The sequence below is a fragment of the Tenacibaculum pelagium genome, from assembly GCF_014062345.1.
In the GTDB taxonomy this organism is placed as follows: Bacteria; Bacteroidota; Bacteroidia; order Flavobacteriales; family Flavobacteriaceae; genus Polaribacter; species Polaribacter pelagius.
In genome coordinates this window covers 286,581-344,251 of record NZ_JACGLS010000003.1, presented here as the reverse complement: position 1 = coordinate 344,251, position 57,671 = coordinate 286,581, and the positions used below count along the sequence as shown (strand labels likewise).

Sequence of the window (57,671 nt, the reverse complement as noted above, 5' to 3'; positions counted from 1 at the left end):
CACCTTCAAAACCTTGAATTTCTGCCCAACAAGCCATTGATAAATATACTTGAGACGATTCTGCTTCTATTTTTATTTGCTCGTTTAAAGCTTTTTCTATTTTTTTTGATAACATATTCTTATTCTATTTTTCTTATACAAAGATGCTAAAAAAAGACTACAATTAAGTAACTGTAGCCTTTGTTCTAATATTTTTTTATTTAGACAAATTACATATTGTCTATAAAGTCTGATATTTTGTTTTGTAATTCATCAGTCGCCTCAACTAAAGGTAAGCGCACTTTATCTGAACAAATTCCTTGTTTTTTTAATACTGACTTAATTCCTGCTGGGTTATTTTCTTCAAAAATATAATCAACAATATCCATTAACTTGTAATGAATTTCATAAGCTTCTTTATTTTTTCCTTCTAACCCTAACTGAATCAGTTTAGAAAATTCCTTTGGTAACCCTTGCCCAATTACCGAGATCACTCCTGATCCTCCTGCTAATGCAACTCCTAAAGCTAGATCATCATCTCCAGAGATTATTAAAAAACCTTCTGGCTTATCTTTTAATAACTCTAAATATTGTTGTTGATTATTACCTGCTTCTTTAACTGCCACTACATTTTCAAAATCTCTAGCTAAACGTAAAGTTGTTGCAGGCTCCATATTTTTAGAAGTTCTTCCTGGTACATTGTATAAAATAACCGGCTTAGGGCTCGCTAAAGAAACAGCTTTAAAGTGTTGATAAAACCCTTCTTGAGTTGGTTTACTATAATAAGGTGCCACTGATAAGATTCCATCGATATTCGATAAATCTAACGATTGTAATTCATTTACTACAGTTTGAGTATTGTTTCCTCCTACTCCTAAAACTAAAGGTAATCTTCCTTTGTTCTCATCAACAATTACCTTAATAATTTCTTCTTTTTCTTCTTTTGTAATAGTTCCGCTTTCACCTGTTGTTCCGTTGATAACTAAATAATTTATTCCGTTATCAATATTATAATTCACTAACTTTCTAAGCGCATTAAAATCTACACTTAAATCTTCGTTAAAAGGAGTAACTAACGCCACACCTGTACCAACAAATTTTTGCATTATATTTTATTTAATATGGTTAAATACTTTTTAATTTCTTGATTTAATACCGCTTCATTAAAAGTAGCGTCAGACACTACAATATCAAACAAGCGATCATCAATTTCAGCAAAGCCAACCTTTAATTCAGCTTGCGATAACAAAGTTACCATATTTGTAAATAAGTTAGCTGACTTCGTATAGTTAATTAGTAAATCAAAATCATTTTTAACGAAGTTTTTAAGATTGTCTGATTTTAAACTTGCTTTAAACCCAAAATCATTATCTGAAAAAAACTCAGATGATTCTTCTTGTTTTTTTGAATACTCTCTAAATGTATAAACCGTTATTTGTTCTTTTTTAAAAGGTAACTTATTCGTAAGATTTGAAATTACTACATTAATTAAAGTTTCGTTATCTAATAACACAGCCACTCTTTTAACTTTATTATTTGTTGGCTTTTTAGTAACTTTTTTAACTATTAATTTCGAATATGCTTTTTGAATTGATTTTTGCTTAAGTTTGGATATCATTGTAAAAAATTACGGATGCTAAAAATACGTTATTTATCAATAATTTCTAATAAAATAAATTGATTTAACTGTTTACCATATGCCTGGAAATTATCATCAGAAACTAAGATTAAAGATTGATTTCCGTTAGATAATTTTGGACCAAAAGTTATTCCTTCAATATTATCAATAATTTTATCGGTTAGCTTTTCTTGAATTGCACTAAAATCAAATAACAGCTCTTTTTTTAAAGGCACATATTCTTCTTCTTTTAAAGACTGAATATTTAATGTATTTGTTGACTTTTCTTCGATTGAAGCTTTAAAAATCCTTACAACATTACCATAACTACCATAACCACTTTGATAAATCCTTTCAATAACAAAGAAGTCTCTTTCAGTATATTGAAGTATTGCTGTAACTCCGTTTAAATTTACTTTCCCTTTTGCTGGTTTATCAATTTTTTCTAACTGATAAGCAAACTGCTTTGAGGCTTTATTTGTTTTATCATCAAAATAAGTAATCCTTACTGGTGATTCTGTTTCATGAAATGTTGGTTCTTCTCCATCAGCTCCTAATGGAGCTTCCATAGCCACCCAAAAACCTTTGTCATCAATGCTTTTCGATGAACTTTCAAATGCAGCATTGTGTTTTGGCTTTGCAATTGAATTGGCTTTAAAATAATTTGGAGTTTCTATTTCTTTCTGAAACGTTCCGTTTATATCTATTTCAAAAACGGTAGGGTTCTTACCTCTTCTTATAGACCCTTCACTTACTAAACTAATTTTATCCCCCTTAACAAAAATCGATTCTAAATCTAATGCATTATCATTATAAAACTGAGTTAATGTATCATTCAGCCTAATCACTTTTTTAAATGCAACAGATTTAATAGAATCGCTTTTAATAAGAATATCCCCCATTAAAACTCTTGGATTCCAAGCGTCATCTATCACCATATAATAATCGTTATTATGGTAATCTATTCCAGAAATTCCTCCTATAATAGTATTATCAAGCATTAAAGAATCCTTTACTGTAAATTCATTTATAAAGTTCAGTTTTACAGTTTCTTTCTTACAGCTAATTAAAACGATTAGGAATATTACATATATTTTTTTCATACTTACAAAAGTATTCTTTTTAAATAGATGTAAGAATTAAAAAAAGCTGCGTCTAATTGAGCAAACCTATAATAATGAAAAAATATTTCCCATTAATTTTAAAACTAATTGCAGCAGTTATAATGCTACAAACTTTATTTTTTAAATTTACTGGAGCGCAAGAAAGTATTAATTTGTTTACCAAATTAGCAGGAGAGAATGAGGCTTACTTAAGAGTTGGAACTGGTGTTTTAGAGTTAATTGCTTCGATATTATTATTTATCCCTAAAAAAACTTGGTTAGGTGCTGGTTTAACTGTTGGATTAATGAGTGGTGCAGTTATGGGACACTTAACAAAGTTAGGAATTGAACACAATGGAGATGGTGGAACTTTATTTTATGCAGCTGTGTTAGTATTAATTTCTGGAGCTATTTTATTATTTATAAACAGAAAAGATATTCCTTTAATAGGAAACAAAATATAAACCGTAAACATTGAATTTGTTGACAAAAAGCGGAATTTAGAAACTTTCTAAAATCCGCTTTTTTTATTCTTTTGCTATAACCGCTTTTACTATTAAATATTGAGATACTATATATAAAATTATAATAGCAATATCAAACAACCGTTTTGGTGTGTAAAAATTATTCAACGCTATTAAACTGTCGGATGCTATAAATAAAATTGCTCCTAACAATAACCAAGTATTTGCCGTTGATTTTTCTTCTGAATAATTCAACAATGCAAAAGCACCAAAAATTGAAATTGCCACACCGTAAACTATTACTGGTAATAACATCTCTCCCAAGTTATTATAAATTATGCTTAAGAGCCCCACAAATAACACAACAAAAGGAACTGCCGACTTCAGTAACTTTAAGTAAGTCCGTTTTTGTACATATTTCGATGTCATTTTTATATACATAATATGCGCTATTAAAAATGATGCTAACCCAAATACAAAATAATTTACTTTATCTAACAAGAAAACATCTCCCCAAAAAGAAAAAAACAAGGCCGATACTAGCCAAAAATTAGGCTTTTTAACTGAAACCAAGTATACAATTGCCAAGGTTGTCATTAATGAAGGCTTAAAAATTATTTCTATACTCTTATTTTGTGTAAATACTGCATATACATCAGCTATAGCTACTATTAGAAATAATATTGATGCTAAGGCTATTTTAGTTTGTTTAGTCATGCTTAAGAATTAATTATTAAAATTGTTTTTATTAAAAAAAACATAAAGATTAAAATAGTCAATAAAGAAAAGATTAAAGTCATTCGTTTCTTTTTATAATCTAAGTATTTATCAACATATATGCTCTTTAAGCTACTTGCTGCTAGATATAAAGAAATTAAACCTAAAAATAAATTTAAAATGATTAAATAAAATCCAAATAGTTTAAATACAAAAAAAGACAGACCCATTACAAATAAAGAACTGACAGCTTTTATAAATACTAAGTATTCATTTCTCATATTTTTCTCTATCATCAGACTCTTTTTTAGTTTATCATATCAATAAAATCTTGCTCAGAAATAATTGAAATTTCTAATTTATGAGCTTTTTCTAGCTTACTTGGTCCCATATTATCTCCAGCAACGATATAAGTAGTTTTTTTTGAGATGGATGAGCTCACCTTTCCTCCATTATCTTCGATAGCTTTCTTCAACTCATTTCTACTCATTTGATGAAACACTCCAGAAACTACAAATATTTTCCCTGTAAGTTTATCTGTTTGTCCTTCTAAACTTTCTGCCGAAACTTCTAACTGAACTCCATAAGATTTTAATCTATCTATCAACTGAATGTTTCCTAAATCATTCGAGAAGTCTATAATACTCTGTGCAATTCTATCACCAATTTCATCAACCTCAATTAACGTTTCAAAATTAGCAGCCATTAAATTATCGATAGATTTAAAGTGCTTTGCTAACTTCTTCGCTACGGTTTCTCCTACAAATCGGATTCCTAAAGCAAATAGCACTTTCTCAAACGGAATTTCTTTTGATTTCTCAATACCTGCAACCATATTCTGTGCTGACTTTTCTGCCATTCTTTCTAACGGAATAATCTGCTCTACTTTTAAATCGTACAAATCAGCATAATTCTGAATCAATCCTTCCTTACGTAATAAATCAACAGTTTCACCACCTAGGCCATCAATATCCATTGCTTTTCTAGAAATAAAATGTTGGATACGACCTGTTATTTGTGGTGCGCAACCAAATTCATTTGGACAATAATGTTTTGCATCACCATCAGTTCTTATTAATTCTGTGTTGCATTCAGGGCAATTTGTAGCATATTTTGTTGGTGCAGAATTTTCTGGTCTTTTAGATAAATCAACTGCAATAATCTTCGGAATAATCTCCCCTCCTTTTTCTACAAAAACAGTGTCATTTACACGAATATCAAGTTTTTCTATTTGATCAGCATTATGAAGTGATGCTCGTTTTACAATAGTTCCCGCCAATTGCACAGGTTCTAAATTTGCCACTGGCGTTATCGCTCCTGTTCGTCCAACTTGATATGTAATTTCATTTAAAACAGTAGAAACTTGTTCTGCTTTAAACTTGTAGGCTATTGCCCAACGTGGTGCTTTTGCCGTATAACCTAACTCCTCTTGTTGCTGTAGATTATTAACTTTGATTACAACTCCATCAGTTTCGTAAGGTAAATCATGACGCTTACTATCCCAATTATTTACAAATTCAAAAACCTCATCTATTGATTTTGCTAGCGTAATTGTTTTCGGAACTTTGAATCCTACTTTACGAGCATTTTCTAAACTCTCAAAATGCGTTTTGTATTTTCTTTCTGAAGTTACAACTTGATACAGTAAACAATCTAAAGGACGTTTCGCAACCTCAGCACTGTCTTGTAATTTTAAGCTACCACTTGCTGTATTACGTGGATTACGGTAAGGTTCTTCATCATTAGCAACACGCTCTTCATTCATTTTATTAAATCCATCCAATGGTAAAATAATTTCTCCGCGCATTTCAAAATTAGAAACGAAGTCTCCGTTTGGAATTAAAGGAAGAGACAAAATAGTTTTGATGTTTGTAGTAACATTATCTCCTTGAAATCCATCTCCACGAGTAACCGCTTTTACAAATTGTCCGTTTTCATAGGTTAGATTAATTGAAGCTCCGTCGTATTTTAATTCACAAGTGTATTCTATTTGATCGGTACCCAACATTTTTTGAATACGCTTTTCCCAATCCAATAAATCTTCTTTAGAATATGAGTTATCTAAAGAATACATTCTGTTTTTATGAGTAATCGTTTCGAAGTTCTTAGTAATTTCACCTCCCACTCTTTGTGTTGGTGAGTTTGCATCAAAAAACTGAGGATTTTCTGCTTCTAACTTCTCTAATTCTTTAAGCTTTATATCAAAATCATAATCAGATATGGTTGCATTATCTAAAACATAATAATTATGATTGTGTTGACGTAATTCATCGCGAAGCGATTCTATTTTTTGCTCTATTGTCATTAAATAGCTAACTAAAAATTATTATTGCCTTACTGTACCAGTTAAAAAGCTTGGTCCTTTTGGTAATGGATTTCCTGCTGAGCGACGAAAAGAAACAACTTGACCAACATGCCAAATAGCATCTGCTATTGGTCCGTTTAATTGATTCCAAAAAGGATATTCTTCAACTTTTCCATTTCTTCTCTTTATTTTCATCACAAACTTTGATAAATCATCTGCAGATTTTAAAATATCACTTGTCTTTTTAAAATTCTCTAATGTTAGTTTTCTCATTTCTGCAAAGGTTAATGCTCCTTCTTCCGGAAAATCCATATCTGTTCCTTCAACCGCGCTTAATGTCATTATTGACAGTACTAAAATATGATCTAAAGTATCAAACATGCTTCTTGCTTCATCGCTTGGCTTAAACTTTAAATCTTCCTCATTTAACCCTTCTGTTGCCCAATAATAACGAAAACCTAATCCATCAACCATTCTGCTAACAACAGTACCTGCTGTAAAATCTTTTCCTTCTTTAGGAATCTCGTAATAAGGTAGCTCTTGTGCGTTCATAGTTGTTGTAGAAATTAAAATAATAAATAATGTAATAACCGATTTCATGACCAAAGTTTAATTGCTAAATTAAGAAAAAGATTCCTAGATTTTTTTTGTTATTAAAACAAGTTTACAAACAAAAAACCCGAAGCGTAAGCTTCGGGTTTTCGTTATATAATATAAAGGAATATTATTTCTTTAATTTCATTGTATACACAATATCTCCTTCGGTTGCTGAGAATAAAAGTTCTTTATTGTTTAATAATTCAATTTTTAAACCTTTAGCTAAACTTTCGTCTCCTTCAATTTTAATTGCTTTTTTATCTTCATCGAATTTCCAAACACCTTTCTTTTCATTGTTACTCATTACAATTTGATATTGACCATCAGTCTGAAAAGACATCCAGCTATTATCTTTTGAAAAATCTTGAACTTCTTCACCTATCTGAACTGACTCTAATTGCCATTTACCAGATGTTAAAAAATCTAATTCGTTAATTTCTTGAGAATACGTTAAAGTTGAAGCTAAAAGGAATGTGAAAATAGAAAATACTTTCACAAAAAGTGTGAGTACTTTTTTCATAATTAGGGGGTTAGGGGTTAAATACGTTTCAATAATAAATAAAAAAACCGAAACAGCAAAATGTTTCGGTTCTTTTTATATAATTTATTATACTATGTTAATAATACGTATAACGACGTACTTTAGCAATGTGTTTTGCTAAACGCATTACTTGATGAGAATATCCATACTCATTATCGTACCATACATATATCACGATTGTATCTCCATCAGCAATTGTTGCTTTACTATCAAAAATTGATGGTGCAGTTGTACCAACAATATCAGAAGATACTAACTCATTACTTAACGAATATTGAATTTGCTCTACTAAATCACCTTCTAAAGCGTATTGCTTCATAATAGCGTTTACTGCTTCAACAGTTGTATTTGAGTTTAACTGTAAGTTTAAGATTGCTAACGATCCGTTTGGTACTGGTACACGAATAGCACTCGAAGTTAATTTACCTTCTAATGCTGGTAATGCCTTTGCTACTGCTTTACCTGCTCCAGTTTCAGTAATTACCATATTTAAAGCCGCTGCTCTACCTCTACGATATTTCTTATGCATATTATCTACTAAGTTTTGATCATTAGTATATGCATGGATTGTTTCTAAGTGCCCTTTTTTAATTCCGAAGTTATCTTCTAACACCTTTAACACTGGTGTAATTGCATTTGTAGTACAAGATGCAGCAGAAAAAATATCAACCTTATCAGGATTGTTTTCTACGTGATTTACTCCGTGTACTATATTTGGTACTCCTGCTCCAGGTGCTGTTAATAATACTTTACTTGCTCCTTTTGGAACTAAGTGTCTTGCTAAAGCTTTATCATCTCTAAAAGCACCAGTATTATCTATAATTAAAGCATCGTTAATTCCGTATTCAGTATAATCGACATCTTCTGGTTTACCAGCAGAAATCATATACACAGTAGTACCGTTAATAATTAATGCATTATTATCTACATCTACTTGAACTGTCCCTAAAAAATCACCATGAACAGAATCGATGCTTAATAAAGAAGCTCTTTTTTCTAATACAGCTTCATTAATTTCTCCACGAGTAACAACCGCTCTTAAACGTAGTTGAGATCCTTTACCCATTTTAGTCATTAACTCACGAGCTAACAAACGGCCAATACGTCCGAAACCATATAAAACAACATCTTTTGGTTGAATATCTTCAGCTTGGGTAGCATCTTTTAATTGATTCTTCACAAAAGCTACTTTATCCGCTGAATCATCTTGTAAGTGATACTCATATGCTAATTTACCAATATCAAGTTTTGATGGTGGTAAATCGATAGATTGTATTGCTTTTGCTATTTCTAAGGCGTCGCTAATTGAGATTGGCTTCGCTACAAATTCTTTAGCGTAATCGATTAAATTTAAAACTTCACTAGCCCTTTTATCTACTAATGGATTTCTAAATAAAACTAACTCTATTGATTTATCGTACCATAAATCGTTAACGATATTAATAAATTCAACCGTAGCTCTACGAACCTGCGCTTGATTTACTACTTCTTTTTCGTAATTTGTTATTGTTGACATAGTTGTGTGTTAACTAAGATTTTTAAAATTTGCTGCAAAAATACTTATTTCAATCGATTTCATAAACCTTTTTATAAAAGAAAAACTCGTTAGAAATTAATTTTAACGAGTTTTTATTCTTCTCAAGAATAGTTATTAAAAACCATATCTGATTGTCTCTCCCTTTAAGTTTATAACTTTAATAACAAAAGAGCTGTTATTTGATAAGTTTAATAACTTCTGCTTAGCATCTAAAGCATTTTTCACTTCTTCATTGTTAATTTCAGTAATAATAAATCCTCGATCTATTCCTAATTTACGAAGTACTCTATTTGCATTACTCATCACTTTTGCTCCTTGACTGATTTTAAACTTTTTTTGTTCTTTCTTAGAAATATCCTTTAAAACTAATCCTAAATCTCTAATCTCTACAAAATCTTTTTTACTTAATGTTACTAGTTTTTCTAATTCATCACCATTTCTTAAAACAGTTATAGCAATTTTGTCTCCAGGTCTTTTTGCTGTTAACTGCCCCTTTAACTCCGAAAATTTACCAATTGTAATATCATTAACTTTAGTAATTACATCCCCTTCTCTTAATCCAGCCTTCTCTGCACCGCCATCTTCTGTAATAGCTGTAATTTCAACACCAGTTTCAATTTCTTTGTAACTAATACCTACTAAAGCCTCTTGCACTGTTCCAAACTCTAATAGGTCATCTACAATCTTTTTAGCAATGTTTGATGGCACTGCAAATGAATACCCAATAAAAGAACCTGTTTTAGAAGATATTGCTGTATTAATTCCAACCAACTCTCCTCTTGTATTCACTAATGCGCCCCCGCTATTCCCAGGGTTTACCGCTGCATCTGTTTGAATAAAGGTTTCAATATTTCTATTCCCATCTAAATCTCTTCCTTTTGCACTTACAATACCTGCAGTAACTGTAGATGTTAAATTATAAGGGTTACCTACTGCCAATACCCATTCACCAATTTTTGCATTATCAGAATTCCCAAAAGGTAAATTTGGCAAATCTTCATCTGCATCAACTTTTAATAGAGCGATATCATTATTTTTATCTGCTCCAATTAAAACAGCTTTTAATTTCTTTCGGTTATTTAAAGTTATTTCAATTTCATTTGCCCCTTCAATTACATGGTTATTTGTTACAATATATCCATCAGGAGAAATAATTACACCACTTCCTGTTCCTACTTGTTCGAATTTTCGCGTTCCATTACTTCCAAAAAATTGGGCGTATGGGTTTTGCTGTGTCTTTATCGCAGTATTTTTAACGTGTACTACAGCATTAACCGTTTTTTCAGCCGCTTCAGTAAAATCGGTTGGTGTTGACGATGAATTAATAACCTTTGGTGTATAATTTGCTCTAACTGTTTCTAATGTAGGTTCAACACTTTTCTCTATAATTACTTGAGGTTTCTCAACAATCGTTTTATATCCTGCAAGTGCTATAATTCCTCCTAAAACTGCTACTCCTAATGTTCCAAATAATTTCTTCATGTTCTTACAAAATTTAATATCTCAAATATACTATTTTAACATTTCCAACAAATCTGTTTAACTTCATTTTAACGGACTTTAACCCCTATTTAACAAATACTTTTCGCTAAGAAAATATGTATCTTTGCTCCTCATGAATTTGACTTTTTATAAATATCAAGGAACAGGAAACGACTTTATTATAGTCGATAATCGTACAAAAACCTTTCCAAAAAATAACGTAAGTATTATTGAGAAATTATGCGATCGTAATTTTGGTATTGGTGCTGATGGTGTTATTTTAATTGAAAACGATACTGAATCGGATTTTAGAATGATTTACTATAATGCAGATGGTAGCGAAACCATGTGTGGTAACGGTGGTAGGTGTGCTGTCGCTTTTGCAAAACATTTAAATATTATCAACGAAAAAACATCGTTTATTGCTTTTGATGGACCTCATTATGCTGAAATAGAAGATAACATTGTTTCACTTCAAATGATTGACGTAAACGAAGTAAATATTAGCAACAATCACTCTTTTGTTTACACAGGAACACAACATCATGTCGAATTAGTAGATAATATATCTGACTTCCCAGTTTATCAAAAAGGAAAAGAAATTAGAAATAGTTATAAAGAACCTGGAAGTAACGTTAATTTTGTGGAACAACTTAACACAAACACTTTTAGGGTTAGAACCTATGAAAAAGGTGTAGAAGATGAAACATTAGCTTGCGGAACAGGTGTTACCGCAGTAGCTATTGCCATGCATGCAACAAACAAAACTAAAAACACTTCAATAAACTTACCTGTTGAAGGTGGAAACCTTAGCGTTAGTTTTAATGAAAAAAATGGAGTTTACACTAACGTTTTTTTACAAGGACCAGCTACTTTAGTTTTTAAAGGAAATATAGAGATATAGTGAATACTTTACAAGGAGTACATACAACACTTAGGGCACTTGAACCTGAAGATTTAGATTTTTTATTTCAAATAGAAAACAATGAATCTTTCTGGGAATTTAGTCATACGCAAACTCCTTTTTCAAAATTTCTCTTAAAGCAATATTTAGAAAACGCTCATTTAGATATTTATCAAGCAAAACAACTGCGATTAGTTATTGAAGAAAATGAATCGAAGAAATCTATCGGAATGATAGATTTATTTGATTTCAACCCACAACATAAAAGAGCGGGAATTGGTATTTTAATCCACCCTGATTTTCAACAAAAAGGATACGCTTTCGAAGCATTACAATTATTAATAAACTATTCTTTTACACATTTACAGCTACACCAATTATTTGCAAATATCACTCACGACAACTTTAATAGTATCCAACTATTTAAAAAACATCATTTTAAAGAAGTAGGAGTTAAAAAAGATTGGACATACAATAAAGGAATTTATAAAGACGAAATATTATTTCAATTAATCAATGAATAAAAAAATTATATACGGAATTATAACTGCCATATTTTTAATTGGCGGAATTGTTGGTTTTAATTACTATCAAAAAATATTTGGTAAAACCATTACAAAAGATGGAGTTATTTATGTTGGATCAAACTATCATTTAATGGATGTAAAAAAGATGCTGCATGATTATACTAATAATCCTCAACACTTTTTTTTCGTTGCAGAAAAGAAAAAGTTTACAAAACCTAAAGGTGGAAAATACACTTTAAAGAAAGGAATGACGATGAACGATGTGGTTAACTTATTACGCAGCGGAAATCAAACACCAATAAAGGTAGCTTTTAACAATCAAGACACATTAGAAAAGTTAGCAGGAAGAATAGCTCAACAGATAGAAGCAGATTCCACCTCTCTATTAAACGCAATGACCAATGAAACTTTTTTATCAAAAAATGGATTCAATAAAAAATCAGCTCTAGGAATGTACATTCCTAATAGTTATGAGTTTTACTGGAATACATCAGCAGAAAAGTTTCGTAATAAAATGTTACGTGAATATAAACGATTTTGGAATTCAATAAGATTAGAAAAAGCTAAAAATTTAAACTTATCAAAAGACCAAGTAACAACCTTAGCTTCTATAGTACAAAAAGAAACTGCTCAAAAAAGTGAACGTCCAATAGTTGCCGGATTATATTTAAACAGATTAAAAGACAATTGGCCACTACAAGCTGATCCAACTATTATTTATTGTATTAAACAAATTAAAGGTCAAGATTTCTCTGTAAAAAGAGTACTAACAAAAGATTTAGAAATTAAATCACCCTACAACACTTACAAAAACACTGGCTTACCTCCTACATTAATTTCTATGCCAGACATATCATCTATTGATGCTGTTTTAAACCCCGCAAAACACCGTTATTTTTATATGTGTGCAAGTATAGATAAAATAGGCTTTCATGATTTTGCTAGCTCACTAGCTCAACATAACAGAAACGCTGCTAAATATCAAAGATGGATAAGTCAAAGAGGGATTAAACGATAATTTTTAACAAAATTTTATTCTCAATCAAATTCAAAGCTTATTATTAAATAACCAAAATAAAAGCACTTTTTCTACTTATTCAACAAAAAAACATCAGAAAAACACTTTATTCACAACAAGACAAAAACCCTAATTTATTGACTATTAATCTTTTAGTTAAATTTACCGTATATTTGCAGTGCTAAACGGAAAGTAACTAATTATCAGATATTTAATATTTGCATTCATTGGTTTTGTTGTATTCGCAAGTTTTACAACACCAAAAATTAAAAAAGAAAAAACTACCACTACACCTAAAACAGCATACTTTGCTGAAGAGGTGAACATTCCATTTTTACGAAATGATTTTGTTGGATTTAAAGAAGCACTCGCTTTTAAAGAATCTCAAGGTAGATACAGAGTGGTTAATAAACTTGGGTATCTTGGTAAGTATCAGTTCGGTAGAGAAACTTTAAAAAGATTTAGAATTTACAATACTTCTTATTTTCTTAAAACTCCTGAATTACAAGAAAAAGCATTTGTTGCTTACTGCAAGGTTAATAAATGGATTTTAAGAAAAGACATTAAAAGAAGTGTCGGTAGAACTATTAACGAAATTAAAATTACCGAATCTGGTATTTTAGCAGCTGCTCATTTAAGTGGAGCAGGAAATGTTAAAAAGTTTTTAAGATCAAACGGAGCAATTAGATTTAACGATGCTTTTGGAACCTCAATTGAGTCGTATATGAAAAAATTTGGAGGTTATGATGTTTCTAATATCACACCAGATAAAAAAGCAAGAGTTTAAATAATATAAATCGAAATAAAAAAAGACATCCAATTGGATGTCTTTTTTTATTTATGAATAATGAAAATTGCTGGTCGTTTATGCAAATCAGGCTTTTCATTTTTCCACTCTTTCACCGTTAATGTTTTAATATACTCAGATGGCAATGTTATATCACATGCAACGCAGATTCTGGTATCTGGTGATAATGCAGCTCGTAAATCATCTAACATCTTCCCATTTCTATAGGGAGTTTCAATAAATATTTGTGATTGATTTTTATCTTTAGATAGTTTTTCAAGCTCTTTAATTGTTTTCTTTCTATCTGATTTATCAATAGGTAAATATCCGTTAAAAGCAAAGTTCTGTCCATTCATACCAGAACCCATCATTGCCATTAATATTGACGAAGGTCCTACTAAAGGTACCACTTGTATTCCTTTTTGATGTGCTAATTTAACTATACTAGCTCCAGGATCTGCTACTGCAGGAACACCCGCCTCTGATAATAAACCTATCGAAATACCTTTCTCACAAACATCTAAATAATTTTGAGTTTCAAAATCATCAGAATATTTATCTAACAGCATTAACTGTAAAGACGGTTGCGATTTAGATGGTGTGATTCTTTTTATAAATCGTCTTGCTGACTTCTCATTCTCAACAATAAAGTAATCAAGATGTTCTACTGTTTTCTTTACCGACAAAGGCATTACTTCTAAAGGTTCTGTATCTCCTAAAGTTGTTGGAATTAAGTATAATTTACCTTTCATTCGTTCTCTAATTTTGAAGCAACTACATTACATGCTTCATCTAACATTTTATATACATTTTCAAAACCTTGATCTCCTCCATAATATGGATCAGGCACATTCCTATTTTCATTAGGATAGATTTCATTCAAAATCATTTTCACTTTTTGAATATCCGTTTCATCATTAGACATTGTAATAATGTTATGATAATTACTTTCATCCATAGCAAAAATTAAATCGAATTCTTTAAAATCTGATTTGTTAAATTTTCTTGATCGTTGATTAGTGATATCAATTCCGTACTTCAATCCTACTTCTATTGATCTTTTATCTGGAAATTCCCCAACATGATAACCAGCAGTACCTGCTGAATCTACAAAAAAGTTATCAGAAGATAATTTTGATTGCAAAATACCTTCGGCTAAAGGTGAACGACAAATGTTCCCTAAACAAACCATTAGTATTTTTTTCATGATAATTTTATAAGGTTAATTTCTTCCTTAAATCTTCAACGTACTTTTTAAATTGCTTATCCGTTTCTGTTAAATTATCAACAGTTTTACAAGCATGTAATACAGTTGCGTGATCTCTCTTACCTATTTGACTTCCAATACTAGCTAATGACGATTTTGTCATACGCTTCGCAAAATACATTGCTAATTGACGCGCCTGCACAATATGTCTTTTTCTAGTTTTAGACTGTAAAGTAGCAACATCCATATCGAAATATTTAGAAACTACTTTTTGTATATAATCTATAGAAATCTCTTTCTTAGTATTCTTAACGAATTTATCTACAATTTGTTTTGCTAACTCAATTGTAAACTCTTTTCTATTAAATGAAGCCTGAGCAATCATCGAAATAATTACACCCTCTAGCTCACGAACGTTAGATTTAATATTTTTAGCTATATACTCTACAATTTCCTCTGGCATTTCAACACCATCTCTATATAACTTATTCTGAAGAATAGAAATACGCGTTTCAAAATCTGGAGCTTGTAATTCTGCTGACAATCCCCATTTAAAACGAGATAATAAACGCTGTTCAATATCTTGCATGTCTACAGGTGCTTTATCAGAAGTTAAAATTACCTGTTTCCCATTTTGATGTAAGTGATTAAATATATGAAAGAATACATCTTGTGTTCCTGCTTTACCAGATAAGAATTGTACATCATCAATAATCAATACATCAATCATTTGATAAAAATGAATAAAATCATTTCTAGTATTAGATTTTACTGAATCAATAAACTGTTGTGTAAATTTCTCAGAAGAAATATATAAAACTGTTTTATCTGGATATTTATCTTTAATCTCAACACCAATGGCATGAGATAAATGTGTTTTCCCTAAACCTACCCCACCATAAATTAATAATGGATTAAATGATGTTCCCCCTGGCTTATTTGCAACCGCCATTCCTGCTGAACGTGCTAAACGGTTAGAATCACCCTCTACAAAATTTACAAAGTTATAATTAGGATTTAATTGGGATTCAATCTTAACCTTTTGTAAACCTGGAATCACAAAAGGATTTTTAAGCTCTCTTTTTGACTCTAAAGGAACTGTTACTTTTTGTGGTTTTAAAGGATTACGGTTAGAACTAGGTCTCTTTACAGTTTGTGGACTATTACTACTGTACTTATTCTGCATACGTACATCGTAAACCAACTTTGCGTCAGCACCCAATTCCCTTACCAAAGCTACTCTTAACAGTTTAATATAATGCTCTTCTAACCATTCGTAAAAAAACTCACTTGGCACTTGTATTGTAAGTGCTTCGCCAGCTAGTTTTATCGGTTTAATCGGCTCGAACCAAGTTTTGTATGCTTGGGGTTTAATATTGTCTTTTATAAAAGACAAGCATTCCATCCAAACTGAATCAGCAGTTTTAGTCATTTGGGTTAAAAACTATTAAATATGTTAATTTTTTATTCAGATTTTTGGGGACACCAGAACTGTTCATCTGGGTCAACAAAAGTGTGAATAAAATTCAGTATAAAAAAATCAATTTACTATTGATTATTAATTTTTTTTTGCGTAACGTTAAAGCAGAAAAATAAAAATTAAGCTTTGCAAAAATACAATACCTCTATACGAGTAAGATATTCAGAAACTGACCAAATGGGAGTGGTTTACCACGGAAATTATGCTCAGTTTTTCGAGATAGGACGAACCGAATGGTTACGTTCTATGGGCGTTACGTACAAATATATGGAAAAAACAGGCATTATGCTCCCAGTTATTTCATTATCTTGTAATTTTAAAAAATCTGCACTCTATGATGATGAATTAACCGTTACTACTTATTTAAAAAAAACACCTTCTGTTAAGATTGAATTCGACTACGAAATTACCAATCAAAATAACGAGTTAATTTGCACTGGTAACACTATCTTAGCTTTTATTAATAGTCAAACAAAAAAACCAATGCGTTGTCCTGATTATATTTTAGAAAAAATAGAACAACTCTCTTTTACATAAAATTTAAAAATAAATGAAAATATATACCAAAACTGGTGACAAAGGAACTACTGCTCTTTTTGGAGGTACAAGAGTTCCAAAGTACCACTTAAGGATTGAAAGCTACGGTACAGTAGATGAATTGAATTCATACATTGGCTTAATTAGAGATCAAAAAATTGATGAAATCACAAAAAACTCATTAAATAAAATTCAAAGTGATTTGTTTACTCTTGGAGCAATGCTCGCCACACCTCCTGAAAAAGAAACGCTAAAAAGTGGAAAAGAAAGATTAAATATTTACAAGATTGACGATGCTTCAATTGAGTTTTTAGAAAATGAAATTGATACCATGAACACTCACCTTCCGCAAATGACTCATTTTATTTTACCGGGCGGTCACCAAACAGTGTCATTCTGTCACGTAGCACGCTGTGTATGCCGTAGAGCAGAGCGTTTATCGGTAGCTTTAAACGAAGGAGAAGAGGTTAATAGTAATGTTTTAATGTACTTAAACCGACTTTCTGACTACCTTTTTGTACTGGCACGAAAGTTGACCCAAGACTTACAAGCTGAGGAAATTAAATGGATTCCTGAGAAATATTAACAAAGTTCTTTTTTTATTGATTTCACATTTTTTAAAAAAAACTTGACTTTTTGGAAAAAAAAATTATTTTTGCCAAAATCTTATTAAACAGATAAAGAAATGTATTGGACACTTGAACTAGCATCATATTTAGCAGATGCACCATGGCCTGCTACAAAAGACGAATTAATCGATTACGCAATTCGTACAGGAGCTCCATTAGAAGTTGTTGAGAACTTACAGGATATTGAAGATGAAGGTGACTCATATGACTCGATAATCGAAATTTGGCCCGATTATCCAACCGAAGAAGATTATCTTTGGAACGAAGACGAATACTAACTAATACAATAATAAAAAGTCTCTTTTAAGAGGCTTTTTTTTTGCTTACTTTTAAGCACTAAAATTATACATATACAAAAACTGACTAACTAATACTTAATCAGCTATAAAACAATATTTTACAGATGAGCGTTTTAAATTCGATTCTAAAACTATTTGTTGGAGACAAACAACAAAAAGACCTAAAATCTCTACAACCGATTGTTGAAAAAGTACAATCTTTTGAAAATTCATTAAGCTATTTATCGAATGATGAATTACGAGCTAAGACAATCGAATTTAAATCGAAAATAAAAGAAGCTACAAAATCTTTTACAGAAGCAATCGCTACTCTTGAAGAAGAAGCTTTAACTGCTGACATTGATCGTCAAGAAGAAATTTATACAGAAGTAGATAGACTTAAAGACGAAGCTTACGAAGCTTCAGAAGCTGTTTTATTAGATATTATGCCTGAAGCTTTTGCATTAGTAAAAGAAACAGCAAAGCGTTTTACAAATAACGATGAAATTGAGGTTATTGCATCAGCTTTCGATAGAGAGTTGTCAGCAACAAGAGAACATATCACTTTAAAAGGTGACAAAGCTTTTTGGGCTAACTCTTGGGATGCTGCTGGTAAAGAAGTTACTTGGGACATGATTCATTATGATGTACAATTAATTGGTGGATCTGTTTTACATCAAGGTAAAATTGCTGAGATGATGACAGGAGAAGGTAAAACACTAGTATCTACTTTACCTGTTTACTTGAATGCTTTAAGTGGTAACGGAGTTCATGTAGTAACAGTAAATGATTACTTAGCAAAGCGTGACCGCGCGTGGATGGCTCCTATTTTTGAGTTTCATGGATTAAGTACAGATTGTATTGATTTCCACCAACCAAATTCTGAAGCTCGTAGAAAAGCTTATAATGCTGATATTACTTACGGAACAAATAACGAATTCGGTTTCGATTATTTACGTGATAACATGGCTTCTTCAAAAGAAGACTTAGTACAACGTGCTCCTAACTATGCAATTATTGATGAAGTAGATTCTGTATTAGTTGATGACGCTCGTACACCTTTAATTATCTCAGGTCCTGTGCCACAAGGTGACCGTCATGAGTTTAACGAATTAAAACCTTTAGTAGCCGATTTAGTTTCACTACAAAATAAATATTTAGTAGGTGTTTTAGCAGAAGCGAAAGCATTATTAAAAGCAGGAGACGACAAAGAAGGTGGTTTCTTATTATTAAGAGTTTATAGAGGTCTTCCTAAAAACAAAGCCTTAATCAAGTTTTTATCTCAAGAAGGAATTAAACAAATTCTTCAAAAAACTGAAAACTTCTACATGCAGGATAACAATAAGTTAATGCCTGAAGTAGATGCTGAATTATGGTTTACTGTTGAAGAAAAAAATAATCAGATTGACTTAACTGATAAAGGTATTGGTCATTTATCTGAAAAGACACAAAACAACACGTTCTTCGTTTTACCAGATATTAGTGTAATTGTTGGTCAAATTGATAATAGTGAAGATACTCCAGAAGAAAAAGCAAATCAAAAAGAAGAATTATATCGTGATTTTAGTGTAAAGAGCGAAAGAATTCATACGATGAATCAACTTTTAAAAGCATATACTGTTTTTGAAAAAGATGTTGAATATGTTGTGATGGATAATAAAGTAATGATTGTAGATGAGCAAACAGGTCGTATTATGGACGGTCGTCGTTACTCTGACGGATTGCATCAAGCAATTGAAGCAAAAGAAGATGTAAAAATTGAAGATGCTACTCAAACTTTTGCAACAGTTACTTTACAGAATTATTTTAGAATGTACCGTAAGTTATCTGGTATGACGGGTACAGCAATTACTGAAGCTGGTGAATTCTGGGAAATCTACAAATTAGATGTTGTTGAAATTCCAACAAACAGACCAATACAGAGAGATGACAAACAAGATTTAGTTTACAAAACTACTCGTGAAAAATACAACGCTGTAATTGAAGATGTTGTTGAATTATCGAAAGCTGGTCGTCCAGTTTTAATTGGAACAACATCTGTAGAAATATCTGAACTATTAGGTAGAATGTTACAAATGCGTAAGATTCCTCATAACATATTAAATGCAAAATTACACAAGCGTGAAGCTGATGTAGTTGCCGAAGCTGGTAAACCAGGAGTTGTTACAATTGCAACAAACATGGCAGGTCGTGGTACAGATATTAAATTATCTAACGAAGTAAAAGCTGCTGGTGGTTTAGCAATTGTAGGTACTGAACGTCATGATTCACGTCGTGTCGACCGTCAGTTACGTGGTCGTGCTGGTCGTCAAGGAGATGTTGGATCTTCTCAATTTTACGTTGCTCTTGATGATAACTTAATGCGTTTATTTGGTTCTGATAGAATCGCGAAGATGATGGATAGAATGGGATTAAAAGAAGGTGAAGTAATTCAACATTCTATGATTTCTAAATCTATCGAAAGAGCACAAAAGAAAGTTGAAGAAAATAACTTTGGTGTTCGTAAGCGTTTATTAGAATATGACGATATTATGAATGCACAACGTGAGTTTGTTTACAAACGTCGTCGTCATGCATTAGATGGTCAGCGTTTACAAATTGACATTGCAAATATGATTTATGACACTTGTAATTCGATTGTAAAGCAAAACAAAATGAATAGCGATTATCAGAACTTTGAGTTTGAATTAATTCGTTTTTCATCAATGACCTCTCCTTTCTCTGAAGAAGAATTTAATAAATTAACTGAAGAGGAATTAACAGATAAATTATACGTAATTGTTACCAATCATTATAAAAACGATACAGAAAGACATGCGCATAATGCTTTCCCTGTAATTAAAAATGTTTTTGAAAATGAAGGAGATCGTTACGAGCGTATTGTAGTTCCTTTTACTGATGGAGTTAAAACTTTACAAGTTGTTACCAACTTAAAAGAAGCGTATGAAACTGAAGGTAAATCGTTAGTAAATGATTTTGAAAAGAATATTACTTTATCGATTATTGATGAAAACTGGAAGGATCATTTACGTAAAATGGATGAGTTAAAGCAAACCGTTCAAAATGCTACGTACGAACAAAAAGATCCTTTATTAATTTACAAGTTTGAAGCTTTCGAATTATTCCAAGAAACAATTGACAAGGTAAATAAAGAAGTATTATCATTCTTATTTAAAGGACAATTACCAAGTCAAGATGCTTCGCAAGTATCTGAAGCTCGTGAGCAAAAGCGTGAGCAATATGATACTCGTAAAGATGAAGTGCAAAACTCAACACAGCAAGCTATGAGTAATGCTCGTAATCAGCAAACTCAAGAGCAACAAGTCGTAGAAACTATTGTTCGTGAGCAACCAAAAATTGGTCGTAACGAAAAAGTTACTATTAAAAATGTTATGTCTGGAGAAGAAAAAGAAGTTAAATACAAGCAAGCAATCCCTTTATTAGAAAAAGGAACTTGGGTGTTATACAATAAATAATTTTCAACAATTATAAACATAAAAAAGCTCAGTTTTTCACTGAGCTTTTTATGTTTACCACTTAATACTTTTTAATCCTCTGCTTTCTAAAAACTCATTTGTTTTTGAAAAATGTTCACTACCAAACCAACCTCTCCAAGCTCCTAACGGAGATGGATGTGGCGCCTTAAAAACCATATGTTTTTTTAAATCTACAACACTTCCTTTTTTCTCAGCAAACTTTCCCCAAAGTAAGAACACCACATTTTCTCTTTCGTCAGATATCTTTTTAATTACCGCATCGGTAAATTCTTCCCACCCTTGGCTCTGATGACTTCCAGCTTCAGCTTCTCTTACTGTTAAAGTTGCATTCAATAACAAAACACCTTGTTTTGCCCAAGTAGATAAATCTCCTGATTCAGGAATATCTTTATCAACATCATCTTTTAATTCTTTAAAAATATTAACTAAAGATGGTGGCTGCTTAATTCCGTCTTTCACAGAAAAACTCAATCCATTTGCTTGCCCAATTCCATGATAGGGGTCTTGACCTATAATCACTACTTTTAAATCTCTAAAATCACAATAATTAAAAGCAGCAAAAATGTTTTCCTTTTCTGGATAACAGGTATTACTTTCATATTCGGCATTAACAAAATCTGATAGTTTTTTAAAGTATGATTTTTCAAATTCAGTCTTTAAAATATTTTTCCAGCTATCAGTAATATTTAGTTGCATTGTTTGTTATTTTTGCTTTGGTTTCAAATATACTATTTTGACTAAAAATATTTCAGAAAAGACACTTCAAGATTTAGAATTTACAACGGTTTTAGAACAAGTTGCAGAATATTGCATTTCTAATTTAGGGAAAGAACAAACACTACAGATTCATCCTATTTCTAATAAGAGAAAATTATTTTTCGAATTGAATATGGTAAATGAATATCTTTCTTCTTTTGAAAATGAAAACCGTATTCCTAATCATTATTTTGAGAATATTTCTGAAGAAATTAAACGATTAGCTATTGAGAATAGTTTTTTAGAAACCGAAGGTTTTTTAAAAGTTGCCACCGTTACCGAAACTGTAAACGAGCAAAAAAAGTTTTTAAATAAATTTAAAGACTACTACCCAACTATTTTTACATTAAGCGAAAGCATAGAGTTTACCACTTTTGTTTCAGATAGTATAAAAAAAATCATTACTTCTTATGGTGAAGTAGCTAACAATGCCTCACCTGCTTTAAAACAAATAAGAAAAGATATTAATAACGTTCGAGGTAAAATTTCAGAAAGTTTTTCTCATGCGTTAAGTAGAAATATTGCAAGTGGATATTTAGATGACATTAAAGAAACCGTTATTGATAATCAACGAGTTTTAGCTGTTACAGCAATGCACCGTCGCAAAGTAAAAGGAAGTTTATTAGGCTCTTCTAAATCAGGAAACATTGTTTATATCGCTCCGCAAGCAACTTTAGCATATAGTAGAGAATTACAAAACTTAATTTATGAAGAAAAACAAGAGGTTGTACGAATATTAAGAGCGTTAGCTACCGAAATTCGTCCTTATACTTCTTTATTAAATGAATATATTGCCTTTTTAACACATATAGATCTTGTAGGCGCAAAAGCAAAATATGCTGTAAGTATAAACGGATTACTACCTAAAATAACTAAGGAGAAGAAAATCTATTTTAAAGATGCTTTTCATCCTGTGTTATGGAAAAAAAATACAGCTCAGAATATTAAAACCATTCCGCAAACAATTCGACTAGATGAAAAACAACAAATTATTGTCATTTCTGGACCGAATGCAGGTGGAAAAAGTATTACTTTAAAAACAATTGGCTTATTACAGGTTATGCTACAAAGCGGATTATTAATCCCTGTACATGAACGTAGCGAAACCACTTTATTCAATACTGTTTTAACCGATATTGGAGATAATCAATCTATAGAAAATCAACTGAGCACCTATAGTTATCGATTAAAAAACATGCGCTCGTTCTTAAAAAAATGTAACGACAATACCTTGTTTTTAATTGATGAATTCGGAACAGGATCTGACCCAGAATTAGGAGGAGCACTAGCAGAAATTTTCTTAGAAGAATTCTACGAGAAAAAAGCATTTGGAATTATTACTACACATTATGCAAACCTAAAAGTTTTAGCTAATGAACTAGATAATGTTACCAATGCTAATATGCAATTCGACGAACGAACTTTAGAGCCTTTATACAAGTTATTTGTCGGACAGGCAGGTAGTTCTTTTACTTTTGAAGTAGCACAAAAAAATGGGATTCCATATAGCTTAATTAACAGAGCTAAAAAGAGAGTAGAAACCGAAAAAGTTAGGTTAGACAAAACAATTTCAAAACTTCAAAAGGAACGAAATCGACTTCAAAAAACATCTGACAGTTTAGTAAAACAAAAATCGAAAGGTCAAGAACATATAGAGAACCTACAAGAAAAAGAATTAAAATTACAAGACAAACTTTCTGGATTTCAAGAATTGTATGATAACAACCAACGTATGTTATCTCTAGGGCGAAAAGTAAACGAGTTATTAAATAAGTACTTCCAAACCAATAACAAAAAAGAGCTATCTACTAACTTTTTAAAATGGGTTACTAGTGAAAAAACGAAACACTTAAAAAAGAATCCTATTAAGAAAACTAAAATTCAAAAAAAAGAAGAAAAAATTACAGCTAAAAAGCAACAAGAGGCTATTAAGAAGGTAGAAAAAGAAGTATTACAAAAAGTTGTTAAGGTTAGAGAAGAAAAGAAAAAAGAAGCTGAAAAAATAACCAAAGAAAAAGCTGCTTACATATATAAAGTAAATGATCGAGTTCGTTTAATTGACGGTAATGCTGTTGGAACTATTGATAAAATTGAAAAGAAAAAAGCTTTTATTAATTACGGTTTATTTACCACTGAAGCAAAAATTGAGCAATTAGAATTGGTAGAACGTGCCAAGAGATAATTTTTTCTTCTTGATTTTTTTAATCTAAAAAAACATCTTTCACTAATGTTGAATATAAATCATTAAACGGATACATATTATTAAACTAGCTACTCTTAATTAATTCCGCTTCACCAATAAAATTATATCGCTTATGTGTGTATAAATTACTATTGGCACTATAACACCTGCTAATAAAATAACAGGAGAGTAAGCAATACCCTTATTAGGCACAGAATACTCGAACTCTTGATATAATAATTCTTGTGATAAAAATCCGTTTGTCAAAATAAATAATATTAAAAATAACCCTATTATATTCCACACTAAAAGTAATTTTCTATTCACTTTTTTATATTGCATCCAAATAACTAAAATAATAGATGTAATTCCTGGTATAATATCAAAATTCCAACCTTCGTAAGTCATTTCCATTGGTAGCCACTCTCTAATTGCTAATTGAAATAGTAATAATTCTACCGGAAAACGAACTATATGGACAGCTGTACTCCAACGAAAATCTCTCTCCTCACGAAAAGACTTATCTCTAAGTAAATAAATGATAAAGATTATTGTAGGGATCAATACAAACCCAAAACGAGAAATAGAATCTCCTTCTTGATAATGGTAGACTCCTAAATAAGATAACACGCATATAAATATTGACCACCCTAAAATAATTGGCAGCGTGCTTGGTTTTAAATTATTGGATTTTGAAAAAATAAAAATAGTATAAATAGCCAACAGCACAAACGAAACAGAAATATACAGCGGTAAATTTGGAATCATGTTTTTGAGATTTAACTCAAAAATAAAACTCTAGAACATCTTAAAACTTGTCTTATGACAAGAAATACTATTTTACTATTTCTTTTCTAATTCTACTTAATGAAGTGTCGGTTATTCCTAAAAAAGAAGCGATGTGTTTTAAGGAAGATTTTTTAATAATTTCTGGGTTGTTAGCTAACATTTTTTTATATCTATCTGTTGCAGACTCTGTAATTATAGTTAAACTATGTTCTTTAAAAGCAAAAAAGTTTTGAGCTAAATGCGCTCTACCCCACTCTCTATATTTTTCTGACTGATTAAAATGCTTTTGAAAAGTATCAAAATCTTTAGTCCACAATTCGCAGTCTTCAACAACTTGTATATATTCTTTAGTTGGTGTTCTTAGAAAAAAAGAAGTCTCCTCCAAAACTATACTTCCTTCTAAATAAAAATTAGTTGTTACTTCATTACCACTAACATCAATTACAAACGATCGTAAAAAACCCTTTTCAACTAAGTAATAACTATTAACAATAACACCTTGCTTAATAATAAAATCTCCTTTTTTAAAACTAACTTTTTTATACCCTGATAAAATTAACTCTAATTCTTCGGAAGACAAGAGTAGTTCTTTAAACTCATTAATAAGTACAGAGTTATTTTTCATCTAATGCAAAATCTTGAATAACAATTCTTTTAAGATATCAGCTTGTGGCATTCCATTCGCTCCCACTCCTTTACTTTTCACATCAGCATCGCGTAATAAAGTAATTACTTGTGATACTTTTCGCATTGGGTAATTACGAGCCGCTGAACTATAATCATCTACAAAATAAGGATTGACCCCTAAGTTTTTTGCTACTGAAGCTTTCGATTTATCTTTTAATCCGTGATACATTAGTAACTGAGTAAAAAAACTATTCAACAATGAAATCGTCATTACCAAAGGATTATTCTTAGGGTTTTGCGCAAAAAAATTAATAATTCTATTCGCCTTTAAAATATCTCTTTGTCCAACAGCTTTTCGTAATTCAAAATTATTAAAGTCTTTCGAAATTCCTATATTTTCCTCAATATGCTTATCGTTGATAATAGTATCAGCAGGTAAAACAGAAATTAATTTATCTAACTCGTTTGATATTTTACTTAAATCGGTTCCTAAAAACTCTACAAACATCTGAGCCGCTTTTGGCTCTATTTGATATTTTTTACTACCTAACACACGACGAATCCAATCAGCTACTTGGTTGTCGTACATTTTTTTACTCTCGTAAATCAGTCCGTTTTTAGCAATCGTTTTGTACGATTTTTTACGTTTATCTAACTTCTTGTACTTATAGTTAAAAACTAATACGGTAGTAGGTTGTGGGCTTTCTGCATAGGTTGTTATTTTATCAATCGTACGACTTAAATCTTGAGCTTCTTTCACAATAATTACCTGTCGTTCTGCCATCATTGGGTAACGTTTTGCTGAAGAAACTATTTCTTCAATAGAAACATCACGACCATACATCACTACCTGATTAAAGCCTTTCTCAGCTTCATCTAACACATTTTTTTCAATATAATCAGAAATCTTATCGATATAATACGGCTCTTCCCCCATTAAAAAATAAATAGGCTTAATATTACCGTCTTTAATATCTGATATAATAGATTTTATCTCGTTCATTTTCTTACTTTTGAGGTATGCAAAAACTCAATCTGCCATCCTATGCATTCAAGCTCAAAAGTAACGAAAATAAGACGCTTATTTTTGATAATTTGAGAAAAAAACATGTGGTATTAACTCCAGAGGAATGGGTTCGTCAGCATTTTGTACAGTTTTTAATTGAAGAAAAGAACTACCCAGTTTCTTTAATCGCTATTGAAAAACAACTGACAATTAACAATTTAAAAAAACGTACTGATATTGTTCTTTTTTCTTCTGATGGAACACCTAATATTATTGTAGAATGTAAAGCTCCGAATATTAAAATTAATCAAGCTACTTTCGATCAGATTGCTCGTTATAATTTAAAGTTAAATGCGAAATATTTAATTGTTACCAACGGACTACAACATTTTTTTTGCATGTTAGATAAAGAAAAGGAAACCTATGTTTTTTTACAAGACATTCCTTCTTACAAATCAGAATAAAAACATAAGTTTGCCTTTGTGAAAACAGCAATCGTTATATTAAATTGGAATGGTAAAAAATTGTTAGAGCAATTTTTACCATCTGTCATAGAATTTAGTTCTAAAGAAGCTGAAGTTTATGTGGCTGATAATGCTTCTACAGATGACTCTATTAACTTTATCAAACAACATTATCCTTCTGTAAAAATTGTTCAGAACACTACAAACGGAGGTTATGCCAAAGGATATAATGACGCATTACAACATATTAAAGCTGATATTTATTGCTTAGTAAATTCTGATATTGAAGTTACCAAAAATTGGCTAACACCTATTTTAAAAACTTTTAAAGAAGAAGAAAACTCAGCTATTATTCAACCTAAAATTTTAGATTTTAAAAATAAAACGAAGTTTGAATACGCTGGAGCAGCTGGCGGTTATATCGATGCTTTTGGATATCCATATTGCCGAGGTCGTTTATTTGATACTTTAGAAACTGACCAAAATCAGTTTGATGATACTACTGATATCTTTTGGGCTTCTGGTGCATGTCTTTTTATTCGTTCTTCAGTGTTTCATAAACTACAAGGTTTCGATGAAGATTACTTTGCGCACCAAGAAGAAATTGACTTGTGTTGGCACGCTCAAAACAAGGGATTTGACATAAAATATGTTGGAACCTCAACCGTATATCATGTTGGTGGTGCTACGTTGGAAACATTAAACCCAAGAAAAACATTTTTAAATTTTAGAAATAGCTTACTAACCTTACTTAAAAATGTACCGACACGAACAGTTGCTTTGGTTATTTTTTCTCGATTAGTTCTTGACGGAATTGCAGGAATAAAGTTTTTATTCGGTTTAAAACCATTACATACCTGGGCTATTGTAAAAGCGCATTTTAGTTTTTACAAAAACTTTTTTAAGTTTTTAAAGAAACGTAAGCAATTAAATAAAAAGAAGAACTACTTTTTACACACTTCAGTTATTTGGCAATACTTTGCATTGGGCAGAAAAAAGTTTGAAGAATTGAAATAATTAAATTTTTAAGAAGCTTTTTCCTTTCAAATCTTTTAACATTAAATCTTCAACTTCGCCAATTCCTTTAAATTTAAATCGAACTCCAACTATATTACCTAAAGGTTCTTTATAAGAGCTCTTATAAATCTGCTCTCCTTCAACATAAACAGTAATATTTTTATCTTCAGTTTTTATTTTTATATTTTTAAAACTAGATAAGTCAGTTCCGAATGCTGATAAATCACTCTTCTTTCCATCTAAGTAGACATCACTTAACATTAAACCTATTTCAGAAACACACCCTGATATTGAAAAAGGAATTAACAATGCACTTTTTGTTCCTACTATAATAATTGTTGTTTTCTGGCACACTCCCCATTTTTCAGTAAACAGATTTCTTACATTAGATACTAACTCAAAATTATCTCCCGAAATGCTTCCTAAATCATTTACATAATGAAATGTAGATGTAATCGGCTTCTCCAATTCAGCAACTTCTTCTAAAATCTTTTTAGAAAACGATAAACTATTCCCTTTCTTAATCTCTCTTTCCTTAAAATACTTAGGTACTGGTTCGTAATCTAAGGTTCCTAACCAGCCATTAGATTTAATAAATAAATCGTGTTCTTTTACAATTTGATTATCAATCAACAATTTTGCTCTAAAATATCCTGGGAAATAATACTGCCCTGTTGCCTGTTTCTGCTCACGATCAATCTTTATTGTTTTAGTAGCATCCCAATACTGTTGAATCAAAATATTATCAGATTTAACATCTTTTAAATCAAAATCAAAAACTACTGAATTAGGTAAACCTTCAACTATAGCTCTACTTTTAAAAAGCACCTTTGAATAATCTTTTACTCTAGTGCTTTTATTACTTGACATAGAAAATATAGATAAAAACAACGCAGCAATAATAAAGGCTGAAAGCATTATTACTTTTAAATTCTTAAGTACGGATTTCTTATAAAAGGTAAATTCAGAAGCATCGTTGTTATTTTTAAAATCTCTCCAATTTAAAAAACCTGCAAATTGAGCCAACGCATTAAGTGTACTAATACTTGGTGCACTGTTATAATTAACTCTCCCCCATACTCTTTTCAAAGTAGTTGAACTCAATAACACTTTTGTTTCTTCTTGAATTCTTTCACTCAACTCAATAAAAACATCATTATGCCATTCTTTTGAACTTCCCCAGTTTAATTTTTCTTCAATTAAAATTAAACAACGCTGTACATCATTATATTCTTTATATCCACTCATTGTAACAAAAATCACTAAAAAATACCACTTGAACAACTATGAATCAACTTGAACGTGTTTGTTTCTTACTGAAAAATAGATTTTTAGACTTTTGAGTATCATTAAAATGCATTAATTATGATTACTAGGTTATTTTTTATTTTCTTATTTATTTCAAATATTAGTTTTTGTCAAAAACACATTCCTTTAGATACTATTAATTGGGACATTAAAGCAAAATCTTATATTATTGAAAATTATAAAGGCAAAGACGCTATTTATATCCAATCTGGAGCTATAACATTAAAAAACAAAACTTTTTTAAACGGTACCATTGAGTTTGATATTTTTTTGAAAGAAGAACAAGCTTTTCCTGGTGTATATTTTAGAGGTACAAAAGATTTTGATTCAGAACAATGGTTTATGAGACCTCATTTGTCTGGTAAGCCAGACGCTAATCAAGCTGCACCAGCTACTAAAGGAATTACACCATGGCAACTTTATTTTGGCGAAAAATATTCTTTTCCATATAACTATAAGTTTAATGATTGGACTCATGTAAAACTCGTAGTAAACGGCAATAAAGCTCAAGTATTTTTAGACTATAGCAAAAAACCTAATTTATCTTGGAATCTATTTCATAAAACTCAAGAAGGAGCTATTGCTTTTAGAGGAGGTCGCTTTACAGGAATGCATTTAGCTAATATTATTATAAATCCAAACAATTCAAATATTGTTGACTTTAAACCTAAAAAAAGGAAACCAATTAAGAATCTAATTACTAAATGGAAAGTTTCCGACATGTTTGAAGAAAAACAACTTAAAAACATAAACAATTTTAAGAAAATTATTAATTCTAGAAAATGGGTAGGTGATATAGTAATTGAAGAAGGTACGGCTGCCAACATATCAAGAAAACATCAACTATATAACGGAAAGCCTGGAAATACCGTTTTTACAAAACTTGAAATTGATTCTTATAAAAATCAAACTAAAATATTTGAATTTGGTTATAGTGATAGAATAATTGTAATTTTAAACGGAAAACCGATTTATAAAGGCACTAACAAATGGCGCTCAAGAGATTATAGGTATTTGGGTACAGTTGGTTTATTTGATGCAGTTTATTTGCCTCTCAAAAAAGGAAAAAACACTTTACTAATGGCTGTATCAGAAGACTTTGGAGGTTGGCTTGTTACAGGTAGATTTAAAAACAACAATAACATAACAGTTAAATAATAATAAACATGAAAAAATTAGCATTAATAGTAGTTCTTTTAAGTTTCTTTAATTCTTCTTATGCTCAAAAAATAAAAAAGCTAGATACTAGTCCATTAGACTTAGCTGTTTTTAGACCCAATGGACAAGGGACTCTTCCGGTTGCAAGAATTATTTACAGTAGACCTCAAAAAAAAGAAAGAGAAGTATTCGGCTCATTAGTTCCTTATGGGAAAATATGGCGAGTAGGAGCAAATCAATCTACCGAATTAAACTTGTATCAAGATATTATTATTGAAGGTAAAAAACTAAAGACTGGCAATTATACAATATATGCCATACCTAATAAAAACTCATGGAAAATTATATTTAACTCAAACTTGTTTACTTGGGGGACATATGATTATGATTCTTCTAAAAATGTATTAGAATTTGAAGTACCTATTAAGCATAGCGAAAAAACAATTGAAGCTTTCGGAATTGCTTTCAGTGGAAAAAACAATAGTGGTAAGCTTTTATTAGCTTGGGATAATGTTGAAGTTTATATTAACTTTAGTTACTAGAATTTACAAAATATCTAAACTTCCTTTTCCTTCACGGATTACTTCAGGTTCACCTTCTGTTAAATCGATTACTGTAGATGCATGATTGTCTCCAAAACCACCATCAACAACAACATCTACAGTATTTTGCCATTTTTCAAAAATTAATTCAGGATCGGTAGTATATTCGATTACCTCGTCTTCATCATGAATAGATGTAGAAACGATTGGGTTTCCTAAAGCTTCAACAATAGCTCTTGCAATATTATTATCTGGCACACGAATACCAACAGTTTTACGTTTCTTAAATACTTTTGGCAGCGAGTTACTTCCTGGTAAAATAAAAGTATAAGGTCCTGGTAAAGCTCTTTTTAATATTTTATAGGTAGCAGTATCTATTTGCTTTACATAATCTGACAAGTGACTTAAATTATTACATACAAAAGAAAAGTTAGACTTCTCTAACTTCACGCCTTTTATTTTCGCCACTTTCTCTAAAGCCTTAGTATTTGTTATATCGCAACCCAAACCATATACCGTATCGGTTGGGTAAATTACTAAACCACCATTTTGTAAAACTTTTACAATTTTAGCAATCTCTTTTTCACTCGGATTGTCGTTATATAACTTTATAAACTGTGCCATATGCTAGTAGTTATCAAAATCGAAATCATCTAAACTTTCAAAATCATCTTTAAATTCATCGTCTTCTCCTAAAAGATCATCTGCTACAAACTCTTTCTCAGGAGCTTCATCAGGAATTTTCCCTACAGATAAAACTGTTTTCGTCCCTGTAACAACTTCATTAGATAATTCAACAAGTTCTACATAGAACGTCCACATTTGTAAGAAGTCATACACATAAATCAACTTATCATTTGCAAAAGGTAAAGTTTCGTTAATAACACAGGTAGCCATCGAAATTTCTTCTCCAGCTTCAGCCATATTAAATAACGGAATTTCCTCTCCTTGATTCCATTCTTCATCGGTACGATAAAAAGAAGCCATTTCTTGTCCATCAAAACCAAATGATTTTGCGATCTCAAAATGTAAATATTCTAATGATTTAGCCTCATCAATCAACAAGGTTCTAATCACATCTTCTTTGGTATCTAATATTACTCGTACTTTATACATTCTAACATTTTTAGTCGCAACAAAAATACGTATTTTTGAATGATAAATTTAGTAATATGAACAAGCAACAATCTCTCGATATTCTTAATGGTTTTAATAAAAATACTTTAATGGAAACTTTAAATATTGAGTTTATAGATGTTGGAGAAGACTATATTACTGCCAAAATGCCTGTAAATTCTAAAGTACATCAGCCTTATGGTTTATTGCATGGTGGAGCAACTGCTGCACTAGCTGAAACTGTAGGTAGTTGCGCTTCTGCTTTTTTCTTAAAAGACAAATCTAAAATTATTAAAGGGATTGAACTGAGCATTAATCATTTAAAAAGCAAAAAAGACGGAGAAGTATTCGCTACCGCAAAAGCCATTCATCAAGGAAGAACAACCCATTTATGGGAAGTTAAAATTGTTGATGAAGAAAATAATCTAATCTCACTTTGTAAGATTACCAATATTGTTTTAGACAAAAAATAACATGCTGATTTTAAAAAAAATATTAAAATTTACTAGCATTTTACTTTTAGTAGCTCTTGTAGTTATCTACTATTTATTTTCAAGTTTTACAGCACCTAAGTCTAATAAAGTTGTCCTCGAAAAATTTAGTCAAACAATTAAACCTATTATCACTCAAGAAAACTTTAAAGGTTTTAAATATAGAAAACTAACAATAAAAAGAGACACAACTTTACCCACTTTAGTTTTTATTCATGGTACAATAGGGTCATCTACAGACTTTGTTGAATACATGAAAGACAGTACACTTTTAAGTAAAGTAAACATGATTTCATATGACAGAATTGGTTATAATTTTGAAGATAAAAATTCTGTACAAGAAAGCATTGCTTTTGAAAGAAATATGTTAAATGATATCATCAAAGATTTAAACCCTAACAAAACTATTATACTCGGTTATTCTTACGGTGGACCAATTGCCTTAGCCGTTAAGCAAAAATTAAACAAAATAATTTTATTAGCTCCTGCTCTTTATAGTAAGGTAGAACCTATGCCTTGGGCACTTAACTTATATAAATCTAGCTTAACAAGATGGCTAATCCCTGATATTTGGAAAGAAGCTTCGAAAGAAAAACTATCACATAGAAGAGATTTAAAGAATTTCGAAGACAATTGGAAATCTTCTCCTAACAAAATTATAAGTATTCATGGAACCAATGATTGGATTGTTCCTTTTAAAAACTCAACTTTTTTACAAAATCAATTACCAAAAAATCAATTTGATTTGATTCCTATAAAAGATGCGGGACATGGATTGGTTTGGAGTAATTTTAACGAAATAAAACAAGAACTACTAAAACAATTAGATTGAATATATTTTCACAAATAGAAAAAGCTTTAAATAATAAACTCCCCTTTGTTGTATATAATAAATCTAACTCAATAACGATTAAAGGTTGGTTTCAAAAAAACAATGAATTACACACGTCAAAACATTATAATGAGGGCGGTTTTATTTTTGCCCCATTTGATGATACGAATCCTTCTGTTTTAATTCCTGAAAATCAATCTATTTTAATTCAGGAAGAAATTAACATAGATAACAGTTCAATTACTAGCAATAATTTCGACATTGATTATTCATCAGAAAAAAATCATATTCAATTAGTACAAGAAGGGATTGACGCTATTGAAAATGAATTGTTTAAAAAGGTTGTTTTATCAAGAAAAGAAGAAATTGAGATTTCAAATTTAAATCCTTTAGAGACTTTAAAAAAGCTTTTAAACACCTACCCTACTGCTTTTGTTTATTTATGGTTTCACCCTAAAGTTGGAATGTGGCTAGGAGCTACTCCTGAAACCTTAGTGAAAATTAATAATGACAAATTTTCTACTATGTCATTAGCAGGAACACAAGTTTTTAATGATTTAAAGAAAGTAAGTTGGCAGCCTAAAGAAATTGAAGAACAACAATTTGTTACCGATTATATTACCGAAAAACTCTCGAAAGTTTGCACTAGCATAAATACATCTGAAACAGAAACTATAAAAGCAGGGAATTTATTGCATTTGCGTACCATTATTACTGGTCAAAAAAGCGTAGATAATTCAACTTTAATAAAAGCCTTACATCCTACTCCAGCTGTTTGTGGATTACCTTTAGAATCTTCAAGAGATTTTATTCTTAAAAACGAAAATTACAATCGTGAATTCTATACTGGTTTTTTAGGTGAACTTAACTTACATAATGAAGACAATAAAACTTCTGAACTTTTCGTGAACCTCCGTTGTATGAAAATCAATAATAATACTGCTACTATTTTTGTTGGAGGAGGAATTACTAAAGACAGTAACCCTAAAAAAGAATGGGAAGAAACTGTTGCTAAAACTAACACTATGAAAAATATTTTATAAGGAAAAACCCTTTTTCATAAAATGATTTTAACTTAAAAATAACATAATCAATTGAAAATCAATAGTTATTTTATTATCTTTAAAGGAATAAAATAGCTACTTATGAGAAATAAATTACTTAAAATTAATAAACGAAACGAAAAACTAAACAGTAAGGTAGGAAGAACATTAACTTATAAGCAACTTTTAGAGTTTGCTTCTAAACTACCTAACAAAGTACGAGCTTTAGTTTAAAAAGTAAAAACTACCATTGTTTTAATAACGATGGCAGTTTTTGAGTGTAAATTGAATTTGAATTGATTTTTTTTAAGCAGTTGCTACTAAACACAAATTTTCAAAATTTGTGTTTAGTGCCTGCTAACAGTAATCTTCTGCTAAATATCTTCGAAAGAAACATCTGTAAAACTCTCAGTAGTTGTAGTTTCTTCAACGCTCTCTTCTTTCTTATAGTCTTTTTGGTGACGCTCACTAATTACTTCAGAACCTTTTTCATTTACAATAAAATCGGTTGCTTTGGTAAGCATCTCTTGAAAATCAGAAAAATCTTCTTTGTATAAATAAATTTTATGTTTTTGATAATGGAATGAACCATCATCGTGTGTAAATTTTTTACTTTCAGTTACAGTTAAGTAATAATCGTCTGCTTTTGTAGATCTAACGTCAAAAAAATACGTTCTTCTTCCTGCTCTTAAAACTTGAGAAAAAATCTCTTCTTGTTCTACTCTCTCGCCCATAATTCGGTTCTTAAATAATAGTTGTTTACTTAAATTTGCTCAACAAATCTAACAAAATAATTGACTTAACAATACGAAACGCTACATTTCTTTTTCTAAAAGTTGTTGTTCATACAACTCTTTATAATATCCTTTTTCTGCTATTAATTGATTATGAACACCTTGCTGAATTATATTTCCTTCATCTAAAACTATAATTTTATCTGCATTTTTTGCCGATGAAACTCTATGACTAATAATTATTGTTGTTTTATTTTTAGATACTCGCTCTAAATTAGATAGTATTCTCTCTTCCGTTTCAGTATCTACTGCTGATAAACAATCATCAAAAATTAATATTTCAGGATTCTTAATAATTGCTCTTGCTATAGAAGTTCTTTGTTTTTGCCCTCCTGATAAAGTAACTCCTCTTTCACCTAATATAGTTTTGTAGCCATCTTTAAATCCAATAATATTTTCATGAATTACAGCATTCTTAGCTGCATCAACAATCTCTTCTTCAGTGGCATTTTCTTTACCAAACTTAATGTTATTCTCTATAGTATCAGAAAACAAAAAAGGGTCTTGAGGTACGAATCCTATTTGATTACGTACATCATATAAATTGCATTTTTTGATATCATTTCCGTCGATTAAAACTTGACCTTCGGTAGCGTCATATAAACGAGCTATTAAATTAATTATACTAGATTTCCCACTTCCTGTATTACCTAAAATCGCTAAAGTCTCTCCTTCATTAATTATAAAGCTAATATTTTTTAATGCAGTTATATTGGTATCATCATAAACTAGATAAACATTTTTAAACGCTATCCCTCCATTTATTTTCGTTGAAACAGGAACTTTGTTGTCAATCTCAGGCACTTGCTCTAAAAATTCATTTATTCTTTTCTGAGAAGCTTCAGCCTGCTGTACCATAGATGTAATCCAACCTACAATGGCTACTGGCCATGTAAGAATATTAACATACATAATAAATGCACCAATAGCTCCTATTTGAATTTCTCCAGCGATATATTGTTTTCCTCCAATATATAAAACAATAATATTACTAATACCTATTAACAAAATCATTAATGGAAAAAACAATGCTTGAACCTTATATAAATCAATATTCTTTTCTTTACTCGCGTCAGAAATTTCATCAAAAGAATTAATAATGTTGGATTCTATTGCATAAGATTTAACTACATTAATTCCAGAAAAAAACTCTTGATTAAAAGTTGTTAGCTTTGATAAATACTGTTGAACAACTGTACTTCTTTTATTAATCTGTTTACTTAATATAAATATTGATATTGATAATATTGGAAATGGAATCATCGTATACAAAGTAAGTTTTGGAGAAATTGCATACATTTCAGCAAACCCTACAATAAATGAAATCAGTACGTTTAGCGAATACATAATTGCTGGACCACAATACATTCTAACTTTAGATACATCTTCACTTATTCTATTCATCAAATCACCAGTTCTATTCTTCTTATAAAAATTTATTGATAAGCGTTGGTACTGCTGATAAATCTCATTTTTTAAATCAAACTCAATTTTACGAGACATCACAATGATAGTCTGCCTCATTAAGAAAGTAAAAAAACCACCTAATAAAGCAACTCCAACAATTAATAAGATGTTGTTTAATAACACACCTTTAACTTCAGATATGTTAGTGACTTTACCTAATTGATAATCCTCAACTATATCTAAGGACTCACCTACAAAGTTCGGAATCTTAAGTGTTAAAACTTTAGCTAAGACTGTGATAAACACACCTATTAACAATCTCCATTTATGTTTTATAAAAAATTTATTAAGATATAGTAATGATTTCAAGATTAAATTATTCTTTTGATTAAAAAATTAAAACTTCCTTAAGACTTTTGTTAAACATAACATAATTAAGACTACTTTTTTTGCTTATGTTTTGACGATTCCGTACTTTTGTGCTCGAATTTTTGAGATTATTAAAACAATCTCAAATTAAAAACAACTAAGAATGACATCAGAAATCATTGATACTAAAGACCTTAAGAACGACCCTGTATTTGGTCAATTATCTTTTGACAATCACGAGCAAATCGTTTTTTGTAACGACGAAGATACAGGTTTAAAAGCAATAATTGGTATTCACAATACAACTTTAGGACCTGCTTTAGGAGGTACTAGAATGTGGCAATATAAAAGTGAATGGGATGCACTTAATGACGTATTACGTTTATCTCGTGGTATGACATATAAATCAGCAATTACAGGATTAAACCTTGGTGGTGGTAAAGCTGTTATTATTGGTGATGCAAAAACTCAGAAAAACGACGACTTAATGCGTAAGTTTGGTGAGTATGTAAATTCTTTAAGTGGAAAATACATTACAGCTGAAGATGTTGGTATGGAAACTCGCGACATGGATATTATCCGTGAAGTTACACCACACGTAACTGGTGTATCTGAAGCTATTGGTGGGTCTGGAAATCCTTCTCCTGTAACTGCATACGGAGTTTACATGGGAATGAAAGCTGCTGCTAAATATAAATTCGGAACTGAAAATCTTGACGGTAAAAAAGTTTTAGTGCAAGGTGTTGGTCACGTTGGTGAAACTCTAGTTAAACACATTACTGATGAAGGTGCTCAAGTTATTTTAAACGATATTAACGAAGCTCGTTTAGAAGAGTTAAGTAAAAAATACGGAGCTAACGTAGTATTAGGAAACGATATTTACGGTTTAGACATCGATATTTATGCTCCATGTGCATTAGGTGCAACAGTAAACGATAATACTATTGCTCAATTAAACGCTAAAGTTATTGCTGGTGCAGCAAACAACCAATTAGCTGACGAATTAAAGCATGGTAGAATGTTACAAGAAAAAGGAATTGCTTACGCTCCTGATTTCTTAATTAATGCTGGTGGAATTATTAATGTTTATGCAGAAGTTGTTGGTTACGACAAAGCTGAAAGTTTAAAAAGAACTGAAAACATTTACAATACAACATTAGATATCTTTAACTTAGCTGAGAAAGAAAACATCACTACACACCAAGCTGCATTTAATATTGCACAAGGTAGAATTGATGCTCGTAAAAAAGAGCAAAATAGCTAGATAAAAAATAAAAAAGTTTTACTTTTGCAGAGCGTTAGAAATAGTTTCTATCGCTCTTTTTTTTAAAGTTCTTTAAAATGATTAACAGAAGACATATTCGAGTTAAAGTAATGCAGTCGGTTTATGCAATGCAGCAATCGCACAATGATGATATTGTTAAAGAAGAAAAATTCTTAAAACACAGTATTCAAAAAATGTACGACTTGTACGTTTTAAATCTTCAGTTATTAGTAGAAGTGCAAAAATTAGCCAATAAAAGAATTGCGCTTGCTAAAAAGAAAATTTTAGCTACCAAAGAAGAACTAAATCCAAATACTAAATTTATTGATAATAAGTTAATCAACCTACTTAACGAAAGTGTTAGTTTAGAAGGATACCTAGAACTTAACAAATTAAATTACTGGGAACTTGACGACGAGTACGTTAAGATTTTATTAGATGAATTGCAGAAAAGCGATATTTATGAAAAATATATGAATACTGTTGAAGATTCATATAATGTAGACAGAGCTTTTGTTATAGATTTCTTTAAAGAAATTGTAGCGCCTAACGAAAAATTAGCAGATTATTTTGAAGATAAAATGATTACTTGGGTAGATGATATTCCTTTTGTAAATACATGGATAGTTAAAACATTGAACAAACAAAGCCCGAAGAAGCCTTTTATTTTAGGAAGTTTATATAAAGACAATCAAGACAAAATATTTGTGTCTGATTTATTCACTAAAACAATGTTAAATCAGCATAAATACGAAGAAGATATTATTGCCAAAACTCCTAATTGGGAAGCAGATAGAATTGCTGATATCGATATGATCATCATCAAAATGGCAATCACTGAATTTTTACATTTCCCATCTATTCCGAGTAGAGTAAGTATTAATGAATATATAGAATTAGCTAAAGATTACTCTACCAACAAAAGTGGTTATTTCATTAACGGAGTATTAGACAAACTAGCTAAAGATTATTTATCATCAAACCAAATGGTTAAAATTGGTAGAGGATTATTATAAAATTATTATTTTTACAACGAATTAAATAAATTATTTTTAAAATGAAGAAAATAGCAGTAGCGCTTGCATTAGTTGTTTCAACAGGAATGTTAGTTTCTTGTGGGCAAGGAAATGCATCATCGAAAGTAAAAAAAGAAAATGTAGAGAAAGCTGAAAAAAGAGATAGTTCAATTAGTTTAGGAGCACCTACTATTTCTTTCGACAAAGAAGAATTTGACTTTGGAACTGTTAATGAAGGAGACGTTGTTAAAACTACTTTTGTTGTTACAAACACAGGTAAAGGTGATTTAGTAATTACAAATGCTCAAGCAAGTTGTGGTTGTACAGTACCTGTTTGGCCTAAAGAACCTATCGCACCTGGAAAAACTGGAGACATTCAAGTAAGCTTTAATACTAGCGGTAAACCAAACAAGCAATCTAAATCGATTACTTTAACAACGAATACTGAAAAAGGTAGAGAGGTTGTTAAAATTTCTGGAATGGTAACTCCTAAAAAGAAAACAGTATAATGTTTGATTCTATATTTTTACAAGCCAGCACACAAGAAAGCATTATGAGTATGCTTCCTTTTGTGGCAATGATTGGTGTTTTCTATTTTTTAATTATTCGTCCCCAGATGAATCGTCAAAAAAAAGAAAAACAATTTCAATCAACTGTTAAAAAAGGAATTAAAGTAGTTACTTCGAGCGGTATTCATGGTAAGATTGTTGAAATTAACGATAACGACAATACCGTTACTATTGAAACTGGAGCAGGGAAAATTAAATTTGAGCGCTCTGCTATTTCAATGGAGTTAAGTAAAAAATATAATACTAACGTTAAAAAATAACAGTTACACATATTTAAAAAAGAGAGCTAGTTAGCTCTCTTTTTTGTTTTTTATGTAAATTGCTTCATATATTTTAATTTGAAAAAGACGCTTAACATACCTAAGACTTTTTTTGGCTTTTTAATTGCCTCATTGTTTTTTTGGATTCTAATCAACTTATCTAAAACTTACACCAGTGAAGTAAATTACGATATCGATTATATAAATTTACCCCAACAAAAAACACTTATAAGTACTCCTTTAAAAAATATAACCCTATTAGTTAAAGGAACAGGGTTTAATTTACTTTCTACAAATATTAGTAGCAAACCTTTAGAACTAAACCTAGAAAAAACTCGCAGAAAAGAAGGGAATAATTATTATTTTCTTTCTCAAAATATTCAGTCGGAAATTCAAAACCAATTAAAATCAGGTATTGAATTAATTCAAATACAAGAAGATAGTATCTCTCTAAAAATAGGCACACTTAGTTCTAGAAAAATCCCTTTAAAATCGAATTTAAACATCGAGTTTCAACTAGGTTTCGACTTAACTAAACCTGTTACAATAAAGCCAGATAGTATCGAAATATCTGGTGATGAGGAAGAATTAAAAAAAATATCTTTTTTAAACCTCGAAAAGACTGATTTAAAAAATGTTTCTGAAAAAGTAGAATTAAAGTCTAAAATAATTTTTCCTAAAAACAGGAATTTCAAAACAAACATCAAAGAAGTTGATATCATAGCCTCTGTAGATAAATTTACTGAAGGTGAAATTGAAATTCCAGTAACTATAAAGAATGCTCCAGACGGAATAAATATTTTTCCAAAAAAAATAAAATTAATATACAAGGTAGGTTTAACAAACTTCAATAAAGTAACCCCTGATTTATTTACTATTGAGTGTGACTACAATGAAAGTACTACTAAAGGAATTTCATACTTAATTCCTAAAATACAATCGCATTCAAATTTGGTTTCAGTAGTAAGAATAGTTCCTGATAAAATTGATTTTTTAATTCACGAATAATGGTTGTAGGTATTACAGGTGGTATAGGTAGCGGAAAATCTACTGTAGTAAAAATGTTTTCTCAATTCGAAGATATTGCTATTTATATAGCAGATGACGAGGCTAAAAAATTAATGAATTCATCAAATGAGATTAAATCAAAACTAATTTCAGAATTTGGAAGCGACACTTATCAAAACAACACCCTTAACAGACCATATTTAGCCAATATCGTTTTTAACAATAAAGAAAAGTTAGCGACTTTAAATGCTATTGTGCACCCTGTTGTAAATAAGCACTTACAAGATTTCATCAAATACAATTCAAATAAAAAATACATTTTATATGAAAATGCCATTTTATTTGAAAACGGAAGTAACGCTTTCTGTGATAAAATAATTACAGTAATAGCTCCCAAAGACATAAGAATTCAAAGAGTTATAAAAAGAGATGACTCAACTATTGATGTTGTTAAAAACAGAATTAAAAATCAATGGTCTCAAAATAAAAAAGCACTACAATCTCATTATATTATTGAAAACATAACTCTTTCCAATACTGAATCACAAGTATTAAAAATCCACAATTATTTAACATAAAAATCTAAATATTTTATGTTATATAAATTGTTTTTCTTAAAATTATCTTAATTTTTCAGTAACTTTGTTAATCTAAGTTAAAACCGAACACCCCTTCATTTTATTGATTTATTTTTGAATAATGAGTAAAAAAATCTTTATTCTTATTGTTGTTTTAATGAGTATTTCTTTGATAGGAATTATCTCAGTTCAAGTCTATTGGATTAAAGATGCAATAAAAAACAAACAACAGCAATTCGAGAACAATGTTACAATTGCTCTTGGTAGGACATCAGAGAAAATTAAAGAAAGAGAGTATCAAGAATTTGCTCTTAGTACTAATGAGTTTTTTAAAAATGATAAACTTAGAACTGATGCTGAGATTAAAACTTTTATCTTTCAACAAATAGACACGACAAGTAAAAGGAAATTAACTTTTGGAACTACTATCTTAGAAGAAAATTTTAAAATTCCAGGGGATTTTGTAAATAACGACTCAATTATCTTTAAAAGATATTCAGGCAAAGAAGATATTTTTTTCTCTCAAGTCATTAAATCTGAAAATAAAGATTTTAAGCCTTTTTTAAAAGAAAGTCAACTTACAAATTTTAAACTATATCCCAGCTGGAATAAACAGCAGATGGAGTATATGTTTAAGCAAAGTAAGCATTATTCTCCAATTCATCATCGAATTAGCAATAATGAACTGAACAGAACATTAAAAGAAGAATTGGGTAAAATGAATATTACTCAAGATTTTAAGTATGGTGTTTATGAAGATGGGTTAGCGACTCAATTAAAATCAGGATATTTTAATGTTCAACCTAATGATAAATATTATCCATTGCTAGAAGATGAAGAAGGAAATAGTAAATATAAATTATATATAAAATTCCCTAACGAACGTAAAAATTTGATTTCAGGAATGATGAAAATTTTAGGGCTGTCATTATTATTTATAGGGATTATTATTGCGGCTTTTTCTGCATCATTATATCAATTAATTCGTCAAAAAAAGATTTCTGAAATAAAAACAGATTTTATTAATAATATGACGCATGAGTTTAAAACACCTATTGCTACTATAAACCTAGCTTTAGATGCGATTAAAAATCCAAGAATTATATCTGACGAAGATAAGGTTAAACGTTATGTTCAAATGATTCGTGAGGAGAACAAACGTATGCATGGTCAAGTAGAAAACGTATTACGAATTTCAAGATTAGAAAAAAACCAACTAGAAATTGGTAAGGATGCTACAGATATGCACGACATTATTGAAGAAGCTATTGAGCACATTCAATTATTAGTAAATGATAAAAATGGAAGTATTGTTACACATTTTAAAGCAATTTCCACGGAGGTTTTAGGAAATAATTTACACCTAGTAAACATTACAGTTAACATATTAGAGAACGCTCTAAAGTATTCTGAAGGTGCTCCAAAAATTGATGTTTATACAGAGAGTACAAATAAATATTTTATCTTTAAAGTAAAAGATGAAGGGATTGGAATGAGTAGAAATGCTCAGAAATATGTTTTCGATAAATTTTATAGAGAACATAAAGGAAACATTCACAACGTAAAAGGTCACGGTTTAGGTTTAGCCTATGTAAAAGAAATTGTAGACAGCCACCACGGAACCGTTCATGTTGAGAGTGAAAAAGGCAAAGGAAGCATATTTACAGTTAAATTACCATTAATATAAATTGAAAGAAGATGGGAAGTAAAAAAATATTATTAGTAGAAGACGATCCGAATTTCGGAACAGTTCTTAAAGATTATTTAGCATTAAACGACTATAACGTAACACATGCTAAAGACGGAATAGATGGATTAATTATGTTTAAAAACGGAGAATATGATTTATGCATCCTAGATGTAATGATGCCTCGTAAAGACGGTTTTTCTTTAGCACAAGACATTCGTGTAACAAACAAAGAAATCCCTATTATTTTTTTAACAGCTAAAACATTAAAAGAAGATGTTTTAAGAGGATATCAAGTAGGTGCAGATGATTATTTAAACAAACCTTTTGACTCTGAGGTTTTACTACATAAAATCAAAGCGATTTTACAACGTAAAGAAAATGAAAAATCAAACGAAAGTGATGAGTTTGAATTTAAAATTGGAGGATTTGATTTCAATTCTAAGCTACGTCATCTTTCACTTAATGAAGGAGAAACACAAAAACTATCTCCTAAAGAAAGTAAATTGTTACGTATGCTAGCAATTCACAAAAACGATTTAATGCCTCGTGAATTAGCTTTAACAAAAATATGGAGAGATGATAATTATTTCACTTCTCGTAGTATGGATGTTTACATTGCTAAACTTCGTAAATATTTAAAGGGAGATGAGAATGTTGAAATTTTAAATATACATGGTGAAGGCTTTAGATTAATAGAAAAAGTATAAAACCAACATCAAAAAAAAGAAAAGACTTCTACAAACGGAAGTCTTTTCTTTTTTATAAATTGTAACAATAATTCTACTAAGTCGTCAAATACTTATAATCAACAAAACCGAAAAACTTGGAAACAATTTTATCAATAAAAAACCTCGATAAAAAATACGGAAAAGTCCATGCAGTAAACAATCTTTCTTTCGATATTAAAAAAGGAGAAGTATATGGTATTTTAGGACCTAACGGAAGCGGAAAATCAACAACTTTAGGTATTATTTTAAATGTGGTTAATAGAACCTCTGGAGATTTTAATTGGTTTGATGGAAAGCTATCAACTCACGAAGCGTTAAAAAAAGTAGGAGCTATTATTGAGCGTCCTAATTTTTATCCTTACATGTCGGCAGTTCAAAACTTACAATTGATTTGTAAAATAAAAGGGGTTTCTTATGATAAAATTGAAGAGAAATTAAAAGTTGTTAATCTTTTTGAAAGAAGAAATAGCAAATTCAAAACTTATTCTTTAGGCATGAAACAACGTTTAGCTATCGCATCTGCATTGTTAAACGATCCTGAAATTTTAATTTTAGACGAACCTACAAATGGATTAGATCCGCAAGGAATTCATGAAATTCGTCAAATCATAAAAGAAATTGCTAAAAACGGAACAACAATTTTATTAGCTTCTCACCTACTTGATGAAGTTGAAAAAGTTTGTTCACATGTTTTAATTATTCGTAATGGTGTAAAGCTATATAGTGGTCGTGTTGATGAAATGACAACTTCAAATGGTTATTTTGAATTAGAATCAGAAAACAACAAAGAGTTGATTAAGCATTTAGAAAATCATTCTTCAATAGGAAGTATTAAAGAAGAAAACGGAATTTTAATTGCAAACTTAACTTCTGAGTTATCTGCTTCAGAAATCAATCAATTTCTTTTTAACAACAACATTACTTTATCACATTTGGTTAAAAGAAAACCAAGTTTAGAACAACAATTCTTAGATTTAACCAACAATAACTAATCAATATTATGCTACGTCTTTTAAGTATAGAATTTCATAAATTAAAACATAACAGAGCTAGTAAAGCTTTATCCATCATATATTTTGCATTATTGACTTCAATAGCGTTAATAGCTGCAATAAAATTCGACATAGGGCCTATAAAGTTTCATTTAGCAGAACAAGGAATATTTAATTTTCCATACATATGGCACTTTAACACTTTTATCGCTGCTTTTTTAAAGTTCTTTTTATTACTTGTAATTGTTTCTATGATGGCTAACGAATACAGCTACAAAACATTAAAGCAAAATTTAATAGACGGACTAAGTAAAAAAGAATTTATACTTTCAAAATTTTATACTGTTGTTGTTTTTGCTTTAATTTCAACATTATTTATTTTTATAGTATCACTTATTTTAGGTGCAATTTATTCTGACTTTAATGAAATATCAATCATTTTTTCTGATTTAAAATACCTTTTTGCATATTTCATTAAGTTAATAGGTTTCTTTTCAATGGGATTATTTTTTGGTATTTTAATAAAAAGATCTGCGTTTGCTGTAGGTGCAATTATAGTTTTTTTCTTCCTTGAGTTTTTTAGCTACCTATACCTAGCTAGTAAAATGTCTAAAGAATTTGCCGATGACATATACCAATTTCTTCCTTTTAAATCTATGTGGAACTTATTGGACGAACCTTTTACAAGATTGGGAGCTGTAAAATCAGTGGCTAGTCAAATAGGAGAAAACTTTACTAAAGATTATTCAGTAGGATTATTAAACATAATTATTGTTCTTTTCTGGACAGCCGTTTTTATATATGCTTCATATTTTTTGTTAAAAAAGAGAGATTTATAGAGGGTTTTAAGTAGTTTAGCTGTTTTACAATAGCAAAGAATTCATACAACGAATGAAAAAACTACTATTATTTCTACTAACGTTATTAACATTTAATCTATACAGTCAAAAAGAAGCAAACACTTGGTATTTTGGCCGTAATGCAGGTATTGACTTTAACACTTCACCTCCTTCAGCTTTAACTGACGGTAAATTAAATACAGATGAAGGGTGTTCTACAATTTCAGACGAAAATGGGAATCTTTTATTCTATTCTGACGGTATTAAAGTTTGGACTGCTAGACATGAGTTAATGAGATATTCTGATGGGCGAATCGCAGATAATTTACAAGGAAACCCTTCTAGTTCTCAATCTGGATTAATAGTTCCAAACCCTGAAGATAAAAACATTTATTATATATTTACAGTAGGTACAGATTTTGTAGGTAATAGTGGCTATCCTAGAAACCCCGGTTTTAATTATTATACTGTAGATATTGACAAAGGAGATGGCGGCGAAATTATAGCTGGACCTATCAACTTATCAGATGGAAGAGATGCTGCTTGGTCGGAAAAAATAAGTGCAGTTCAAGGTAAAGATTGTACAGAATTTTGGATATTATCTATAGTCCAAGATACTTTTTATGCCTATAAAATTGATAAAAATGGTATAGATTCTTCAAACCCTATCACCTCACCGTCTTCATATTTTTTAAATGATAAAAGAGGTTATTTAAAAGTATCCCCTAATGGTAATAAAGTTGCCTTAGCTGATTTTAATCCAAGTGGAAGCTTAGTATTATATGATTTTGATAATTTAACAGGTAAAATTATTTCTAATGGTGTAATTTTAACTTCACCAACGCAGGATGGAGCACCATATGGCGTTGAGTTTTCTCAGGAGTCTAGAAAACTATATGCTTCAAATTACTCTGCTTCATCTAATAGCAATAAAGTATTTCAATTTAACTTATTAACAACAGATATAGCACAATCTAAAACACTAATTACAGAACAGAATGGATTTAGAGGAGCTCTACAACTAGGACCTAATCAAAAAATATACTTTTCGCTTCCAGGAGGAAGCTTTTTAGGAGCTATAAATAATATTGAAGAAGAACCTAACAATGTTACTTATAATCCTCAAGAAATAAATCTAAATGGCCAAATAAGCTCTCAAGGATTACCCCCTTTTATTCAATCTTTCTTTGCTCCTGTTAACTTAATTGATACTACCACTGGAAATGTTTTAAATAACACAAACCAAACTTTCTGTATTGGTGATTCCTATATGATTGAGCCTGAATTAAATTTAGCTTCTTCAACATATACTTGGTTTAAAGATGGTACAGAAATAGCAAAAACTAGAATCTTAACAACTAATAACACTAATTTTGGAAGTGGCTTATATGAAGTTAAAATAGAATCTACTTCAGAATGTGGAAAAACATACACCGGTAAAATTCAAATAAATTTTGAACCAAAACCTAGTATTAATAAAATACCAACATATATTCAGTGTGATTTTGACAGTAATACTGTAGATGGATTTGCTTCTTTTAATTTAGAAAGTAAAGAAATTGAATTAGTAAATAATACTTCTAATTTGGTTTTTGATTTTTTTGAAACTAGCGATATAACTTTCCAAAATCCAATTAACAAAAATAATTACACTAATACAATAGCTACAAATCATACGGTAATGGTTAGAGTAACAAATACTATTACGAAATGCTATCAAACAGAGTTAATTGATCTACAAGTAAACCCAACAGGATTAACATCATATAATGATGAATATCTATGTGAACTTGATAAAAACACATCTGACCCTGATGCAAAATTTAGTATAGGAACAAATAATAGTATTTTTAATTTTGATTCTAAAACTCAACAAATTATTAATGACTCAGGAGGAGCATTATCAGAAGCAACTCATAATTTTGAATATTATCGAACCTCTAACGATGCCTCTTTACAAATAAATCAAATTACCCCTCCTTATGAAGATTATTTATTTAAAAATAATTCTGATGTATATGTTAGAGTTTCTAACAAAGGTGTTAATTCTTGTGAAGCTGTTGGACGCTTTAAAATATTTGTAGAAAAAATACCTGCTCCGCAAGGAAATTTAGATAAAAGTATTTTATGCATTGATAACCCAAGAATGAATCCACAACTACGCACTATTGAGTTGAATGCCGATACTGGGAATAGTTCTGACACTTATAAATGGTATCTAGATGGTTTTTTAATACCTGGAGAAACAAACGCTATACACAATGCCAACTCAGCAGGAGAATATAAAGTTGAAGCCTATAGAGTATACCCTAATATTAATCAACCTTGCATAGGATACAATACTTTTTATGTAAAAGAATCCAATAAAGCTTTAATTGTTAGTATTAAATCTACTGATGATAATGATAACCCTATAAATAACAAAATTGAAATTATTGTAAATGGAATAGGTGATTATGAATATGCTCTAAATAGCACTAGTTTAAGTGATTTTACTAAAGGAGATAAAAATTTAACTTTTACCTTCACTGAGATTCCGCCTGGATTAAACTCAATTTCAATTAGAGATCGCAATGATTGTGGTATTGTATCTTCTGAACAGATTTCTACTATTTATTTTCAAAGACATCTAACACCTAATGGAGATACACATAATGACACATGGAATATATTAGGGGTTGACAATGACTTTTATCAATCTGTAAATGTTCAAATTTTTGATCGCTACGGAAAACTGATAAAAACTATTACTGATAAAAATGACCCTGGTTGGGATGGAATATATAATGGCAAAATATTGCCTTCAAATGATTATTGGTATAATGCGGAATTATTAGATATTAATGGAAAGATTCGAAAAAAATCAGGACACTTTTCTCTTTTAAGAAAATAGAATTATTATCAAATATTATATCATACGGATAGCTTAAAAACTATCCGTATTTTTGTTTTTATGGATTTTCAATTAGTATCAGAATTTAAGCCTACAGGAGATCAACCTCAAGCAATAAAACAATTAGTTAACGGAATTAACTCAGATGAAAAATATCAGACTCTATTAGGTGTTACAGGCTCAGGTAAAACATTTTCAGTAGCTAATGTTGTCGCTGAAGTAAATAGACCTACTTTGGTTTTGGCACATAATAAAACCTTAGCTGCTCAATTATATTCTGAGTTCAAGCAATTTTTCCCAAACAATGCTGTTGAGTATTTTGTTTCGTATTATGATTATTATCAACCAGAAGCATACTTACCTACTACAGGAACCTATATCGAGAAAGATTTATCTATTAATGATGAGATAGAACGCTTAAGAATAAGCACCTCCTCTTCCCTACTTTCAGGACGTCGAGATGTTTTAGTTGTAGCATCAGTTTCTTGTTTATATGGTATTGGAAATCCTAATGAATTTAAGAAAAATGTGATTCCGATTGAAGTTGATCAACAAATATCACGTACCAAATTTTTACATCAATTAGTTACAAGTTTGTACGCTCGTACCGAAACTGAAATTAAAAGCGGTACTTTTAAAGTAAAAGGTGATGTTGTTACTATTTATCCATCGTATGGGGATAGTGGTTACCGTGTACACTTTTTCGGAGATGAAATTGAAGAAATCGAAACTTTTGATATTGAAAACAATCAAGTAATTGATAAATTAAGTGAGTTAACAATTTATCCTGCGAACTTGTTTGTAACCTCACCCGATGTTTTACAAAATGCTATTCATCAAATACAAGATGACATGGTAAAACAAGTTGATTACTTTAAAGAAATAGGAAAACATTTAGAAGCAAAACGCCTAAAAGAGCGTACCGAATTTGACCTTGAAATGATTCGTGAGTTAGGCTATTGTTCTGGTATAGAAAACTACTCTCGTTATTTAGATGGTAGAGATCCTGGAACTCGTCCTTTCTGTTTATTAGATTATTTTCCTGATGATTATTTAATGGTGATTGATGAAAGTCATGTTACCATCCCTCAAACCCATGCAATGTATGGCGGAGACAGAAGTAGAAAAGAAAATTTAGTAGAATACGGATTCCGATTACCCGCAGCAATGGATAATCGACCATTAAAATTTGATGAATTCGAAATGCTACAAAATCAAGTGATTTATGTTTCTGCAACTCCTGCCGATTATGAATTACAAAAAACAGAAGGCTTGTTTGTTGAGCAAGTAATTCGTCCAACTGGATTATTAGACCCAGAAATTGAAATTCGTCCGAGTTTAAATCAGATTGATGATTTAATTGAAGAAATTCAGGTTCGTGTTGAAAAAGATGAACGTACTTTGGTCACCACATTAACCAAACGTATGGCTGAAGAGTTAGCCAAATATTTAACTCGTATTCAAGTACGTTGTCGTTACATACATTCTGATGTTGACACGCTAGAACGTGTAGAAATTATGCAAGATTTACGTAAAGGACTTTTCGATGTGTTGATTGGAGTTAACTTATTACGTGAAGGATTAGACCTTCCAGAAGTTTCTTTAGTAGCAATTCTAGATGCTGACAAAGAAGGTTTTTTACGTTCACATAGATCATTAACACAAACTGTTGGTAGAGCTGCGCGTAATGTAAATGGTAAAGCAATTATGTATGCTGATAAAATTACCAATAGCATGCAAATGACAATTGATGAAACTACCCGTAGAAGAGAAAAACAAATAAATTACAATACAGCAAACGGAATTACCCCGACTCAGATAAATAAAAAGATAGATAATACTTTATCTAAAAATGCAATAACATCTTATCATTACGATAATGCGACTCAAAAAGCCGCAGAACAAGATTTAGAGTACTTACCTAAAGAAGAAATAGAAAAGCGTATTCGCACCAAACGTAAACAGATGGAAACAGCTGCCAAAGCTTTAGACTTTATGGCTGCAGCGCAATTACGTGATGAAATTGAAGTATTGAAAGAAAAATTATAACTTCAATTTTTAATAAAGCTATGTTTAAAAAAATTAATCTAAATAAAGAAAAAAAATCTATTAATAAACAAATTCCTGAATCACTAATATATGACTATGCTATTCTGAAAGGTTTACAGGCAAGAAAATCAACAAAATATATTGCATTAGCAGAACTCTCTATTCATCTAAAAATTGTACAAAGTGACTTAAGTATTTTAACTTTCAACCATAGAAACTGTGAAACTGAAATGGAAAAGAAGTTTTACTCTCGTATGATATCTATCATAATTTACGAATACTTAAACGACATTAATAATTTATTAGGAAATAAATTGGTTAAAGAGTTAACAAAAAATAACTTTAATGAATTAATCAATGAAGCTAAAACTTTAAATAAAGTATTTAGTGACTTTCAAAAAAGTCATAAAAATTTATTCAAACATATCCGAAATACAACCGGCGCACATAAATCAAAAAACACGGAATTTCTTTTAAGAAGTGTATTTGATATAGAAGATGAAAAAATAATGAATTTAGCTACTGATATTATGATAATCAATAACAAGCTAACACGTTTATTAACTACAATTTACAAGCGAGTTTCCAAATTTCATAAAGAAAATGGAATTATAAAATAAAACCCTCACTTTAAAAGTGAGGGTTTTTCTATATTCTAACTAAGAATTAATAATTAAGCACTTAATACTTCTTGTACTTTATCAGCAGCTTCTTGGAACTCTGTAGCAGAGATAATTTCCATTCCACTATTATCAATTAATTCTTTTGCTTCTTTAGCATTTGTTCCTTGTAAACGACAAATAATAGGCACATTAATTTTGTCTCCCATATTCTTATATGCATCTACAACACCTTGAGCAACACGATCACAACGAACGATTCCTCCAAAAATGTTAACTAAAATTGCTTTTACGTTTGGATCTTTTAAAATGATACCAAAAGCAATTTCAACACGTTCAGCATCAGCTGTACCACCAACATCTAAAAAGTTAGCTGGTTCTCCACCTGATTCCTTAATTAAATCCATAGTTCCCATTGCTAATCCAGCTCCGTTTACCATACATCCAACGTTTCCATCTAAATCTACATAATTTAAACCTGCAGCTTTAGCTTCAACCTCAATTGGGTTCTCTTCACGTATATCACGCATTGCTGCATAATCTTTGTGACGGTATAATGCATTTTCATCTAAAGTTACCTTAGCATCAACAGCCATAATTTTATCATCAGAAGTTTTTAACACTGGGTTAATTTCAAACATTGCTGAATCTGACTTGATGTAAGCAGTATATAATGCAGTTGCAAACTTTACCATTTCTTTCATCGCTACACCGCTTAAACCTAGGTTAAAAGCAATTTTACGAGCTTGGAAAGGCATTAAGCCTAAAGCAGGATCGATTTCTTCTGTAAAAATTAAGTGCGGAGTTTCTTCTGCTACTGTTTCAATATCCATACCTCCCTCAGTAGAATACATAATCATATTTCTACCTGTAGCACGGTTTAATAAAACCGACATGTAAAATTCATTCGGCTCAGAATCACCAGGATAATATACATCCTCAGCGATTAAAACTTGGTTTACTAATTTACCTTCTGCTGAAGTTTGAGGAGTAATTAACATCATTCCTAAAATATCATTAGAAATACTTTTTACCTCATCTAAGTTTTTAGCCAACTTAACTCCACCTCCTTTTCCACGACCACCTGCGTGTACTTGTGCTTTAATTACGTGCCAACCTGTTCCTGTTTCTTCAGTTAATTTCTTTGCTGCTTCAACAGCTTCTTCTGGTGTATTTGCAACGATTCCTCGTTGAATACGAACGCCAAAACTATTTAATATTTCTTTACCTTGATATTCGTGTAAGTTCATTAGATATGAATTTTTAAAGTCGAACAAAAATACGAATTCAAATGATAATACATTACAATTTACTCTTTATTTTAATGTAATTTCAATTGATATTCTATGATCTCTACTTTTGCATTTCTTTAACATTTAAAATGTAACGTTCCTTTTTTTAACATGTCTTTAGTGTAATTAACATGATTTTATGATTTACTCGCTTAAATCATAAATAATTTAGCTAAACCATTTACACTATCAATCTGCTATGCATAAAATTGCGAAACTACTAATTGCTACACTTCTTATTTCTAACGGAATAAACGCACAAGAAATTAATCAAAACAGAAAGAAAATTGGAGCTACGAGAGTAGATTCTCCTCCAAAAATAGATGGCGTTTTAGACGATACCGCATGGAATAATCTTCCTATTGCTAAAGATTTTGTAATGATGCGTCCTGATAATGGAAAAGCAGAAGTTGATACGCACAAAACTGAAGTTAAAATAGTGTACGATGATGCAGCTATATACATTTCTGCTTTGATGCATAAACCAAACGGGGAAAAAGTTCCTGCTGAATTTACTAATAGAGATAACTTTGGAAATTCAGATTTTTTTATGGCTATGATTAACCCAAATGATGATGGTCAAAACCCTACAATGTTTATTGTTACTGCATCTGGAGTTCAAATAGACTCGAAAGTTTCTAATGGTAGAAACGAAGATTATAACTGGAGTGCAGTTTGGGAAAGTGCTGTAAAAATTAACGATACAAACTGGATAGCGGAAATAAAAATTCCATATAGAGCTTTACGTTTTGCAAATGAACCTATACAATCTTGGGGAATGAATTTTCATAGAGAAGCTAGAAACTTAAACGCTCGGTATACATGGAATCATATTGATAATCAACAAGGTTATTGGACTCAATACGATGGTTTAATTGAAGATTTTAAAAATATAAAACCTCCTACTCGATTAAGTTTTTATCCTTATGCGTCAGCAATAACAAAAACTTATGATGGAAATACTGATTTTGATTGGAGTGTTGGTATGGATGTAAAGTATGGTATTACCGAAAACTTTACGTTAGACGCTACATTAGTTCCTGACTTTAGTCAAGTAGGATTTGACGATGTGCAATTAAACCTAGGTCCTTTTGAACAACAATTTTCTGAACAACGTCAATTTTTTACCGAAGGTACAGAACTTTTCACTAAAGGTCGCTTATTTTATTCAAGAAGAATTGGAGGAAGACCTATTGATCAATTTTCTAGTGAAAGAAATTTAATTGATGAAAAAGAGTTTACTAATGGTAAAAAAGTAAATGAAAAAATCACAGATAATCCAGATGTTAAAATGTTAAATGCTATAAAAATATCTGGAAGAACAAAAAAAGGGTTGGGTATTGGTTTTTTTAACGCTGTAACCGATAAAACTGAAGCTACAATAACAAGAACTGAGAAAAATATTGTTACTAGCAATAATAATGGTACCATTAAAGTTGATACTATTTCAACAATTAACTCGTATAAATCAACAACGAATCCTTTAGCTAATTATAACATCATGGTGTTAGATCAGCAATTCAATCAAAATTCATCTGTAACGCTAATTAATACTAATGTTACACGTGATGGTCGTTTTAGAGATGCGAATGCAACTGGTTTATTATGGCATGTTGAGGATAAAGGGAGTAACTACAACATTGATGGTTCTTTTAAAATGACTAATATTTCTGATGATCCTAGTGAAACAAATACAGGTTATGCTTTTGATACAAGTATAGGAAAACAATCTGGTAACTGGAGAGGTGAAATTGGATACCAATTTGAAAACAAAGACTATAACCCTAACGATTTGGGTATTTTGTTTAGTAATAACGAGCAAGGTATTTATGGTTTTGTTGGATATCGTTTATTAAAACCAAAGGGTATCTTTAACAACTACGGTGTTAATATGTATTATAATGTTAACTTTTTACATAACCCTGGCACCTATGTAGGCACAAATGGAGGATTGTCGTTCTGGTCTCAAACAAAAAAGCGTTTTGGTTTTGGAGGTAACTTAAATTATAGTTCTGAAAGAAAAGATTTCTTTGAGCCAAGACAAGGAACTACAAGTGGAATTTTCTTTAAAAGACCGCAGCGAATCAACATAAATCATTGGGGCTCTACAGACTATCGAAAAAAGTTTGCAATAGATTATGACTTTTGGCATACTTTCTTTAAACAAGCAGTAACAGGTATAGATCAAAGAAATTATGGTTTTGGTATTAGACCTCGTTATCGCTTTAACAACCAATTTTCATTAATTTATGGATTTAATTATCAACAATCTGATAACGAATATGGGTATGTAACAAAAATAAATCAAAATGCTATTGATAATGACCCAACTTTAATCATCTATAAAGATGAGATTTTCTTTGGTCAACGTAATAGAAGCACATACAATAACTCTTTAACCGGTAAATATAGTTTTAGTTCACTTTCAACTTTGTCATTAACATTTAGACATAATTGGAGTAAGGTTCCGTACAAACAGTTTTTTGAATTAAATCAATCAAACGGAACGTTTCAAAATACAAGTTATACAGGGGGATATGACAGAAATTTTAACAGCTGGAATTTAGACTTAAATTATGTATGGCAATTTGCTCCTGGTAGCCAATTAATTGCATTCTATAGAAATTCCATTAGTCCTGATCCAGATTTTGCACCTGCAAACATTAATTTTCGAGATAATATAGATAGATTATTTAAAGAAAATATGCAACACACATTTTCTTTAAGACTAGTCTATTTTATCGATTATAACGATTTTAAAAATATTTTTTAAGGGGATTTTTTTATTGACTGAAATCAGATAAGCTTTTAAAGTTTATCTGATTTCTTTTTTATACATTCGTTATTCTGAATAAAAAAGTATGATTGTTGCCAAAAACATCCATAAACATTACGGTGAAGTTGAAATTTTAAAAGGTGTAAATCTTCACATAAAAAAAGGTGAAATCGTAGCTATCGTTGGTCCTTCTGGAGCTGGAAAAACTACTTTACTTCAAATTTTAGGCACGCTTGATAAACCTTCAAAAGAGCAAAACTACGAGTTATTCATCGATGGCATTTCGATGAGTAATTTAAAAGATAAAGAAGTTTCTTCTTTTAGAAATAAGCATATTGGATTCATTTTTCAATTTCATCAATTGCTCCCTGAATTTACCGCTATAGAGAATGTTTGCATTCCTGCTTTTATTGGTGGTAAATCAAAATCAGCTACAGAAAAAAGAGCCAAGGAATTATTAGCTTTCTTAGGATTATCTCATCGAGAAAATCATAAACCAAGTGAATTATCTGGAGGAGAACAACAACGTGTTGCCGTTGCAAGAGCATTAATAAATGAACCTTCAGTAATTTTTGCCGACGAACCTTCTGGAAATTTAGATTCTACTTCGGCTAAAAACCTACACGAATTATTTTTTGAATTGCGTGATAAGTTCGGACAAACCTTTGTTTTAGTTACTCACAACAAAGAGTTAGCGCAAATGGCTGATAGAACTTTAACTATGAAAGACGGAATTATAGTTGAATAATGTAACAATTCTATGTTTCTAACTACTTATAGCAAAACAATTAACCATGAAAGAAACATTTAACGAATTAATTGCTTACTTAAGAAATCCTGTTTTAGAAAAAGATACAAATACTAATAATTCGTATCGCTTTCAAAAATTTTTACACTTACTTGTAATAAGTATACTAACCGGTGCTTTATTAACTCCTTTATTTGTTTTAATTGAGCACTTAGGTTGGGTAGATTTAAACGATCATGCCATGGAAGAGTTAATGAAAAACAGTTCTAAATGGTTTATTTTCTTTTTAGCAGTAATCTTAGCGCCTTTACTTGAAGAGTTATTTTTTAGAGCTCCTATTACATTATTTCACAATGCTAAAGCTTTTAAAATTGCCTTTTATGTCTTTGCTATTTTATTTGGATTAGTACATTTAACAAACTTCAATATTACCACAAATGTACTCTTGTTAACTCCAATTTTAGTAGCACCTCAAACAATTTTAGGTGGCTATTTAGGTTTTATTAGAGTTCGTTTCGGGTTACAATGGAGTATGCTTTTACACGCCTGTTACAATGCTTTTTTTGTTCTAGGTAGTTTTGCTGCAGATTTAGTATAAAAATGAATAGAGAAGAATTAAAAGAATTTCTTAACGAAAAAGTTGTAAAATATAACAATCCTGATTTTATTGAGAGTGACCCTATACAAATCCCTCATCTTTTTTCTTTAAAAGAAGATATTGAAATTACTGGATTTTTAGCTGCAACCATAGCTTGGGGAAATCGTAAGATGATTATCAGAAATTCTTTAAAAATGGTAGAGTTGTTAGGTAATTCTCCATATGATTTTGTGATGAATCATACCGATGAGGACTTAGCTAATTTTGATGGATTTGTGCATCGAACTTTTAATGCTGAGGATTTTAAATTCTTCATTAAATCACTTCAAAATATTTATCAAAATCACAATGGTCTAGAAACTGTATTATCAACTAACAATGAAGATAATTATAAATTATCAATCCATAATTTTAAACAAGTGTTCTTTGAAATACCACACCAACAAAGAACATTAAAACATGTTTCTGATCCGTTAAAAGGTTCAGCTTCAAAACGTATAAACATGTTTTTACGTTGGATGGTTCGTAATGATAAAACAGGCGTAGATTTGGGTATTTGGAAAACACATAACCCAGCGCATTTACATTGTCCACTTGATGTGCATTCTGGTAACGTGGCTCGTAAACTAGGAATTCTTACTCG

Annotated in this window: 58 protein-coding genes (2 of these 58 cut by a window edge); 35 read left to right on the top strand and 23 right to left on the bottom strand. The window is 30.3% G+C overall.

Annotated features, from left to right (window positions below; all coding sequences use genetic code 11):
• The 4 genes from H3Z83_RS08745 to H3Z83_RS08730 form a co-directional block, all read right to left on the bottom strand.
• Window positions 1–115: the 5' portion of a ferritin gene (locus tag H3Z83_RS08745; RefSeq protein ID WP_182125099.1), read on the bottom strand. Its footprint begins 401 nt before the window's first position; only the first 115 of its 516 coding nucleotides appear in the window; its start codon is at window positions 113–115; its stop codon lies off the left edge, out of view.
• Between the two features lie 94 nt (window positions 116–209).
• Window positions 210–1,085, bottom strand: a complete 876-nt coding sequence (dapA, locus tag H3Z83_RS08740; RefSeq protein WP_182125098.1) for a 4-hydroxy-tetrahydrodipicolinate synthase — start codon at window positions 1,083–1,085, stop codon at window positions 210–212.
• Window positions 1,085–1,597 (bottom strand): DUF6913 domain-containing protein, encoded by a 513-nt coding sequence (locus tag H3Z83_RS08735; protein ID WP_182125097.1) that lies wholly within the window; start codon window positions 1,595–1,597, stop codon window positions 1,085–1,087. The genes dapA and H3Z83_RS08735 overlap by 1 nt, the downstream gene beginning before the upstream one ends.
• 29 nt (window positions 1,598–1,626) lie before the next feature.
• Window positions 1,627–2,700, bottom strand: a complete 1,074-nt coding sequence (locus H3Z83_RS08730) for an esterase-like activity of phytase family protein (protein WP_182125096.1) — start codon at window positions 2,698–2,700, stop codon at window positions 1,627–1,629.
• A 74-nt stretch (window positions 2,701–2,774) separates the two neighbouring features.
• Here H3Z83_RS08730 and H3Z83_RS08725 point away from each other — a divergent pair, with 74 nt between their 5' ends.
• Entirely contained in the window at window positions 2,775–3,164 is a 390-nt protein-coding gene (locus H3Z83_RS08725) for a DoxX family membrane protein (protein ID WP_182125095.1), read from the top strand.
• A 63-nt stretch (window positions 3,165–3,227) separates the two neighbouring features.
• Here H3Z83_RS08725 and H3Z83_RS08720 read toward each other — a convergent pair whose 3' ends face one another.
• The 6 genes from H3Z83_RS08720 to H3Z83_RS08695 all read right to left on the bottom strand — a co-directional run bounded on the left by H3Z83_RS08720 (window position 3,228) and on the right by H3Z83_RS08695 (window position 10,343).
• Complete coding sequence (locus H3Z83_RS08720; RefSeq protein WP_182125094.1) at window positions 3,228–3,881, bottom strand: lysoplasmalogenase; 654 nt, start codon at window positions 3,879–3,881, stop codon at window positions 3,228–3,230.
• A gap of 307 nt (window positions 3,882–4,188) precedes the next feature.
• Complete coding sequence (gene ligA, locus H3Z83_RS08715; RefSeq protein ID WP_182125093.1) at window positions 4,189–6,186, bottom strand: NAD-dependent DNA ligase LigA; 1,998 nt, start codon at window positions 6,184–6,186, stop codon at window positions 4,189–4,191.
• Between the two features lie 21 nt (window positions 6,187–6,207).
• Complete coding sequence (locus H3Z83_RS08710; protein ID WP_182125092.1) at window positions 6,208–6,786, bottom strand: DinB family protein; 579 nt, start codon at window positions 6,784–6,786, stop codon at window positions 6,208–6,210.
• A 124-nt stretch (window positions 6,787–6,910) separates the two neighbouring features.
• The gene (locus H3Z83_RS08705; RefSeq protein WP_182125091.1) at window positions 6,911–7,303 is read right to left on the bottom strand and encodes a hypothetical protein; all 393 of its coding nucleotides are present in this window, start codon (window positions 7,301–7,303) and stop codon (window positions 6,911–6,913) included.
• Between the two features lie 97 nt (window positions 7,304–7,400).
• Entirely contained in the window at window positions 7,401–8,840 is a 1,440-nt protein-coding gene (locus H3Z83_RS08700; RefSeq protein WP_182125090.1) for a glyceraldehyde-3-phosphate dehydrogenase, read from the bottom strand.
• 135 nt (window positions 8,841–8,975) lie between these two features.
• Window positions 8,976–10,343 (bottom strand): trypsin-like peptidase domain-containing protein, encoded by a 1,368-nt coding sequence (locus H3Z83_RS08695; protein WP_182125089.1) that lies wholly within the window; start codon window positions 10,341–10,343, stop codon window positions 8,976–8,978.
• A gap of 133 nt (window positions 10,344–10,476) precedes the next feature.
• Here H3Z83_RS08695 and dapF point away from each other — a divergent pair, with 133 nt between their 5' ends.
• The 4 genes from dapF to H3Z83_RS08675 all read left to right on the top strand — a co-directional run bounded on the left by dapF (window position 10,477) and on the right by H3Z83_RS08675 (window position 13,579).
• Window positions 10,477–11,247, top strand: coding sequence for a diaminopimelate epimerase (gene dapF / locus H3Z83_RS08690; RefSeq protein ID WP_182125088.1), 771 nt, complete (start codon window positions 10,477–10,479; stop codon window positions 11,245–11,247).
• Window positions 11,247–11,771: a GNAT family N-acetyltransferase gene (locus H3Z83_RS08685; protein WP_182125087.1), complete on the top strand. Its 525-nt coding sequence runs from the start codon at window positions 11,247–11,249 to the stop codon at window positions 11,769–11,771. The genes dapF and H3Z83_RS08685 overlap by 1 nt, the downstream gene beginning before the upstream one ends.
• Complete coding sequence (gene mltG, locus H3Z83_RS08680) at window positions 11,764–12,792, top strand: endolytic transglycosylase MltG (RefSeq protein ID WP_182125086.1); 1,029 nt, start codon at window positions 11,764–11,766, stop codon at window positions 12,790–12,792. Before H3Z83_RS08685 ends, mltG begins: the two co-directional genes overlap by 8 nt.
• A 202-nt stretch (window positions 12,793–12,994) precedes the next feature.
• Entirely contained in the window at window positions 12,995–13,579 is a 585-nt protein-coding gene (locus tag H3Z83_RS08675) for a peptidoglycan-binding protein LysM (protein ID WP_394366242.1), read from the top strand.
• A gap of 47 nt (window positions 13,580–13,626) precedes the next feature.
• Here H3Z83_RS08675 and H3Z83_RS08670 read toward each other — a convergent pair whose 3' ends face one another.
• Genes H3Z83_RS08670 through dnaA form a run of 3 tightly spaced genes read right to left on the bottom strand, consistent with a single transcriptional unit; the run spans window position 13,627 to window position 16,218 of the window.
• Complete coding sequence (locus H3Z83_RS08670) at window positions 13,627–14,331, bottom strand: SAM-dependent methyltransferase (protein ID WP_182125085.1); 705 nt, start codon at window positions 14,329–14,331, stop codon at window positions 13,627–13,629.
• Window positions 14,328–14,786 carry a low molecular weight protein-tyrosine-phosphatase gene (locus H3Z83_RS08665; RefSeq protein ID WP_182125084.1) on the bottom strand — a complete coding sequence of 153 codons (459 nt, stop codon included), beginning with the start codon at window positions 14,784–14,786 and terminating at the stop codon, window positions 14,328–14,330. The genes H3Z83_RS08670 and H3Z83_RS08665 overlap by 4 nt, the downstream gene beginning before the upstream one ends.
• Before the next feature lie 7 nt (window positions 14,787–14,793).
• A complete protein-coding gene (gene dnaA, locus H3Z83_RS08660; protein ID WP_182125083.1) occupies window positions 14,794–16,218 on the bottom strand; it encodes a chromosomal replication initiator protein DnaA in 1,425 nt (474 codons plus the stop codon).
• Window positions 16,219–16,392: 174 nt separating this feature from the next.
• Between dnaA and H3Z83_RS08655 the strand changes: the two genes are divergently transcribed.
• The 4 genes from H3Z83_RS08655 to secA all read left to right on the top strand — a co-directional run bounded on the left by H3Z83_RS08655 (window position 16,393) and on the right by secA (window position 21,186).
• Window positions 16,393–16,803 carry an acyl-CoA thioesterase gene (locus H3Z83_RS08655; protein WP_182125082.1) on the top strand — a complete coding sequence of 137 codons (411 nt, stop codon included), beginning with the start codon at window positions 16,393–16,395 and terminating at the stop codon, window positions 16,801–16,803.
• Between the two features lie 13 nt (window positions 16,804–16,816).
• Window positions 16,817–17,389 carry a cob(I)yrinic acid a,c-diamide adenosyltransferase gene (locus tag H3Z83_RS08650; protein WP_182125081.1) on the top strand — a complete coding sequence of 191 codons (573 nt, stop codon included), beginning with the start codon at window positions 16,817–16,819 and terminating at the stop codon, window positions 17,387–17,389.
• Between the two features lie 99 nt (window positions 17,390–17,488).
• Entirely contained in the window at window positions 17,489–17,710 is a 222-nt protein-coding gene (locus H3Z83_RS08645) for a DUF2795 domain-containing protein (RefSeq protein WP_028889331.1), read from the top strand.
• A 125-nt stretch (window positions 17,711–17,835) separates the two neighbouring features.
• Window positions 17,836–21,186 carry a preprotein translocase subunit SecA gene (gene secA / locus H3Z83_RS08640; RefSeq protein WP_182125080.1) on the top strand — a complete coding sequence of 1,117 codons (3,351 nt, stop codon included), beginning with the start codon at window positions 17,836–17,838 and terminating at the stop codon, window positions 21,184–21,186.
• 54 nt (window positions 21,187–21,240) lie between these two features.
• Here the strand turns inward: secA and ung are convergent, their stop codons facing one another.
• Window positions 21,241–21,903 (bottom strand): uracil-DNA glycosylase, encoded by a 663-nt coding sequence (gene ung, locus H3Z83_RS08635; protein WP_182125079.1) that lies wholly within the window; start codon window positions 21,901–21,903, stop codon window positions 21,241–21,243.
• Window positions 21,904–21,940: 37 nt separating this feature from the next.
• On the opposite strand from ung, the gene H3Z83_RS08630 reads away from it, so the two are divergent.
• On the top strand, window positions 21,941–24,145 hold the full coding sequence (locus tag H3Z83_RS08630; protein ID WP_182125078.1) for an endonuclease MutS2: 2,205 nt from the start codon (window positions 21,941–21,943) through the stop codon (window positions 24,143–24,145).
• 99 nt (window positions 24,146–24,244) lie between these two features.
• Here the strand turns inward: H3Z83_RS08630 and H3Z83_RS08625 are convergent, their stop codons facing one another.
• The 3 genes from H3Z83_RS08625 to holA all read right to left on the bottom strand — a co-directional run bounded on the left by H3Z83_RS08625 (window position 24,245) and on the right by holA (window position 26,564).
• Complete coding sequence (locus H3Z83_RS08625) at window positions 24,245–24,913, bottom strand: hypothetical protein (RefSeq protein WP_182125077.1); 669 nt, start codon at window positions 24,911–24,913, stop codon at window positions 24,245–24,247.
• 67 nt (window positions 24,914–24,980) lie between these two features.
• A complete protein-coding gene (locus H3Z83_RS08620; RefSeq protein WP_182125076.1) occupies window positions 24,981–25,559 on the bottom strand; it encodes a Crp/Fnr family transcriptional regulator in 579 nt (192 codons plus the stop codon).
• Complete coding sequence (gene holA / locus H3Z83_RS08615) at window positions 25,560–26,564, bottom strand: DNA polymerase III subunit delta (protein ID WP_182125075.1); 1,005 nt, start codon at window positions 26,562–26,564, stop codon at window positions 25,560–25,562.
• A gap of 17 nt (window positions 26,565–26,581) precedes the next feature.
• Between holA and H3Z83_RS08610 the strand changes: the two genes are divergently transcribed.
• Window positions 26,582–27,031: a type I restriction enzyme HsdR N-terminal domain-containing protein gene (locus H3Z83_RS08610; RefSeq protein WP_182125074.1), complete on the top strand. Its 450-nt coding sequence runs from the start codon at window positions 26,582–26,584 to the stop codon at window positions 27,029–27,031.
• A gap of 18 nt (window positions 27,032–27,049) precedes the next feature.
• Window positions 27,050–28,048 (top strand): glycosyltransferase family 2 protein, encoded by a 999-nt coding sequence (locus tag H3Z83_RS08605; protein WP_182125073.1) that lies wholly within the window; start codon window positions 27,050–27,052, stop codon window positions 28,046–28,048.
• Here the strand turns inward: H3Z83_RS08605 and H3Z83_RS08600 are convergent, their stop codons facing one another.
• Window positions 28,049–29,296 (bottom strand): hypothetical protein, encoded by a 1,248-nt coding sequence (locus H3Z83_RS08600; RefSeq protein ID WP_182125072.1) that lies wholly within the window; start codon window positions 29,294–29,296, stop codon window positions 28,049–28,051.
• Between the two features lie 117 nt (window positions 29,297–29,413).
• On the opposite strand from H3Z83_RS08600, the gene H3Z83_RS08595 reads away from it, so the two are divergent.
• Both H3Z83_RS08595 and H3Z83_RS08590 read left to right on the top strand, forming a co-directional pair.
• The gene (locus tag H3Z83_RS08595) at window positions 29,414–30,514 is read left to right on the top strand and encodes a hypothetical protein (protein ID WP_182125071.1); all 1,101 of its coding nucleotides are present in this window, start codon (window positions 29,414–29,416) and stop codon (window positions 30,512–30,514) included.
• 8 nt (window positions 30,515–30,522) lie between these two features.
• Entirely contained in the window at window positions 30,523–31,056 is a 534-nt protein-coding gene (locus H3Z83_RS08590; RefSeq protein ID WP_182125070.1) for a DUF2911 domain-containing protein, read from the top strand.
• 3 nt (window positions 31,057–31,059) lie between these two features.
• On the opposite strand, the gene H3Z83_RS08585 is transcribed toward H3Z83_RS08590, so the two are convergent.
• Window positions 31,060–31,680, bottom strand: coding sequence for an L-threonylcarbamoyladenylate synthase (locus H3Z83_RS08585; RefSeq protein ID WP_182125069.1), 621 nt, complete (start codon window positions 31,678–31,680; stop codon window positions 31,060–31,062).
• 3 nt (window positions 31,681–31,683) lie between these two features.
• On the bottom strand, window positions 31,684–32,172 hold the full coding sequence (locus tag H3Z83_RS08580) for an IS1096 element passenger TnpR family protein (RefSeq protein WP_182125068.1): 489 nt from the start codon (window positions 32,170–32,172) through the stop codon (window positions 31,684–31,686).
• A gap of 56 nt (window positions 32,173–32,228) precedes the next feature.
• On the opposite strand from H3Z83_RS08580, the gene H3Z83_RS08575 reads away from it, so the two are divergent.
• The 4 genes from H3Z83_RS08575 (at window position 32,229) to H3Z83_RS12975 (ending at window position 34,772) form a co-directional block, all read left to right on the top strand.
• Window positions 32,229–32,645, top strand: coding sequence for a PaaI family thioesterase (locus H3Z83_RS08575; protein WP_182125067.1), 417 nt, complete (start codon window positions 32,229–32,231; stop codon window positions 32,643–32,645).
• Between the two features lies 1 nt (window position 32,646).
• A complete protein-coding gene (locus H3Z83_RS08570; RefSeq protein WP_182125066.1) occupies window positions 32,647–33,495 on the top strand; it encodes an alpha/beta fold hydrolase in 849 nt (282 codons plus the stop codon).
• On the top strand, window positions 33,492–34,538 hold the full coding sequence (locus tag H3Z83_RS08565; RefSeq protein WP_182125065.1) for an isochorismate synthase: 1,047 nt from the start codon (window positions 33,492–33,494) through the stop codon (window positions 34,536–34,538). Before H3Z83_RS08570 ends, H3Z83_RS08565 begins: the two co-directional genes overlap by 4 nt.
• A gap of 102 nt (window positions 34,539–34,640) precedes the next feature.
• A complete protein-coding gene (locus tag H3Z83_RS12975) occupies window positions 34,641–34,772 on the top strand; it encodes a hypothetical protein (protein ID WP_262889558.1) in 132 nt (43 codons plus the stop codon).
• Window positions 34,773–34,912: 140 nt separating this feature from the next.
• On the opposite strand, the gene H3Z83_RS08560 is transcribed toward H3Z83_RS12975, so the two are convergent.
• Window positions 34,913–35,272, bottom strand: a complete 360-nt coding sequence (locus H3Z83_RS08560; RefSeq protein ID WP_182125064.1) for a PUR family DNA/RNA-binding protein — start codon at window positions 35,270–35,272, stop codon at window positions 34,913–34,915.
• Window positions 35,273–35,353: 81 nt separating this feature from the next.
• Window positions 35,354–37,108: an ABC transporter ATP-binding protein gene (locus tag H3Z83_RS08555; RefSeq protein WP_182125063.1), complete on the bottom strand. Its 1,755-nt coding sequence runs from the start codon at window positions 37,106–37,108 to the stop codon at window positions 35,354–35,356.
• A gap of 163 nt (window positions 37,109–37,271) precedes the next feature.
• On the opposite strand from H3Z83_RS08555, the gene H3Z83_RS08550 reads away from it, so the two are divergent.
• The 13 genes from H3Z83_RS08550 to H3Z83_RS08490 all read left to right on the top strand — a co-directional run bounded on the left by H3Z83_RS08550 (window position 37,272) and on the right by H3Z83_RS08490 (window position 51,614).
• Window positions 37,272–38,372, top strand: a complete 1,101-nt coding sequence (locus tag H3Z83_RS08550; protein ID WP_182125062.1) for a Glu/Leu/Phe/Val family dehydrogenase — start codon at window positions 37,272–37,274, stop codon at window positions 38,370–38,372.
• Between the two features lie 77 nt (window positions 38,373–38,449).
• On the top strand, window positions 38,450–39,388 hold the full coding sequence (gene nusB, locus H3Z83_RS08545) for a transcription antitermination factor NusB (RefSeq protein WP_182125061.1): 939 nt from the start codon (window positions 38,450–38,452) through the stop codon (window positions 39,386–39,388).
• Window positions 39,389–39,429: 41 nt separating this feature from the next.
• Window positions 39,430–39,897 carry a DUF1573 domain-containing protein gene (locus H3Z83_RS08540; RefSeq protein ID WP_182125060.1) on the top strand — a complete coding sequence of 156 codons (468 nt, stop codon included), beginning with the start codon at window positions 39,430–39,432 and terminating at the stop codon, window positions 39,895–39,897.
• Window positions 39,897–40,217: a preprotein translocase subunit YajC gene (yajC, locus tag H3Z83_RS08535; protein ID WP_182125059.1), complete on the top strand. Its 321-nt coding sequence runs from the start codon at window positions 39,897–39,899 to the stop codon at window positions 40,215–40,217. Before H3Z83_RS08540 ends, yajC begins: the two co-directional genes overlap by 1 nt.
• Before the next feature lie 78 nt (window positions 40,218–40,295).
• Complete coding sequence (locus H3Z83_RS08530) at window positions 40,296–41,225, top strand: YbbR-like domain-containing protein (protein WP_182125058.1); 930 nt, start codon at window positions 40,296–40,298, stop codon at window positions 41,223–41,225.
• Window positions 41,225–41,803, top strand: a complete 579-nt coding sequence (coaE, locus tag H3Z83_RS08525; protein ID WP_220455458.1) for a dephospho-CoA kinase — start codon at window positions 41,225–41,227, stop codon at window positions 41,801–41,803. Before H3Z83_RS08530 ends, coaE begins: the two co-directional genes overlap by 1 nt.
• A 121-nt stretch (window positions 41,804–41,924) precedes the next feature.
• On the top strand, window positions 41,925–43,490 hold the full coding sequence (locus H3Z83_RS08520; protein WP_182125057.1) for a sensor histidine kinase: 1,566 nt from the start codon (window positions 41,925–41,927) through the stop codon (window positions 43,488–43,490).
• An 11-nt stretch (window positions 43,491–43,501) separates the two neighbouring features.
• Window positions 43,502–44,200, top strand: a complete 699-nt coding sequence (locus H3Z83_RS08515; protein WP_182125056.1) for a response regulator transcription factor — start codon at window positions 43,502–43,504, stop codon at window positions 44,198–44,200.
• Window positions 44,201–44,316: 116 nt separating this feature from the next.
• Window positions 44,317–45,213 carry an ABC transporter ATP-binding protein gene (locus H3Z83_RS08510; protein ID WP_182125055.1) on the top strand — a complete coding sequence of 299 codons (897 nt, stop codon included), beginning with the start codon at window positions 44,317–44,319 and terminating at the stop codon, window positions 45,211–45,213.
• Between the two features lie 8 nt (window positions 45,214–45,221).
• Window positions 45,222–46,052, top strand: a complete 831-nt coding sequence (locus tag H3Z83_RS08505; protein ID WP_182125054.1) for an ABC transporter permease — start codon at window positions 45,222–45,224, stop codon at window positions 46,050–46,052.
• Between the two features lie 52 nt (window positions 46,053–46,104).
• Entirely contained in the window at window positions 46,105–48,945 is a 2,841-nt protein-coding gene (locus tag H3Z83_RS08500) for a T9SS type B sorting domain-containing protein (protein WP_182125053.1), read from the top strand.
• A 60-nt stretch (window positions 48,946–49,005) separates the two neighbouring features.
• Entirely contained in the window at window positions 49,006–50,994 is a 1,989-nt protein-coding gene (gene uvrB / locus H3Z83_RS08495; RefSeq protein ID WP_182125052.1) for an excinuclease ABC subunit UvrB, read from the top strand.
• Window positions 50,995–51,014: 20 nt separating this feature from the next.
• Window positions 51,015–51,614: a hypothetical protein gene (locus H3Z83_RS08490; protein WP_182125051.1), complete on the top strand. Its 600-nt coding sequence runs from the start codon at window positions 51,015–51,017 to the stop codon at window positions 51,612–51,614.
• A 53-nt stretch (window positions 51,615–51,667) separates the two neighbouring features.
• Here H3Z83_RS08490 and sucC read toward each other — a convergent pair whose 3' ends face one another.
• Window positions 51,668–52,864 carry an ADP-forming succinate--CoA ligase subunit beta gene (gene sucC, locus H3Z83_RS08485; RefSeq protein ID WP_182125050.1) on the bottom strand — a complete coding sequence of 399 codons (1,197 nt, stop codon included), beginning with the start codon at window positions 52,862–52,864 and terminating at the stop codon, window positions 51,668–51,670.
• A gap of 241 nt (window positions 52,865–53,105) precedes the next feature.
• On the opposite strand from sucC, the gene H3Z83_RS08480 reads away from it, so the two are divergent.
• The 4 genes from H3Z83_RS08480 to H3Z83_RS08465 all read left to right on the top strand — a co-directional run.
• Window positions 53,106–55,679 (top strand): DUF5916 domain-containing protein, encoded by a 2,574-nt coding sequence (locus H3Z83_RS08480; RefSeq protein ID WP_182125049.1) that lies wholly within the window; start codon window positions 53,106–53,108, stop codon window positions 55,677–55,679.
• A gap of 88 nt (window positions 55,680–55,767) precedes the next feature.
• Window positions 55,768–56,430, top strand: a complete 663-nt coding sequence (locus tag H3Z83_RS08475; RefSeq protein WP_182125048.1) for an ABC transporter ATP-binding protein — start codon at window positions 55,768–55,770, stop codon at window positions 56,428–56,430.
• A 46-nt stretch (window positions 56,431–56,476) separates the two neighbouring features.
• On the top strand, window positions 56,477–57,028 hold the full coding sequence (locus H3Z83_RS08470; protein WP_182125047.1) for a CPBP family intramembrane glutamic endopeptidase: 552 nt from the start codon (window positions 56,477–56,479) through the stop codon (window positions 57,026–57,028).
• 2 nt (window positions 57,029–57,030) lie between these two features.
• Window positions 57,031–57,671: the 5' portion of a TIGR02757 family protein gene (locus tag H3Z83_RS08465; RefSeq protein ID WP_182125046.1), read on the top strand. Its footprint extends 121 nt past the window's final position; 641 of the gene's 762 nt are visible here — the first part of the coding sequence; the start codon lies at window positions 57,031–57,033; its stop codon lies off the right edge, out of view.

What these genes read in the sequence shown, in the direction of transcription:
- H3Z83_RS08625 (WP_182125077.1), bottom strand. Translation starts at nt 24,913, where the DNA reads ATGATTCCAAATTTACCGCTGTATATTTCTGTTTCGTTTGTGCTGTTG.
- H3Z83_RS08490 (WP_182125051.1), top strand. Translation starts at nt 51,015, where the DNA reads ATGTTTAAAAAAATTAATCTAAATAAAGAAAAAAAATCTATTAATAAA.
- H3Z83_RS08695 (WP_182125089.1), bottom strand. Translation starts at nt 10,343, where the DNA reads ATGAAGAAATTATTTGGAACATTAGGAGTAGCAGTTTTAGGAGGAATT.
- H3Z83_RS08705 (WP_182125091.1), bottom strand. Translation starts at nt 7,303, where the DNA reads ATGAAAAAAGTACTCACACTTTTTGTGAAAGTATTTTCTATTTTCACA.
- H3Z83_RS08570 (WP_182125066.1), top strand. Translation starts at nt 32,647, where the DNA reads ATGCTGATTTTAAAAAAAATATTAAAATTTACTAGCATTTTACTTTTA.
- H3Z83_RS08650 (WP_182125081.1), top strand. Translation starts at nt 16,817, where the DNA reads ATGAAAATATATACCAAAACTGGTGACAAAGGAACTACTGCTCTTTTT.
- H3Z83_RS08480 (WP_182125049.1), top strand. Translation starts at nt 53,106, where the DNA reads ATGCATAAAATTGCGAAACTACTAATTGCTACACTTCTTATTTCTAAC.
- H3Z83_RS08700 (WP_182125090.1), bottom strand. Translation starts at nt 8,840, where the DNA reads ATGTCAACAATAACAAATTACGAAAAAGAAGTAGTAAATCAAGCGCAG.
- H3Z83_RS08500 (WP_182125053.1), top strand. Translation starts at nt 46,105, where the DNA reads ATGAAAAAACTACTATTATTTCTACTAACGTTATTAACATTTAATCTA.
- nusB (WP_182125061.1), top strand. Translation starts at nt 38,450, where the DNA reads ATGATTAACAGAAGACATATTCGAGTTAAAGTAATGCAGTCGGTTTAT.
- H3Z83_RS08670 (WP_182125085.1), bottom strand. Translation starts at nt 14,331, where the DNA reads ATGAAAGGTAAATTATACTTAATTCCAACAACTTTAGGAGATACAGAA.
- dapA (WP_182125098.1), bottom strand. Translation starts at nt 1,085, where the DNA reads ATGCAAAAATTTGTTGGTACAGGTGTGGCGTTAGTTACTCCTTTTAAC.
- yajC (WP_182125059.1), top strand. Translation starts at nt 39,897, where the DNA reads ATGTTTGATTCTATATTTTTACAAGCCAGCACACAAGAAAGCATTATG.
- H3Z83_RS08505 (WP_182125054.1), top strand. Translation starts at nt 45,222, where the DNA reads ATGCTACGTCTTTTAAGTATAGAATTTCATAAATTAAAACATAACAGA.
- holA (WP_182125075.1), bottom strand. Translation starts at nt 26,564, where the DNA reads ATGAACGAGATAAAATCTATTATATCAGATATTAAAGACGGTAATATT.
- H3Z83_RS08595 (WP_182125071.1), top strand. Translation starts at nt 29,414, where the DNA reads ATGATTACTAGGTTATTTTTTATTTTCTTATTTATTTCAAATATTAGT.
- dapF (WP_182125088.1), top strand. Translation starts at nt 10,477, where the DNA reads ATGAATTTGACTTTTTATAAATATCAAGGAACAGGAAACGACTTTATT.
- H3Z83_RS08620 (WP_182125076.1), bottom strand. Translation starts at nt 25,559, where the DNA reads ATGAAAAATAACTCTGTACTTATTAATGAGTTTAAAGAACTACTCTTG.
- sucC (WP_182125050.1), bottom strand. Translation starts at nt 52,864, where the DNA reads ATGAACTTACACGAATATCAAGGTAAAGAAATATTAAATAGTTTTGGC.
- uvrB (WP_182125052.1), top strand. Translation starts at nt 49,006, where the DNA reads ATGGATTTTCAATTAGTATCAGAATTTAAGCCTACAGGAGATCAACCT.
- H3Z83_RS08550 (WP_182125062.1), top strand. Translation starts at nt 37,272, where the DNA reads ATGACATCAGAAATCATTGATACTAAAGACCTTAAGAACGACCCTGTA.
- mltG (WP_182125086.1), top strand. Translation starts at nt 11,764, where the DNA reads ATGAATAAAAAAATTATATACGGAATTATAACTGCCATATTTTTAATT.
- H3Z83_RS08725 (WP_182125095.1), top strand. Translation starts at nt 2,775, where the DNA reads ATGAAAAAATATTTCCCATTAATTTTAAAACTAATTGCAGCAGTTATA.
- H3Z83_RS08515 (WP_182125056.1), top strand. Translation starts at nt 43,502, where the DNA reads ATGGGAAGTAAAAAAATATTATTAGTAGAAGACGATCCGAATTTCGGA.
- H3Z83_RS08610 (WP_182125074.1), top strand. Translation starts at nt 26,582, where the DNA reads ATGCAAAAACTCAATCTGCCATCCTATGCATTCAAGCTCAAAAGTAAC.
- H3Z83_RS08720 (WP_182125094.1), bottom strand. Translation starts at nt 3,881, where the DNA reads ATGACTAAACAAACTAAAATAGCCTTAGCATCAATATTATTTCTAATA.
- H3Z83_RS08645 (WP_028889331.1), top strand. Translation starts at nt 17,489, where the DNA reads ATGTATTGGACACTTGAACTAGCATCATATTTAGCAGATGCACCATGG.
- H3Z83_RS08585 (WP_182125069.1), bottom strand. Translation starts at nt 31,680, where the DNA reads ATGGCACAGTTTATAAAGTTATATAACGACAATCCGAGTGAAAAAGAG.
- H3Z83_RS08520 (WP_182125057.1), top strand. Translation starts at nt 41,925, where the DNA reads ATGAGTAAAAAAATCTTTATTCTTATTGTTGTTTTAATGAGTATTTCT.
- H3Z83_RS08600 (WP_182125072.1), bottom strand. Translation starts at nt 29,296, where the DNA reads ATGAGTGGATATAAAGAATATAATGATGTACAGCGTTGTTTAATTTTA.
- H3Z83_RS08710 (WP_182125092.1), bottom strand. Translation starts at nt 6,786, where the DNA reads ATGAAATCGGTTATTACATTATTTATTATTTTAATTTCTACAACAACT.
- H3Z83_RS08475 (WP_182125048.1), top strand. Translation starts at nt 55,768, where the DNA reads ATGATTGTTGCCAAAAACATCCATAAACATTACGGTGAAGTTGAAATT.
- H3Z83_RS08580 (WP_182125068.1), bottom strand. Translation starts at nt 32,172, where the DNA reads ATGTATAAAGTACGAGTAATATTAGATACCAAAGAAGATGTGATTAGA.
- H3Z83_RS08590 (WP_182125070.1), top strand. Translation starts at nt 30,523, where the DNA reads ATGAAAAAATTAGCATTAATAGTAGTTCTTTTAAGTTTCTTTAATTCT.
- H3Z83_RS08735 (WP_182125097.1), bottom strand. Translation starts at nt 1,597, where the DNA reads ATGATATCCAAACTTAAGCAAAAATCAATTCAAAAAGCATATTCGAAA.
- H3Z83_RS08470 (WP_182125047.1), top strand. Translation starts at nt 56,477, where the DNA reads ATGAAAGAAACATTTAACGAATTAATTGCTTACTTAAGAAATCCTGTT.
- dnaA (WP_182125083.1), bottom strand. Translation starts at nt 16,218, where the DNA reads ATGACTAAAACTGCTGATTCAGTTTGGATGGAATGCTTGTCTTTTATA.
- ligA (WP_182125093.1), bottom strand. Translation starts at nt 6,186, where the DNA reads ATGACAATAGAGCAAAAAATAGAATCGCTTCGCGATGAATTACGTCAA.
- H3Z83_RS12975 (WP_262889558.1), top strand. Translation starts at nt 34,641, where the DNA reads ATGAGAAATAAATTACTTAAAATTAATAAACGAAACGAAAAACTAAAC.
- H3Z83_RS08560 (WP_182125064.1), bottom strand. Translation starts at nt 35,272, where the DNA reads ATGGGCGAGAGAGTAGAACAAGAAGAGATTTTTTCTCAAGTTTTAAGA.
- ung (WP_182125079.1), bottom strand. Translation starts at nt 21,903, where the DNA reads ATGCAACTAAATATTACTGATAGCTGGAAAAATATTTTAAAGACTGAA.
- secA (WP_182125080.1), top strand. Translation starts at nt 17,836, where the DNA reads ATGAGCGTTTTAAATTCGATTCTAAAACTATTTGTTGGAGACAAACAA.
- H3Z83_RS08540 (WP_182125060.1), top strand. Translation starts at nt 39,430, where the DNA reads ATGAAGAAAATAGCAGTAGCGCTTGCATTAGTTGTTTCAACAGGAATG.
- H3Z83_RS08665 (WP_182125084.1), bottom strand. Translation starts at nt 14,786, where the DNA reads ATGAAAAAAATACTAATGGTTTGTTTAGGGAACATTTGTCGTTCACCT.
- coaE (WP_220455458.1), top strand. Translation starts at nt 41,225, where the DNA reads ATGGTTGTAGGTATTACAGGTGGTATAGGTAGCGGAAAATCTACTGTA.
- H3Z83_RS08730 (WP_182125096.1), bottom strand. Translation starts at nt 2,700, where the DNA reads ATGAAAAAAATATATGTAATATTCCTAATCGTTTTAATTAGCTGTAAG.
- H3Z83_RS08575 (WP_182125067.1), top strand. Translation starts at nt 32,229, where the DNA reads ATGAACAAGCAACAATCTCTCGATATTCTTAATGGTTTTAATAAAAAT.